The sequence below is a fragment of the Mycolicibacter heraklionensis genome, from assembly GCF_019645815.1.
In the GTDB taxonomy this organism is placed as follows: domain Bacteria; phylum Actinomycetota; class Actinomycetes; order Mycobacteriales; family Mycobacteriaceae; genus Mycobacterium; species Mycobacterium heraklionense.
This window is the reverse complement of the sequence record NZ_CP080997.1, coordinates 114,527-171,371: the sequence shown is the minus strand read 5'-3', so window position 1 is coordinate 171,371 and position 56,845 is coordinate 114,527. Positions and strand designations below refer to the sequence as shown.

General features: G+C 66.9%; 53 protein-coding genes and 4 pseudogenes (2 of these 57 cut by a window edge). 22 read left to right on the top strand and 35 right to left on the bottom strand.

Features of this window, described 5'->3' with window-relative positions; all coding sequences use genetic code 11:
* The 7 genes in view from K3U94_RS00850 to K3U94_RS00820 are tightly spaced (at most 19 nt apart) and all read left to right on the top strand, a layout consistent with a single transcriptional unit that may run on beyond the window.
* Positions 1-713 carry the 3' portion of an MlaD family protein gene (locus K3U94_RS00850; RefSeq protein WP_046283295.1) on the top strand. Its footprint begins 382 nt before the window's first position, so only the last 713 of its 1,095 coding nucleotides appear in the window; its start codon lies off the left edge, out of view; its stop codon occupies positions 711-713.
* Positions 706-1,749, top strand: a complete 1,044-nt coding sequence (locus K3U94_RS00845) for an MCE family protein (protein ID WP_047320374.1) — start codon at positions 706-708, stop codon at positions 1,747-1,749. Before K3U94_RS00850 ends, K3U94_RS00845 begins: the two co-directional genes overlap by 8 nt.
* On the top strand, positions 1,746-2,879 hold the full coding sequence (locus K3U94_RS00840) for an MCE family protein (protein ID WP_082108104.1): 1,134 nt from the start codon (positions 1,746-1,748) through the stop codon (positions 2,877-2,879). The genes K3U94_RS00845 and K3U94_RS00840 overlap by 4 nt, the downstream gene beginning before the upstream one ends.
* Before the next feature lie 3 nt (positions 2,880-2,882).
* Complete coding sequence (locus K3U94_RS00835; protein WP_047320373.1) at positions 2,883-4,121, top strand: MCE family protein; 1,239 nt, start codon at positions 2,883-2,885, stop codon at positions 4,119-4,121.
* Positions 4,118-5,368: an MlaD family protein gene (locus K3U94_RS00830; protein ID WP_047320372.1), complete on the top strand. Its 1,251-nt coding sequence runs from the start codon at positions 4,118-4,120 to the stop codon at positions 5,366-5,368. Before K3U94_RS00835 ends, K3U94_RS00830 begins: the two co-directional genes overlap by 4 nt.
* Positions 5,369-5,387: 19 nt before the next feature.
* Positions 5,388-5,942 (top strand): Rv1363c family protein, encoded by a 555-nt coding sequence (locus K3U94_RS00825; RefSeq protein WP_047320371.1) that lies wholly within the window; start codon positions 5,388-5,390, stop codon positions 5,940-5,942.
* Between the two features lie 10 nt (positions 5,943-5,952).
* Positions 5,953-6,747 (top strand): mannan-binding family protein, encoded by a 795-nt coding sequence (locus tag K3U94_RS00820; protein ID WP_047320370.1) that lies wholly within the window; start codon positions 5,953-5,955, stop codon positions 6,745-6,747.
* A 15-nt stretch (positions 6,748-6,762) separates the two neighbouring features.
* On the opposite strand, the gene K3U94_RS00815 is transcribed toward K3U94_RS00820, so the two are convergent.
* The 16 genes from K3U94_RS00815 to K3U94_RS00740 form a co-directional block, all read right to left on the bottom strand.
* Entirely contained in the window at positions 6,763-7,431 is a 669-nt protein-coding gene (locus tag K3U94_RS00815) for a YoaK family protein (RefSeq protein ID WP_047320369.1), read from the bottom strand.
* A 33-nt stretch (positions 7,432-7,464) separates the two neighbouring features.
* A complete protein-coding gene (locus K3U94_RS00810) occupies positions 7,465-8,175 on the bottom strand; it encodes a hypothetical protein (RefSeq protein WP_052956956.1) in 711 nt (236 codons plus the stop codon).
* Positions 8,109-8,657 (bottom strand): Rv1363c family protein, encoded by a 549-nt coding sequence (locus tag K3U94_RS00805; RefSeq protein WP_047320409.1) that lies wholly within the window; start codon positions 8,655-8,657, stop codon positions 8,109-8,111. The genes K3U94_RS00810 and K3U94_RS00805 overlap by 67 nt, the downstream gene beginning before the upstream one ends.
* Entirely contained in the window at positions 8,654-9,607 is a 954-nt protein-coding gene (locus tag K3U94_RS00800; RefSeq protein ID WP_220695285.1) for an RDD family protein, read from the bottom strand. Before K3U94_RS00800 ends, K3U94_RS00805 begins: the two co-directional genes overlap by 4 nt.
* A complete protein-coding gene (locus K3U94_RS00795) occupies positions 9,604-10,257 on the bottom strand; it encodes an Rv1363c family protein (protein ID WP_047320366.1) in 654 nt (217 codons plus the stop codon). Before K3U94_RS00795 ends, K3U94_RS00800 begins: the two co-directional genes overlap by 4 nt.
* Entirely contained in the window at positions 10,227-11,819 is a 1,593-nt protein-coding gene (locus K3U94_RS00790; RefSeq protein ID WP_047320365.1) for an MCE family protein, read from the bottom strand. The genes K3U94_RS00795 and K3U94_RS00790 overlap by 31 nt, the downstream gene beginning before the upstream one ends.
* Complete coding sequence (locus tag K3U94_RS00785) at positions 11,813-12,982, bottom strand: MCE family protein (RefSeq protein ID WP_230987332.1); 1,170 nt, start codon at positions 12,980-12,982, stop codon at positions 11,813-11,815. The genes K3U94_RS00790 and K3U94_RS00785 overlap by 7 nt, the downstream gene beginning before the upstream one ends.
* Positions 12,982-14,547: an MCE family protein gene (locus tag K3U94_RS00780; RefSeq protein WP_047320363.1), complete on the bottom strand. Its 1,566-nt coding sequence runs from the start codon at positions 14,545-14,547 to the stop codon at positions 12,982-12,984. Before K3U94_RS00780 ends, K3U94_RS00785 begins: the two co-directional genes overlap by 1 nt.
* Positions 14,544-16,148, bottom strand: a complete 1,605-nt coding sequence (locus tag K3U94_RS00775) for an MCE family protein (RefSeq protein WP_047320362.1) — start codon at positions 16,146-16,148, stop codon at positions 14,544-14,546. Before K3U94_RS00775 ends, K3U94_RS00780 begins: the two co-directional genes overlap by 4 nt.
* The gene (locus K3U94_RS00770) at positions 16,145-17,173 is read right to left on the bottom strand and encodes an MCE family protein (RefSeq protein WP_047320361.1); all 1,029 of its coding nucleotides are present in this window, start codon (positions 17,171-17,173) and stop codon (positions 16,145-16,147) included. Before K3U94_RS00770 ends, K3U94_RS00775 begins: the two co-directional genes overlap by 4 nt.
* Positions 17,170-18,381: an MCE family protein gene (locus tag K3U94_RS00765; RefSeq protein WP_047320360.1), complete on the bottom strand. Its 1,212-nt coding sequence runs from the start codon at positions 18,379-18,381 to the stop codon at positions 17,170-17,172. Before K3U94_RS00765 ends, K3U94_RS00770 begins: the two co-directional genes overlap by 4 nt.
* 5 nt (positions 18,382-18,386) lie before the next feature.
* Positions 18,387-19,256: an ABC transporter permease gene (locus tag K3U94_RS00760; protein ID WP_047320359.1), complete on the bottom strand. Its 870-nt coding sequence runs from the start codon at positions 19,254-19,256 to the stop codon at positions 18,387-18,389.
* Between the two features lies 1 nt (position 19,257).
* The gene (locus K3U94_RS00755) at positions 19,258-19,995 is read right to left on the bottom strand and encodes an MlaE family ABC transporter permease (RefSeq protein WP_109519646.1); all 738 of its coding nucleotides are present in this window, start codon (positions 19,993-19,995) and stop codon (positions 19,258-19,260) included.
* Between the two features lie 281 nt (positions 19,996-20,276).
* A complete protein-coding gene (gene fadD5 / locus K3U94_RS00750; RefSeq protein WP_047320357.1) occupies positions 20,277-21,965 on the bottom strand; it encodes a fatty-acid--CoA ligase FadD5 in 1,689 nt (562 codons plus the stop codon).
* A gap of 20 nt (positions 21,966-21,985) precedes the next feature.
* Positions 21,986-22,426, bottom strand: coding sequence for an SRPBCC family protein (locus K3U94_RS00745; protein ID WP_047320356.1), 441 nt, complete (start codon positions 22,424-22,426; stop codon positions 21,986-21,988).
* Positions 22,427-22,462: 36 nt separating this feature from the next.
* Positions 22,463-22,918, bottom strand: a complete 456-nt coding sequence (locus K3U94_RS00740) for an acyl-CoA thioesterase (protein WP_047320355.1) — start codon at positions 22,916-22,918, stop codon at positions 22,463-22,465.
* Positions 22,919-22,932: 14 nt separating this feature from the next.
* Between K3U94_RS00740 and K3U94_RS00735 the strand changes: the two genes are divergently transcribed.
* Positions 22,933-24,048 (top strand): alcohol dehydrogenase catalytic domain-containing protein, encoded by a 1,116-nt coding sequence (locus K3U94_RS00735; RefSeq protein ID WP_047320408.1) that lies wholly within the window; start codon positions 22,933-22,935, stop codon positions 24,046-24,048.
* Here K3U94_RS00735 and K3U94_RS00730 read toward each other — a convergent pair.
* The 7 genes from K3U94_RS00730 to K3U94_RS00700 are packed head-to-tail and all read right to left on the bottom strand — an operon-like array spanning position 24,029 to position 30,437.
* A complete protein-coding gene (locus K3U94_RS00730) occupies positions 24,029-25,495 on the bottom strand; it encodes a flavin-containing monooxygenase (RefSeq protein ID WP_047320354.1) in 1,467 nt (488 codons plus the stop codon). The genes K3U94_RS00735 and K3U94_RS00730 overlap by 20 nt on opposite strands.
* Entirely contained in the window at positions 25,492-26,223 is a 732-nt protein-coding gene (locus K3U94_RS00725; protein WP_220695284.1) for an SDR family NAD(P)-dependent oxidoreductase, read from the bottom strand. Before K3U94_RS00725 ends, K3U94_RS00730 begins: the two co-directional genes overlap by 4 nt.
* Complete coding sequence (locus K3U94_RS00720) at positions 26,220-26,969, bottom strand: HpcH/HpaI aldolase family protein (protein ID WP_220695283.1); 750 nt, start codon at positions 26,967-26,969, stop codon at positions 26,220-26,222. The genes K3U94_RS00725 and K3U94_RS00720 overlap by 4 nt, the downstream gene beginning before the upstream one ends.
* Positions 26,966-27,934, bottom strand: coding sequence for a zinc-binding dehydrogenase (locus K3U94_RS00715; protein WP_220695282.1), 969 nt, complete (start codon positions 27,932-27,934; stop codon positions 26,966-26,968). Before K3U94_RS00715 ends, K3U94_RS00720 begins: the two co-directional genes overlap by 4 nt.
* A 3-nt stretch (positions 27,935-27,937) precedes the next feature.
* Positions 27,938-29,113 carry a cytochrome P450 gene (locus tag K3U94_RS00710; protein ID WP_220696612.1) on the bottom strand — a complete coding sequence of 392 codons (1,176 nt, stop codon included), beginning with the start codon at positions 29,111-29,113 and terminating at the stop codon, positions 27,938-27,940.
* Positions 29,114-29,163: 50 nt separating this feature from the next.
* A complete protein-coding gene (locus K3U94_RS00705; RefSeq protein ID WP_047320350.1) occupies positions 29,164-29,880 on the bottom strand; it encodes a hypothetical protein in 717 nt (238 codons plus the stop codon).
* Positions 29,880-30,437, bottom strand: coding sequence for a hypothetical protein (locus tag K3U94_RS00700; protein ID WP_052956955.1), 558 nt, complete (start codon positions 30,435-30,437; stop codon positions 29,880-29,882). The genes K3U94_RS00705 and K3U94_RS00700 overlap by 1 nt, the downstream gene beginning before the upstream one ends.
* Positions 30,438-30,596: 159 nt before the next feature.
* Between K3U94_RS00700 and K3U94_RS00695 the strand changes: the two genes are divergently transcribed.
* Positions 30,597-31,283 carry a DUF427 domain-containing protein gene (locus K3U94_RS00695; protein ID WP_220695281.1) on the top strand — a complete coding sequence of 229 codons (687 nt, stop codon included), beginning with the start codon at positions 30,597-30,599 and terminating at the stop codon, positions 31,281-31,283.
* On the opposite strand, the gene K3U94_RS00690 is transcribed toward K3U94_RS00695, so the two are convergent.
* Positions 31,278-32,168 (bottom strand): acyl-CoA thioesterase, encoded by an 891-nt coding sequence (locus K3U94_RS00690; RefSeq protein ID WP_220695280.1) that lies wholly within the window; start codon positions 32,166-32,168, stop codon positions 31,278-31,280. The genes K3U94_RS00695 and K3U94_RS00690 overlap by 6 nt on opposite strands.
* An 81-nt stretch (positions 32,169-32,249) precedes the next feature.
* On the opposite strand from K3U94_RS00690, the gene K3U94_RS00685 reads away from it, so the two are divergent.
* Together K3U94_RS00685 and K3U94_RS00680 are read left to right on the top strand one after the other, a co-directional pair.
* Positions 32,250-33,095, top strand: coding sequence for an SMP-30/gluconolactonase/LRE family protein (locus K3U94_RS00685; protein ID WP_434084892.1), 846 nt, complete (start codon positions 32,250-32,252; stop codon positions 33,093-33,095).
* Positions 33,096-33,105: 10 nt separating this feature from the next.
* A complete protein-coding gene (locus tag K3U94_RS00680) occupies positions 33,106-33,912 on the top strand; it encodes a thioesterase family protein (protein WP_220695279.1) in 807 nt (268 codons plus the stop codon).
* On the opposite strand, the gene K3U94_RS00675 is transcribed toward K3U94_RS00680, so the two are convergent.
* Positions 33,909-34,505 (bottom strand): SDR family NAD(P)-dependent oxidoreductase, encoded by a 597-nt coding sequence (locus K3U94_RS00675; RefSeq protein WP_220695278.1) that lies wholly within the window; start codon positions 34,503-34,505, stop codon positions 33,909-33,911. The genes K3U94_RS00680 and K3U94_RS00675 overlap by 4 nt on opposite strands.
* A gap of 162 nt (positions 34,506-34,667) precedes the next feature.
* Between K3U94_RS00675 and K3U94_RS00670 the strand changes: the two genes are divergently transcribed.
* On the top strand, positions 34,668-35,204 hold the full coding sequence (locus K3U94_RS00670; RefSeq protein WP_220695277.1) for a TetR/AcrR family transcriptional regulator: 537 nt from the start codon (positions 34,668-34,670) through the stop codon (positions 35,202-35,204).
* On the opposite strand, the gene K3U94_RS00665 is transcribed toward K3U94_RS00670, so the two are convergent.
* Positions 35,201-36,538, bottom strand: coding sequence for an FAD-binding oxidoreductase (locus K3U94_RS00665; protein ID WP_434084891.1), 1,338 nt, complete (start codon positions 36,536-36,538; stop codon positions 35,201-35,203). The genes K3U94_RS00670 and K3U94_RS00665 overlap by 4 nt on opposite strands.
* Before the next feature lie 75 nt (positions 36,539-36,613).
* On the opposite strand from K3U94_RS00665, the gene K3U94_RS00660 reads away from it, so the two are divergent.
* Positions 36,614-37,513: an alpha/beta hydrolase gene (locus tag K3U94_RS00660; RefSeq protein ID WP_047320344.1), complete on the top strand. Its 900-nt coding sequence runs from the start codon at positions 36,614-36,616 to the stop codon at positions 37,511-37,513.
* A gap of 245 nt (positions 37,514-37,758) precedes the next feature.
* Positions 37,759-39,197, top strand: a pseudogene (locus K3U94_RS00655) (recombinase family protein).
* A gap of 220 nt (positions 39,198-39,417) precedes the next feature.
* Here K3U94_RS00655 and K3U94_RS00650 read toward each other — a convergent pair.
* The 4 genes and pseudogenes from K3U94_RS00650 to K3U94_RS00635 form a co-directional block, all read right to left on the bottom strand.
* Positions 39,418-39,591 carry a hypothetical protein gene (locus K3U94_RS00650; protein WP_165576417.1) on the bottom strand — a complete coding sequence of 58 codons (174 nt, stop codon included), beginning with the start codon at positions 39,589-39,591 and terminating at the stop codon, positions 39,418-39,420.
* Positions 39,591-41,141: a replication initiator gene (locus K3U94_RS00645; RefSeq protein ID WP_230987673.1), complete on the bottom strand. Its 1,551-nt coding sequence runs from the start codon at positions 41,139-41,141 to the stop codon at positions 39,591-39,593. The genes K3U94_RS00650 and K3U94_RS00645 overlap by 1 nt, the downstream gene beginning before the upstream one ends.
* An 80-nt stretch (positions 41,142-41,221) precedes the next feature.
* Positions 41,222-42,624, bottom strand: a pseudogene (locus K3U94_RS00640) (FtsK/SpoIIIE domain-containing protein).
* Between the two features lie 101 nt (positions 42,625-42,725).
* The gene (locus tag K3U94_RS00635) at positions 42,726-43,061 is read right to left on the bottom strand and encodes an SCO3933 family regulatory protein (protein WP_024637274.1); all 336 of its coding nucleotides are present in this window, start codon (positions 43,059-43,061) and stop codon (positions 42,726-42,728) included.
* Between the two features lie 164 nt (positions 43,062-43,225).
* On the opposite strand from K3U94_RS00635, the gene K3U94_RS00630 reads away from it, so the two are divergent.
* The 5 genes from K3U94_RS00630 to K3U94_RS00610 all read left to right on the top strand — a co-directional run bounded on the left by K3U94_RS00630 (position 43,226) and on the right by K3U94_RS00610 (position 47,701).
* Complete coding sequence (locus tag K3U94_RS00630) at positions 43,226-44,428, top strand: hypothetical protein (protein ID WP_220695275.1); 1,203 nt, start codon at positions 43,226-43,228, stop codon at positions 44,426-44,428.
* Positions 44,425-45,144 (top strand): creatininase family protein, encoded by a 720-nt coding sequence (locus K3U94_RS00625; RefSeq protein WP_220694753.1) that lies wholly within the window; start codon positions 44,425-44,427, stop codon positions 45,142-45,144. The genes K3U94_RS00630 and K3U94_RS00625 overlap by 4 nt, the downstream gene beginning before the upstream one ends.
* A gap of 263 nt (positions 45,145-45,407) precedes the next feature.
* On the top strand, positions 45,408-45,632 hold the full coding sequence (locus tag K3U94_RS00620) for a hypothetical protein (RefSeq protein WP_220695274.1): 225 nt from the start codon (positions 45,408-45,410) through the stop codon (positions 45,630-45,632).
* On the top strand, positions 45,625-46,212 hold the full coding sequence (locus K3U94_RS00615; RefSeq protein WP_220695273.1) for a transposase: 588 nt from the start codon (positions 45,625-45,627) through the stop codon (positions 46,210-46,212). Before K3U94_RS00620 ends, K3U94_RS00615 begins: the two co-directional genes overlap by 8 nt.
* A gap of 565 nt (positions 46,213-46,777) precedes the next feature.
* The gene (locus tag K3U94_RS00610) at positions 46,778-47,701 is read left to right on the top strand and encodes a universal stress protein (RefSeq protein ID WP_220695272.1); all 924 of its coding nucleotides are present in this window, start codon (positions 46,778-46,780) and stop codon (positions 47,699-47,701) included.
* A gap of 362 nt (positions 47,702-48,063) precedes the next feature.
* On the opposite strand, the gene K3U94_RS00605 is transcribed toward K3U94_RS00610, so the two are convergent.
* Positions 48,064-49,560 carry a YeeE/YedE thiosulfate transporter family protein gene (locus K3U94_RS00605; protein WP_220695271.1) on the bottom strand — a complete coding sequence of 499 codons (1,497 nt, stop codon included), beginning with the start codon at positions 49,558-49,560 and terminating at the stop codon, positions 48,064-48,066.
* Between the two features lie 99 nt (positions 49,561-49,659).
* On the opposite strand from K3U94_RS00605, the gene K3U94_RS00600 reads away from it, so the two are divergent.
* The 3 genes from K3U94_RS00600 to K3U94_RS00590 are packed head-to-tail and all read left to right on the top strand — an operon-like array spanning position 49,660 to position 52,215.
* Positions 49,660-49,944 carry a YgaP family membrane protein gene (locus tag K3U94_RS00600; RefSeq protein WP_230987330.1) on the top strand — a complete coding sequence of 95 codons (285 nt, stop codon included), beginning with the start codon at positions 49,660-49,662 and terminating at the stop codon, positions 49,942-49,944.
* A 12-nt stretch (positions 49,945-49,956) separates the two neighbouring features.
* Complete coding sequence (locus K3U94_RS00595) at positions 49,957-50,796, top strand: sulfite exporter TauE/SafE family protein (protein ID WP_230987329.1); 840 nt, start codon at positions 49,957-49,959, stop codon at positions 50,794-50,796.
* Positions 50,797-50,835: 39 nt separating this feature from the next.
* The gene (locus K3U94_RS00590; RefSeq protein WP_220695270.1) at positions 50,836-52,215 is read left to right on the top strand and encodes a dihydrolipoyl dehydrogenase; all 1,380 of its coding nucleotides are present in this window, start codon (positions 50,836-50,838) and stop codon (positions 52,213-52,215) included.
* Positions 52,216-52,403: 188 nt separating this feature from the next.
* Here the strand turns inward: K3U94_RS00590 and K3U94_RS00585 are convergent.
* From K3U94_RS00585 to K3U94_RS00570, 4 genes and pseudogenes are all read right to left on the bottom strand, one after another.
* Positions 52,404-53,445, bottom strand: a pseudogene (locus K3U94_RS00585) (IS1634 family transposase); the annotation flags it as partial.
* Between the two features lie 116 nt (positions 53,446-53,561).
* Entirely contained in the window at positions 53,562-55,022 is a 1,461-nt protein-coding gene (gene ltrA, locus K3U94_RS00580; RefSeq protein ID WP_220695269.1) for a group II intron reverse transcriptase/maturase, read from the bottom strand.
* A gap of 599 nt (positions 55,023-55,621) precedes the next feature.
* A pseudogene (locus K3U94_RS00575) lies at positions 55,622-56,227 on the bottom strand (IS1634 family transposase); the annotation flags it as partial.
* A gap of 333 nt (positions 56,228-56,560) precedes the next feature.
* Positions 56,561-56,845, bottom strand: the 3' portion of a protein-coding gene (locus K3U94_RS00570) for a ferritin-like domain-containing protein (protein ID WP_220695267.1). 246 nt of this gene lie beyond the right edge of the window; only the last 285 of its 531 coding nucleotides appear in the window; the start codon falls outside the window, past its right edge — the gene reads right to left on this strand; its stop codon occupies positions 56,561-56,563.

Below are 56,845 nucleotides of genomic sequence, written 5' to 3'. Positions count from 1 at the left end.
GCGTGATCGGGGTGGACCACACCGAACCGTCCTTCGACGTCGGCGCGCTGCTCAACGGCTTCAAACCGTTGATGTCGCTGCTGGATCCCAAGCAGGCCGACGATCTGACCCGGGGTGTGCTGGAGTCGCTGCAAGGCGACCAGGCGTCTATCACCGCACTGGTGGATCAGTCGTCGACGCTCACCGCGACGCTGGCCGGGCGCGACGAGGTGCTCGGCGACCTCATCACCAGCCTGAACCGGCTTACCGGCACCATCGCCGGGCAGAACGATCAGTTGGACCACGCGCTGACGCAGGCCCGGCGAGCGGTCGCCGACCTAGACTCGCGTCGCCCGGCATTGCAGTCCTCGGTCGGCTCCCTGGCCCAGGTGACCCGGCAGCTGTCGACGATCGCCGACGAGGTCTTCCCCTCCCTGGATGAGATGATCAACCGGGAACCCGGGTTCTCCAAGCACATGGCCGGAATCGAGCCGCAGCTGGCTTTCACCGGCGACAACCTGCCACTGCTGCTCAAAGGCCTGGGTCGGGTACTCGGGGACGGCGCCTACGGCTCCACGTATGTCTGCGACCTGAACATCACCGGGTTCTTTCCCGGCCTCAACGACATCACCACGATCATCGTCAACGCCGCCACGCCCGGCAACGCCACGCCCATCACCATGAAGAACCTGGCCTGGCACACCCCGAGATGCAGGAACACCGTCAATGGATAATCAGTCGCTCCGCAGGTGGCGCTCCCGGACACTGGAGTCCTACAACACCACCTGGCTGGGGTTCGCGGCATTGGCGGTTGTCGCGGTCGTCGTCGCCGCGGCGCTGCTGGTCAAGCTGGCCGGCTTCGGCTACACCCGCTACACCGCGGAGTTCGCCCAGGCCGCGGCGCTGGCGCCGGGCAATCCCATCGTGATCGCGGGCATCGAGGTGGGCCGGGTAACGAGCATGCGGCTCGCCGGCGATCACGTCGAGGCCGGTTTTACCGTGCGCAACAACATTCCGCTGGGCAAAGACACCGGGGCCAAAATCCAGGTGATGACGATCCTCGGGTCGCGCTACCTGCGACTGGAACCCGACGGCCCGGGTTCGCTGCCCGACAAACGGATCCCGCTCGCCCACACCGAGGTGCCCTATTCGCTGGAGTCGCTGCTAGAGGACGCCACCACCACATTCGACCAGGTCGACTCCGACCAGTTCGGCCAGTCCCTGGCCGTGCTCGGCCAACAGCTGAGCGGGCTGCCCCCGGTGGTTCCACAGGCGATGGCCAATCTGCACACGCTGTCGAAGATCACCGCCGACCGGCGTGATCAGCTCGGCACCCTGCTCGCCAGCACCCAGCGGGTGGCCAACACCTTGCACAACCAGCAGACGAACCTGGGCAACCTGGTCGATCAGGGCCAGGATTTCCTCGGGGAACTGGTAGCGCGACAGCACACCTTCCACGCCATGCTGGCTGCGCTGACCAGTCTGGTGGGTCAACTGAACAACATCGTGGTCAGCGACCGGACGATGCTCGACGACATGCTGGCCAACCTGCGTGCGCTATCCGACATGCTCGGCCAGCATGACGACCTGCTGCGCAGCCTGCTGCAGGCCGCACCGCCGCCATTGCGGGGTCTGACCAATGCCACCGGCTACGGACCGGCTTTCGAAACCTACCTAGTTAACGGGATGGCGATCGACTCGTGGATGTGCGCGATCAGTGGCCGCGCCAAGCAGTTCGGCATGATCGAGTACTTCAAGGACTGCAAATGAGCGCCCCGCCGACCGCCACCCGCAGCCGCCGCCGTGTCGCCGCGCTGGTGAGTGCGCTGACCGCAGGAGTACTGCTCGTCACTGCCGTGGCCGCCTACTACCTCAACCCGTTCGGCGGACACATCACCGTCACCGCCCAATTCGGCAGCGCCGCAGGCCTCTACGAGGACAATGTGGTTGCGGTGCTCGGAATGCCGGTGGGCAAGGTCACCAAGATCACCCCGAAGGGCGGGTACGTCGAGGCCGAGTTCACCGTCGACCGCAACGTAAAGATCCCAGCCAACGTGCACGCGGTGACCATCAACACCTCGATCCTCACCGCTCGGCAAGTCGAACTGACGCCAGCCTATACCGGCGGTCCGGTGTTGGCCGACCACACCACTATCGGGCTGAACCGCACCCGGACACCAGTGGCATTCGATCGTGTGCTTGACATGCTCGACAGGGTTTCGAAGTCGCTCAGCGGCGACGGCAACGGCAACGGGCCGGTAGCCGACGTGATCAACGCCGCCGCCGACATCGCCGGCGGCAACGGCGCGAAGATCAAGTCGGCCCTGAGCGAATTGTCTCGGGCGTTGCGACTGAGCTCCGACCGCGGCGAGGCGACCGGTGATCAGTTGACCTCGATCATCGTCAATCTTAGCTCGCTGATGGACGCGGCGGCCCGCAATGACGCGAGGCTGCGTCAATTCGGTTCCACCACCCGCCAATTGAGTCAGATGCTCGCCGACGAGGACTTCGGGGCGGGACGCACTGGGCGTAAGTTCAACGAGATCATCACGCAGGCGACCGCCCTGCTGCAAGCCAACCGTGACAACCTCAAGCAGAGCATCCTCAACGGCGACACTGCCGTAACCACCCTCGTGGATAAGCAGCGCGACCTGGCGGAGCTAATAGACCTGCTACCGCTGGCGCTGGACAACATCTACAACGCCGTCGACACCAACAACGGGGCGATCCGGGCTCACACCCTGGTCGACAAGAGCCTGGTCGACAGTCAAAGCACCAAGGAGCTGTGCAACATGATGCATTTGCGGCAATTAGGCTGCGGCACCGGAACCTTGGCGGATTACGGCCCGGACTTCGGGCTGACGTACGTCCTCGACGGACTCTCGATGATGGGGCAGTAGGCGATGGCATTGCGACGGAAACGAACGCCCAGGGCGACGCTGGCGCTGCTGTGCAACGCGGTCATCACTGCTGGCTGCACCACCAGTGGGCTGGACAGTCTGCCGTTGCCAGCTCCCGGCATCGGCAGCGGCGGCTATCTCATCACCGCGGTGTTCGCCAACGCGCTGAATCTGCCCGGGCACGCCAAGGTGAAGCTCTCCGGCGCCGATGTCGGCCAGCTGGAGTCGATAGTCGCCCGTAACTACACTGCAGTCACCACGCTGCGCATCATGGACGGTGTCCGGATTCCGTTGGGCAGCACGGCTGAATTGCGGTCGGCGACCCCGCTCGGTGACGTCTTCGTGGCGGTCAAACCGCCGACTCAGGTCGACCCGTCGACGCCGCTGCTCAAGGGTGGCGACATCATCGGGCTGGAGTTCACCGCGTCGGCTGCTACGGTAGAATCGGTGCTGAGTTCGGCGGCGCTTCTGGTCAACGGTGGGGCTGTGCAGAACTTCACCAATATCGTCAACGGCGCCGGCAAGGCGACCGGCGATCAGGGCCAGGCGTTCGGCAGGCTGATCAACCAGTCCAATGAGCTGCTGACAAAACTCAACGCCCGCTCCGGTGAGATCGAGACCGCGCTGCGTGAGACCAGCCGGCTTGCCGACCGGCTTGATGCCCGCAGCGCGGCGCTCACCGATGTGCTCGACGCGGCGGGTCCGGCCACCGACACGCTGGTGGACAACACCGGTCGGCTGGCCGATCTCGTCGAGCAACTCGGCGCGACCAGCCAGCAGCTGGCCCGGTTCCCGTCGATTGCCGGGACCGACGCTTCCGGGCACAGCTTCATCAAGGACGCCAACGTGCTCGCTGGCGCATGGAACGACGTGGCTATCGACCCCGACACCAGTCTGGCCGCGCTGAACCGGTTGCAGGCGCCGATCATCAAGATGACAGCTGGGTCGGCGGTTTCGTTACGGGCAGGTTTTGACAGGCTGGTGTGGGGGTCGATGCCTGACGCCGGCTTCAAAGGAGACCCAGCATTTCACGGCCCGAAGCGCTACGACTGGGCGAAGCTGGCCGGCTCCATCAAGTACGCGCTGTGGCGACTACAGGAGCGCGTGGTGGGGCGCGGCCCGGACTCCGATATGGGGCTGGCGCCGTGGACCGCGGTCGGCCCGCCGATACCTCCCACCCCGGCGGAGGGCGATGTAGCAGCAGCGGAGCTCGGCCCGCCGGGACCAGGGCCGACACCATGATCGAGGCACTCAGCCGGCGCATCGTCGGCTTGGTCCGCGCCGGCGACCGGCGAAAGAACCTGCTGTCAGGGCTCGCGTTGGCGATGACCCTGGTGGTCGCGACCGGCTACCTGCTGGTGGGGGCGCTGCGGGTGAACCCGGCCCGCTCGACCTACCAGATCACGATCGCGCTGCCGGATTCCGGTGGGCTGCTGGCCAACCAGGACGTGTCGGTTCGCGGCGTTCCGGTGGGCCGGATCGAGTCGCTGCGGGTCAGCGGTACCGGTGTCGATGCGGTCGCCAACATCTCCTCGACGGTGAAGATTCCGGCGGCCAGCACGGTGCGCGTGTCGGGCCTGTCAGCCGCCGGTGAGCAGTACATCGACTTCGAGCCCCCGTCGGAGACCGGACCGTTCCTGTCCGCCGGCAGCGTCGTCTCGCGGGACCGCGCCACAACCCCGATCCCGATGTCGCAGTTGCTCGCCGACGCCAACGGCATGCTGGCGCAAACCGATCCGCGCAAGCTCGACCTGATCAAAAAGGAGCTCAGCCTGTCCGACGAGGGTCCGCAGAAGCTGACCGACATCGTCAACGGCGGCACCTTTTTGCTGTCCACCCTGGATTCGGTGCTGCCGGAGACGGTGAGCCTGCTGAAGTCGAGCCGGGTGGCGCTCACCATGCTCAGCGATGTCAACAACGGGGTGGCCGTGACGACCGAGAACCTCGACAAGGTGCTCACGGGCATCAACCGGATGATCGGCGGCTACCATCGATTGGTCGACCAGGCGCCCGGGATGCTGTCGGCGGTCGACGGACTCTTCGATGACAATTCCGACACCATGGTCGGGTTGCTGGGCAACCTGACCACCGCGGCTCAGCTGCTCTATGTCCGGACTCCGGCGCTCAATGCGTTGTTCCCCGCCTACCGCGGTTCGACGCTGGAGGCGCTCGGTACGGCCTTCCACGACAACGGGTTGTGGTTCACCGCCGACCTCTATCCTCGCTACACCTGCGATTACGGGACCCCGCGGCGGCCCCCTTCTGCGGCGGACTACCCGGAGCCGTTCCTGTACGGCTACTGCCGTGACACCGACCAGTCCGTGCTGGTGCGCGGCGCCCACAATGCGCCACGCCCACCCGGCGATGACACCGCGGGACCGCCGCCCGGTGCAGACCTGGCGGCGACCACCGACCCGACACCCAAGGGCCGCTATACGATTCCCACCCCCTACGGCGGTCCGCCCCTGCTGATCGAGCCGCCTCGTTGATGCTCAAGGAGATGCCGCGGTGAGCACCGCCGACGAACCGACCGCCGAGACCGCCCCCGAGGACGTGGAAGAGACAGCCGCGCCGCCGGTGCGCAGGCGTCGGGTCCCGTGGCGGATGGCGCTCGTCGCGGCCGCCTATCTGGCAGTGTTCGGGTTGGTCATCGGGCTCGGCTGGCAGTTGTGGCAACAGCATCGGGTCTCGAGCGCGGAAGCCGCCGGACGACAGGCAGCGGTGGACTACGCCCAGGTGTTGACCAGCATCGACTCTGACAAGGTCGACGACGACTTCGACGCGGTCCTCAACGGTGCAACCGGGGAGTTCAAAGACACCTACACCAAAGCCAGCGTCAACCTGCGGCAGCTGCTGATCGACAACAAGGCCAGGGCACAGGGCACGGTGGTCGAGTCGGCCGTGCAGTCAGGTTCCAAGGACACCGTTGTGGTGCTGGTGATGGTCAACCAGACCATCACCAACACCATGCGGCCCGACCCGCGAGTGGACCGCGCCCGGATGAAGATGACGATGCAGAAGGTCGACGGCCGGTGGCTGGCGAGCAAAGTCGAATTGCCTTAGGAGGCATGCTATGTGGGCGACCCGGCTAGTGACGGGCATGCTCGCCGCGACACTTGCGGTGGCCACGGTGTCCGGGGCACCGGTCGCCGGCGCTTCGGCGCCGTCGTTCTGCAGCGGGCTGGGCGGCAACTGGGACGGGCAGTACTGCACTACCGATGTGCACTCGGAGCGGCTGGCCACCCGCTATATCCGGATGGCGGTGCCCGGGGACCTGGTCGACCACCCGATCGCCGGACCCCCGATCCGCGACTACCTGTCGAAGTTGTTCACCAACTGGCGCACCAAAGGCGCCTCCATGGTGGCCGACAGCTGGGGAAACGAGAACTACGAGATCTTCCAGCACGGCAATGCATTGACCGCGGTCTTCCACGAGGACTACCACTCCGACGGTCCCTACATCAACAACGCCTACCGGACTTTCACGTTCGACATGGGGGCCGGTGGCCGGCAACTGCAATTGGCTGACATCACCAAACCCGGGATCGACCCGTTGGCGACGATCCCGCAACTGGGCGAGCCCTACATCACCGAGGCGCTGGACCGGGCATTCTGGGAACACCGCCCGGGAGACTATCCCTTTGTCCCGGAGCGCTTTACACCCGACAAGGTCTTCTCCGGCGGCTACCGGTCTTGGGCTCTCACCCCCGACGAGCTGATTCTGTACATGCCCGACTACCCGGTCAGCCACGACAGCCCGATTCAGTACAACCAGATGCAGTGGTACATGGACGGTGGCAACGTGCAGGCGCACATCCCGCTGTCGGCGCTCAGCTCGATCCTGCGCCCGGAGTACGGCGGGTCCTGAGCGCGCTCGGGCCTATCAGCCGTAGCGGAACAACGCCAAGCTCGCCGCGACCACGACCCCGGCCATGGCGATGACCGGCGCCACCACAACGTGGGTCAACGTTGCGCCGACAATGGCGCCGAGGATCATCACGAAAACGACGCCGTAGCGCAGCTTTCCGCGGTCGCCGGTCCCACCGGCCAGCCGGCTGTCCACCCCGATACCGACGATCGTCGAGGTCAGCACCGTGGTGTAGAGCTCCTGGATACCGAACTGACGGGCAGTCGAATTCTGCACACCGAACGCGACCGCGAGGCCGGCGATCAAGAGCAGCTTGCTGTTGCTGTAGTAGCCCAACACACCCATTCCAGCCAGCGCCGCCAGCGCCAGCAGCAACACCGCCTCCAAACCGAGCGCAACCGTCAGCCAGCGCCGGCGGCTGTGTTCACCGAAGATCCGGAACAGCCGTCCCCCGATGACCGCGCCCATCAGGAATCCGCCGACCGCCACGATCGCGGCGGTCAGATCGAAGCCGGTGCCGGGGACGAACAGGAACCCCAGGAAGATCGCATTGCCGGTCATGTTCGCGACGAACACCCGCCCCAGCACCAGCACGCTGATCGCGTCCACGAGGCCGGTGGCGAACGTCAACAACAGCAAGGCCACCACCGTGCGCCGTCGTGACAACGGCGACGCGATCGGCATGCTCCCCCCCGTTACCCTCGACCCGGCCCGCGCTCAGCCCTGCAGACGCGGGGTGAGGTCCAGCGAGGTGATGGTCGGCATCCTGGTGACCACCCAGCGGTTCTGGTCACGCTTCATGAAGAGCCGGTAGGTCAGGTACTTGATCTGCGGGATCGATTTGCTCAGTTCACTGGTCGCCGTGGTGTTGGTGTAGACGATCACCGTGGCCTCGGGCCCGTCCAGAGTCTCGACGGCCGCACCGACGATCTCGGTGGTGTCGGTGACCCTCGCCTGCTTGTTGCTGTCTGCGATGGCGTCGATGAATTTCCGATACTGGGCTTCCAGGTCGCCGCTGAGATACACCGAGGCGCGGTCCGGAAGGGAATCCATGTTGTCCGGCGTGTAGTTCCACAGCGTGTGGATCGCCCTGGCCGCGGTCCGGGCGATGTCGAGCTTGGTGGCTACCTCGGCCCGGTCGATGAGATACGGCTGTGCTGCCGCGCCCGCGAATGCGGCGGCGCCGACGAAGGCCGCGGCTGAGACCGCAACCGCAAGCCGCACACCGAATTTGCGCCGGACCGGGCGCTTGTCCGCCGCCGTCTCGGCCTCGACCGCCTCGGCCTCGGCCGTCTCCTCGACCGTCTCCTGGGCCTCCGCTTCGGCTTCCAGATCTACGTCGGCGGCGTCGGGCTCTTCGGTCACAGCACCTGGTTCAGATTGCTGATCTTCCACTGGTCCCCTTCCTTCTGCGCTGTCGCCAACCATCGGGTTGCCACCTTGACATCGTGTTTGCCGTCGGACGACTTGCCGCTGTTCTCAACAGCCACCAGCATGCTGACGCTGCCTTCGTCGTTCCACCGTTCGACACCGGCCGCGGTCACCGTTCCCGTGGTCGGCTCACTGCGCGCCACCGCGATCAGGATCTGATTGGCCTTCTCCTGATACTGCTGGGCGAAATCCCCGGTGGCATGGTCCATGACATTGGCCAGATAGTCGTTGGCATGGAACGGATCCGGCGAGGTGAACATCGTCATGAACGATTCCACCGCGGCCAGCGCCTCGACGTCCCGCAAGGCTGCTCGCCGGTGTTGCTCGTGGGTCACCAGCGTCACCGCGCTGACCGCGACGGCAGCGGCGGCCACCACCAGCGAACTCGCGATCACCATCGGCAGCCGCCGGCGCCGGGGCACCGCCCGGTCGACGAAGAGCGGCTGATCGTCGGTGTCGACGCGGCGGCGCGGACTCATCGCTCCCCCTCGGCCGGCAGCGGCTTACTGACGACGGCGAGATCATCGACGCGCCAGGTTCCCGCGGCCTCGGCGAACGCCACCCGGACGGTGGCGCTGATCAGACGTTCCTTGCCTGTTCCACGCTGGCCCTGCAGGAACAGCAGCATCGTGGCACGGTGCGGGGCGGCGTCGAGTACCGCCGCATCGGTGACCCGATAGAAGTTCGGAACCGGCTTGGCATTGCGGATCGCGTCCTGCTGCGGAACCAGCTGCTCGCGATACTTGTCGGTGGCCAGCGACTGCGCGCGGTCGAAGTCGCCCTGCAAGGTCTCGGGATCGTAGGACAGCATGTCCGCGACGATCTTCGGGCCCTGCCGGGCGATCTGGGCTCGGGCCAGATCCGACTTGTGGTCACGCTGGTAGACCACCGCGTAGGCCGTGGCGGCACCGACGAGGCTCAGGGCGGCCGCGGCCACGAACACCGCCATGGTCACGACCCGGATGTTCGCCGGGGGCTGTCGTGGGTCGGCCGGGCGGACCTCGGTCCGGGCCACGAGGTCGGCAAAAGTACGCCCGCGGCGGTCCCGCAAAGGCCAGATCCAGCCGAGCAGAGCCGGCACGGTGTCGAGCAGGTGCGCCGCCTCGCGCAGCAACAACCGGGCCGCACCGACGGCCGGAGCCGACCCTTCGCCGCCCCGCACCACTTCGATTCCGGTGAACGCGCGGCCCAGGCTCCAGCCCTTGATCGCCGGCAACAGGATCCGGTTGACCTCGGTGGCCAAGAACGCCAAGGCGCCGGTGATGGTCGCGAGCCACCACCAGGGTCCCCCGAACGGGAAGCACAGGGCGGCCATGCCCATCGTCACCATCACTGCCGAACCCGGCAGCAGGTCGATCGCCAGCGCCGTCGCGCGGGCGCGCCACCGGGCCGGTTCGATGCGCGGCGCGTCGGCCAGCGGGTCGGTCACCTGGCCACCTGGTCGAGCTTCGCGATTCGGTACTGCCCGTCCTCCCGGACCATCCGGGCCCGCAGCCGGTAACCGACCTCTTTGCCCTGAGTCTCGATGTTGTCGATCTTGACCCGGAAAGCCACCAGGGCGTCGACCGAACCGTCGGGGTTGTTCCGCTCCACCGCGGCGCCCATCTCGGTGAGTTCGGCGTGGACCTTCGCCGCCTGGTAGGCGTGCACGAACATCTCCGCGTACAGGGCGACCTGGGTGCGGAACTCGCCGGTCGTGCAGTTCAGGATCTTCTGCTGCGCCAGGGCGATGTCCCGCCCATCTGGCGCCTGAGTGGCCACCACGCACTCCTTGGCCGCGGCGATCGCTTCGGCATTGTCGCGGGCCAGCGCCTGGCTCGCCACGTGGTCGCGCAGGCCGACAAAGCCGGCTGCCACCAACCCGGCGGCCAACAGCAGCAACAGCACACAGATCCCCACCTGCTGGCGACGGCCAAGACGCGACGGCGCCGATTCGGCGTCTACTGCCACCGAGTCGGCCGACTCCTGCGAGTCCACCGGCACCGCGTCCTCAGTGCCCTCAGTGCCCAAGGCCGAGGTATCTGCGGTCTGCTGGTCCTCGTCCGTGCTCACCGGAACGGTGCCAGCATCCCCTTCCATCCGTCGTCTCCTATGTTCATCGAGTTCTCGACGGAGTATTCGACGCCGTCTGGCCCCACCGCTTGGCCGCTCTGCGGATTGTAGATCGCGGCTGGTCCCCCACCGGGGGTGTAGATGCAGGGGTTCGGTTGTTGCCCGTTGCACTGCACGCTACCGGTCCCCGGCCGTGACAGCGGGTCGTTCACCGGCGGCGGCGACGGCGGCACCATGTCCGCCGGCAGGGGGTTGAGGCCGGTGTTCACCGACGGCGCCGGAATCACGTGGCCGGGCTCGACCGGCTGGTCACAGCGCGCGCCCAACGCCGGGCAGTTCCGGATCTGGTTCGGATCGCCGTACCAGGGGTTGGTGCCCAGCGGGACGTACGGTTTGTCGCTGCGGCACTCCTTGGGTGTCGCTGCGCGTTTGCCCGGTACGTCCACACACGGGATGTTGCGGACCCCGCGAACGCTGTTGGCCGGCGTGTCCTGCGGAATCCGGCAGGAGACGTCCGGTAGTTCGGCGGGGCTGGTGTCGGCGAACGCCCGCCATTGGGATGCCGGGACGAAGCCGGTCAGACACGGCGGCGGCGTGTTGAGGCTCAGGCCCGGAACCGGCACCGGAAAGATGGGGCCGGGGACGGCACCGAGGGCAACGCCCATCGAGCCCCGGCCCGGGTTGGTGGCAGTCACGGTCTGGATGATGGAGCCGGCCTGCGGCAGGAAGACCAGTACCTGCTCGGTGTTCCGGTTGTAGCGCTTGGCCATCTCGGTCAGGATCGACGCGTTCGCCATCAGCTGGGGCAGCGTGTCCTTGGTGTCGTTGAACACCGTGTGCACCTGGTCGATCAGCGGCGGTAGATCCGACACGATGTGCTTGACCGTGTCTTCTCGGCTGGCCGCCTGGCCGGCGAGAACGTTCAGGTTGCGCGCCCATTGGTGGATGGCGTCGCCGGAGTCGACCTGGCTCTCGATGATCGGTGCCGACTTCTCCACGATGTCGTCGACATCGGCGAGGTTCGTCTTGAAGTCACCGACGATGGCCTGGGTGGCGTCCACGAGCCGCTGCAGCGACGGTCCCAGGCCCCCGACGGCGGTGGCCGTCTCGTCGAGCAGGGCCGCGATCTTGCCGGCCGGCAGCGCGGCGAGTCCGCGGTTGGCGGTGTCCAGCGCCGGCCCGATCGCCGACGGGACCGTGCTCTTGGTGATGGTCTGGCCCGGCTTGAGGTACTGGCCCGGATTACCGGTCGACACCAGATCCAGGTACTGCTCACCGATCGCCGACACCGAATGCACGTTGGCACCGGCGTCGACGGGGATCTTGTATTTGCTGGCGATCTGGAAGGTGGCCTGCGCCCCGGTCTCGGTCGGTTCCACACTGGTGACCCGGCCGATGATGGTGCCGCGGTAGGTGACGTTCGCGGTCTTGTACAGGCCGCCCGCCTCGGGCAGGTCCGCCTTCAGCGAGTACTGGCCCAGGCCCGCCAAGGTCGGCAACCGCAGGTAGTAAACGCCCAACACCAGCAGCGCCACCGCGGTCAGGACGCTGAAGATCGCCAGTTGACGCTTGATCTGAGGTTTCAGCAATTCCGGTCAGCCCTTTCCACATACGGACCGCCGGGTGCGGTTGCCGGGTTCGGCGTGTACCGAACATCCGGGACCATCTTCTCCGGGTCGTGGCCAAAGGACTGCTCCAGTGCCCGCAGCATTCCGGAGAACCCGGTACCGGTCAGGATCGCGTTGTCGATGGACGCGTAGGTGAGGTCCACCATCAGCGAGGTGTTGATGAAGTCACCGCGGACCGCCTTAAAGGCACCGTCGACGTGGTAAGGCGCGGTGATCATCACCTGCAGCAGGTCGGGCAGATACGGCGACGCCTTACGGAGTTCCCGCGCCGGGCACTGGAACGAGGTGAGCACCTTGTGCAGGTCGGACCGCGCGGGCGCGATCTGGGTGTTGACCTGGGTGCCCATCGCGCCCAGTGCCTCGACGGCGTTGATGAAGATCCCCTGCTGCGCGTTGAAGTACTTGAACAGCGGCGGGAAGTCGGTCAAGGCCTTCTCGAGGGTGTCGTTGTGGGCACCGAAGTAGCTCAGCAACCGATTGCTGGAGTCGATCGCCCGGGTGATGTCCTCACGCTGGTCGTTGAGGTTGCCGATGAAGGTGTCCAGCTTGGTCAGGAAGGCGTGGATCTGGTCGGCGCGCCCGTTGGACAGCGCGGCGAACTCGGTGGTGATGGTGTCCAGGTCCGACAACCCGCCGCGCTGCAGCAGCAGGGCAATACCGGCCAGCGTCCGTTCGATCGTCGGGTACGACGTCGAATTGCTCAGTCCGATGGTGTCACCGTTTCTGAGTTCGCCCTCCGGGTTGTCCGGGGACTTCAGTTCGATATGCTGCGAACCCAACAGGCTGGTCTGACCGATCTTCGCCGTGGCGTTGCGTGGCAGGTGAACATCCTTGTTCAGCTTTAGCTTCAGCGTGGCGACCCAGTTCTTCAGCTCGATCCGCTCGACCGCGCCCACGAACACATCGGCGACCAGGACCCGGCTGTTGCCGTTGAGCGCCAAGGTGTCGGGCACCTGGACGTAGACCGTGTAGGCACCGGCGCCACTGCCCGGACCGCCCGGCAACGACACGTTGGCGATACCGCGCCAGCTGCTGCACGACGTCAACGTCAGCGCGGCCATCAGCAGCACGAGCGCCTGCCAGCCGCGCCGGCCGACCGTGTTCATCGCTGTCCTCCGTCTCATCAGCCGTCACCTCGCGGCGCCATCGGTGCCACCGGCCCCGGAATCACGTTCGGGCCCGGCGGAGGCGGCGCGATCGGACCCACCCCGGGAGGCTGGCCGATGAACGGCAGCGGGCCGGGCGATTCGTCATAGGAGTTGGGCGGGCCGGGCGGGGTCTGGAACTGCGACTCCACCGGTGCCGGGTCGGGGCCACCCATCAACTGCGCCAGCGACTCCGGGGTGAGCAGCCGCTCGGTGTCGTGGCCGGGCTGCACGCCCTGCATCCCAGGTGCGGTGATCCAGCCCGGCTGGGTGTTGCGGTGCGAGAACGGGGTGTCGGGCACCCAGATCCCCGGGACAGTGGTGTCCTTGTATCCGGGCGGCGGCTGCAGCCGGGGCTCGGAGTAGGCGATCTCCTTCGGTGTGGTGAACGCGCTGTTCCAGATGTTGATACCGAACGGCAGATAGTTGAACTTGATCGCGTCGGCGATCGGCGCCAGGTATTCCGCGCACAGCTCCGCGGAGTCCTGGTAACCCAGCCGGCTGCCGGCCTGAATCGCGCTACACAGGAACTGCATCGGGTTCGCGAAGTTTGCGATAACCGGGTAGCTGAGCACCATGCCCTGCGCCGGGTGGTAGATCTCGTCCACGCCAGCCAGCACGTTCGGCAGGATGTGCAGCGCGGTCTCGAAACCATCCAGCGCTTCCGGTTGCGTGATGGCGGTGGTCACCTGTTCCACGTTGTTGATGCTGTGCACCAATGGCTTTGCGTTCTGGTTGAGGAACGCCTTGACGATCGTCATCGTCGCGTAGAACTGGTCGGTGGCGGTCGCCAGTGCCTGGTCGGTGCTGTTCAGGTTGCTGGCGAACTTGGCCAGATCATGGTTCAGCGCGACGAACTGCTGGTCGTTGTGGTCCAGCGCCTTGACGAACAGCGACAGGCTGCGTACCACCGCGAAGAAATCACCCCGGCCCTTGTTCAGGGCGGTCAGCGCGTCCGACAGGCTGTTGAAAGCGGTGTTGAGCTGCGTGCCCTTGCCGGCCAGCCCGTCGGCGAAGGATTCGATGGCGTCACCGATCGGGCCCTTGGGCTGCTCCGCCGTCGGCCCCAGCTTGTCGATGATGTTGGTGACATCGTTGCGCAGCGTGTCCCATTCCACCGGGACCTCGGTACGCTCCTCCGGGATCACGGCCTTGTCGGCCAGCACCGGCCCGCCCCGGTACGGCGGCTCCAGCTGAATGGTCCGCGACGCGACCAGAGTCGGGTTCAAGATGATCGCCTTGGCGTCGGCGGGCACCTTGTACTTGTTGTTGTAGTGCAGGGTGACTTTCATCTTGTCGCCGGCCGGCTCGATCTTGTCGATCGCTCCCACCCGGACACCCATGATCTGCACCGCGTCACCGGGGTACAGCGCGTCGGTCTGTGGGAAGTAGGCGACGAGGCTGGTGCTGTTCAGCTTGCGAAAGAGCTGCACTCCTCCGAAGCCGGCAACGAGGGCCAGCGCCAACAGCAGCGACCCGACGATCACCGTCGTCCGCGATCGCTCCGGCAGTCGCAGGTTGCGAACATCAAAGACGGTACTCACGGACGCTCACTCCCTCTTGCGCCACCGCCGCCACCGGGCTGGCTGTTGCCGCCTTCACCAGGCGTGATGAACGGTGCCGGTAGCTGGTTGCCGGGTCCAGGCGGAACAGGCGGACCGGGTGCCCGCGGTGCCGGTGGGGGTGCCGCGCCCGGGTTGGCGGGAGCCGGACCGGCGACCGGGCCCATCGGCTCCGAACGCCCGCCCGGGTTGGCGTCGGGCATCGGAACCGGCGTGCCCGGCACCACCGGCGGCGTCTCGCCCGGACGACCCGCGATCGAGATGCCCGGCGACGACGGGATGCCGTCCGGGTTGGGCGGCGAGACCAACACATCGGTCGGCCCCGGGTACGGTCCGCTCCGTCCGAACGGGCCGTCGTTCGGGTCCAAGTTGGCGCATGGCAGCGGGTTGCCCGGAGTCGGGAACATGCCCGCGGCAGGTGCGTACGAGCACGGCGAACCGGGCGCGACGGCCGGCCCGGGGTGCTCGGGGGTGCCCTCAAGCACCTGCGGAGCGGGCGGCGGTGCACCATTGGCGAACCGATTTCCGTTCGGGTCGGGGTAACGGAACTCCGGCAGGCCGGCGTTGCGCCAGAATTCCTCGGGCGAGATGCCACGCTTCTTGAACGCCGCGTCCACCCAGGGCTGCAGGATCCAGTACGGGATCAGGTTCAGCGTCGAGACCTTGAAGTAGGGGCCCGATGCCATCGCCTCGTTCACGATCGTCAGGTACCTGCCCAGGATGGTGAACATCTCCCGCAGGTCATCCTGGCGCCGCACCAGCATGTCGGTGATGGTGGAGGCCTCTTCGAAGACGTGGTTCAGATCCAGACCCGGATTGTCGCGGACCAGGCCCTGAACCTGTTCGCCGAAATAGGCGATGTTGCCTAGCAACGCCGAGATCGCCTGGCTGCGCTGGTTCACTGCTGCCGAGAGGGTCTGAGTATTGCGCAGCAGCGCGTCGATCTGGTTGCTGCGGTCACCGATAACGCTCGCGACCTGGTTGGTCTGTGCCAGCAGGTGAGTGATCTCGTCGTCACGTTTGCCGATGGTGTCGGAGAACCTCGCGACGCCGTCGAGCGCGTCGCTCAGGTCCGGGTAGGTCTGATCGACCGTCTCCGACAGCACCTTCAACGACTTCTTGACCGTGTCGATGTCCCAGCCGGAGGCGGCCTTGGTGGCGTCGAAGACCGCATCGTAGAGCTGGTAGGGGGTGGTGCTCTGGCCCAACGGCAGCACACCCTGCGGCGCTATGCGGCGCTCACCCTTGGGCTCGATCGACAGCACCTTGCGGCCCAAGATGGTGTCGGTCTTGACCCCGATCCGGCTGTCGCTGCCGATCGGGTTGGCACCGACCGAGAACTTCACCAGCACGTGGTCGCCCTCGATCGACAGATCTTGTACCTTGCCGACGTCCACGCCGGAGATGCGCACCTTGTCGCCGGCGTTCAGGCCGCCGCTATCGGAGAGCTGTCCGAAGTAACTCGGTTCGGCGAAGAGCATCGGCACCGTGGTGAAGGTCTGCCCCACCAGGGTTACCAACGCCACTGTGGCGACACCGATGATGCCGATCCGTGCCCGGTTGGGCGGTTCCAGAGTCCTCACTGAGGCGTGCACCTCCCCGTCGGTTGCTGCCACAACCGAGCGTTTCGCACCGGCCCGCCCGGCTGCAATCCAGGAAGCTTGATAGTCACGTCGCAGAGGTAGAAGTTGAAGAAGTCACCGTAGACCCCGGTGCGCCCGATCAACTTCAACGCCCTCGGAATCTTCTGCAGCAGCTCGTCGACATCGGCGAGCCGGTCCGGCGGCTCCGGACCGGCGACCGGGAACAGGCTGTGCAACTGGGTGCGGTTGTCGGCCAGCAGATCCGCCAGATTGCCGGCGGCGTTACCGAACTCCGCGGTGCCGTTCGCCAGCGGGTCGGCGTGGCTGTTCAGACCCTTGACCAGTTTGTCGAAGTTGTCGACCGTTTCATCGAAGGTCTGGCGATGGCGAACCGCGGTGTCCAGGACGACGTTGAGGTTCTTGACGACTTCGCCGATCGCCGCATCCCGGTCGGCGATGTGAGCTGTCAGCTGAGCGGTCTGCTGAAGAATGTCGTTGATGGTGCCGCCCTGGCCCTGGAAGACCGTGACGATGGTGGACGCGATGGTGTTGATCTTCTCCGGGTCCAGCGCCCGGAACACCGGCTTGAAACCGCCGATCAATGCGTCCAGGTCCAGCGCCGGCTCGGTACGGGAAGCAGGAATGAATCCGCCGATGGGCAACCGCTGGTCGGCGCCCTCACCCTCGCCCCGTTTGAGCTCCAGGTAGCGGTTGCCGATGAGGTCGTCGTAGCGGATCTGCGCGGTGGTCGACTGGAACAGCGGCAGTGACTGGTCGACGTCGAAGTCCACCACCGCCCGACGGCCGCCGTCGACCAGTCGGACCCTCTTGACCTTGCCGATCTCCACCCCGGAGGCACGCACGAACTGCCCCTGACGCAGGCCGCTGGCATTGCTGAATTCCGCGGAGTAGCGGGCCGTCCGGTCGAACCGGATCTGCCCGAAGACCACGACGAGGCCGACCGTGAAGAGCAGCAGCACCGAGCCGACGGCGCCGAGTTTGAGGGCGGTTCTGGTGATGTTCATGGGTTGATCGTGTAATCCCCGACTTGGCGACCCCAGACGTAATCAATGGCCAGGGGCGATCCGGTATCAAAGTGGTTGTAGGGCGCTTGGCTGACTCCCGTGTCGGCCACCAGGTAAGGCGCCGGCCAGAAGTCGTGGGTGATCTCCTGCCAGCAGCCCGGCGCACCGCCGGGCCCACCCCGGGCGTTGTAACGCGGCAGGTTCTCGGGGTAGATGTAGGGGTTGGCCGGACCGACCAGCTCACTGTTGGTGGCGAGCGAGTAGCCGTCGCCGCCCAGGAAGTCGTAGACCTTGGGTCCTCCATTGGCCAGGTTGCGGATGGCGCAGAACAGTTCCGGGCTGTACTCGTCCAACAGCGCCGACACCGAGACCAGGTCGGAGAACTGCGCACGGAAGTACGGCCCGAACCGCTGGGTGACATCCGCCCCGAGGTTGCCCACCCCGGCGGCGCCCAGCAACGCGGCGTCCAGTTCCTTCTGCTGGTTGGTGATGGTCTTGACGGTCACCACCGAGGAGTCCAGGAAGCCGACCAGATCCGGTGCGCCGTCGGCGTAGACCTCGCCCAGGGTTGCGAAACCCTTCAGGTCGCGGCGGAAGGACGGCATCCGCGCGTTGACGTCGTCGAGAATCGCGTTGCCGTTGACCAGCGATTCGCCGAGCTTGTCGCCCAACCCGGTCAGCGCCTCGGCTGCGGCGTGCAGCGTCAGGTTCAGCTTGATCGGGTCCACGTGCTCGGACAGGTTGTTGATGGTCTCAAACAGCGTGTTGAGCTCCGTCGTCACCGACGTCGCGATGATGTTCTTGCTGGTGATGCGTTCCCGCGCCGGGTGTTCCGGGGCGGTCAGCGACACGTACTTGTTGCCGAACAGCGTGGTAGCCAAAATGTCGGCTTTGACGTTGGACGGAATCAGCTTGAGGTACTTGGGGTTCACGTCGAGGGTGAACTTGGCGGCCGGCTTGTTCTCGTACTCGGTCGGCGCAATGTCGGCCACGCGCCCGATCTGGACGCCGTTGTAGGTCACCGGTCCGCCCGGGTCCATCACCAGACCGGCGCGCGGGGCGACCATGGTCAGCGACGTCGTCTTCGTGAAGGCCCCACGGAACTGGCCGTAGACCAGGCCGCCGATCAGCGCCAGGACGGCGAAGGTCACCACGCCCGCGAGCCGGAACGGCGGGTTGTGCACTTTGTTCTGCTTCCCGGTTGCCATACGCGTCACATCGTTAGGTTGAAGTTGGGGTCGACGCCGTAGAGCGCCAACGCTGCGAGCAGCACGACTGTGGGCACCGTGATCAGGGACAGGCGCATCGACTGGCCCACCGCGGCACCGACGCCGACCGGACCACCACTGGCGTTGAAGCCGTAATAGCAGTGGGTGACCATGACCACCACCGCGATCAAGATCGTTTCAATGAACGACCAGAACACATCGTCGGGCCGCAAGAACGTTCGGAAGTAGTGGTCGTAGGTACCCGACGACTGTCCGAAGAACAGTGTGGTGACGATCTGCGGTGCGGCGAACGCCATGATCAGCGCGAGTGCGTACAGCGGGATGATCACGGTGAAGCCGGCCACCACGCGGGTGGACACCAGGTAGGCGATCGAGTTGATCCCCATCACTTCGAGGGCGTCGATCTCCTCGCTGATGCGCATCGCGCCGAGTTCGGCAGTGGCTCCCGCCCCGACCGTCGCAGCCAGGGCGATACCGGCGTTGACCGGGCCGACCACACGGACGTTGACCAAGGCCGCGGCGAAACCGGTGTAGGTCTCCACACCGATGTTGCCCAGCGAGGTGAAGCCCTGGATCGCGATCAGCGAGCCGCCGGCCAGCATCACGAAGCCCATGATGGCGACGGTGCCGCCGATCACGGCCATGGCGCCGGTGCCCATGCCCAGTTCAGCGACCAGACGCAGCGTCTCGGTGCGGTACCGGCGCAGCGCCCACGGGATCTGCCGGAGGGCGGTTACCGAGAACCAGCCGAGCCGGCCGCTTCTTTCGAGTCCGCGGCCGGCCATCCCGACGTAGCGCTGGTAGTTCGCAACCAGCCCGGGAAAGCGTCCCCGAACTACTGTCGATGTCGACATGTCAGGTCCCCGTTCCGAACTTCACGCCGATGGTGGTCAGCACCACGTTCACGGCGAACAACGCAAGCACGCACAGCACGACTGTTTCGTTGACGGCGGTGCCCAGACCCTTGGAGCCGCCGCGGACGGTAAGTCCGCGATAGCAGCCGACTAAGCCCGCGATAAGTCCGAACACGCTGGCTTTCACCGTCGAGATGACCACCTCGGGCAGCCCGGTGAGCAGAGTCAGCGTGGACAGATAGGCGCCGCCGGACACGTTCTGCAGGTAGACACCGAAGAGGAAGCCGCCGGTCAAGCCGATCACAATCACCAAGGCGTTGAGGAGCAAGGCCACCACGGTCGCGGCGATCACCCGGGGGACCACCAGTCGATGGATCGGATCGATGCCGAGTACCTCCATCGCGTCGATCTCCTCGCGGATGGTGCGCGCACCCAGGTCGGCACAGATCGCGGTGGAGCCGGCGCCCGCGACCACCAGCACGGTGACCAGCGGCCCCAACTGGGTGACGGCGGCGATACCGGCGCCGGCGCCGGAAACGTCGGCAGCACCGAACTGCGCCAACAGGATATTCAGTGTGAAGACCAGCAGCACGGTCAGCGGAATGGCGACCGCGATGGTCGGAATGATGGCGACACTGGTGATGAACCAGCCCTGCTGCAGGGTCTCGCGCCATTGGAACGGGCGTACGAAAAGCGCGCGGGCGGTCAGGGCACACATTCTGAAGAATCCGCCGACCATGATCAGCGGCGGCAGCACCCGATCCCGGAGGAAGTCGGCGACACGAGGACGCGCTGGAGCCGTCACACCACCCCCCTCACCAGAGATCCCGCCGCACGACTCAGCAAGGAACCGCGTCGCACAGTGTCTTCTCCCGTCCGTCGTTCAGCGAGACCCGCGTCACCTTATCGGCCCGAAGTGCCCTTGGCGACCATCGGACCATACCTGATGTCTCCGTGAGAAGGACATCGAACGGGCGGAACCTACGCGGGCTTCCTACCGGAGAGTAACGTGCCGCCACCTCACTCATCGGTGTTTCGCGCGGCATCGCTTGGGGTGCTGCCCCGCTCGGATCCCTGAGCCGTCCCGTAGTTAATGCGCAGTTCCGTTTTGAGCACTTTCCCGGCCGGGTTTCGGGGCAGGGCGTCGACGATCTCGAGCGCCTTGGGGTGCTTGTAGCGCGCCAGCCGCTTGGTCAAGAAATCGTCGAGGTCGGCCAGGGTGAGGCCGGCCCGGGACAGCGCGGCGACCGCTATCGGTACCTCGCCCCATCGCTCGTCCGGGCGGCCGATGACGGCGACCTCGGCGATATCGGGGTGATCGGCCAGCACGTTCTCCACTTCGGCGCAGTACACGTTCTCGCCACCGGAGATGATCATGTCCTTCTTGCGGTCGACCACCCAGACGTAGCCCTCTTCATCCATCCGGACCAGGTCGCCGGAGTGGAACCAGCCGCCGGCAAAGGCCTCGGCGGTGGCCTCCGGATTGTTCCAATAGCCGCTCATCAGGGTGGGCGCCCGGTAGACGATCTCGCCCACCTCGCCGACCGCGACGTCGTTCATCTGCTCGTCGACCACCCGGGCCGAGACGGTCGGGATGACCGTGCCGACCGAACCGAGCTTTCTGGTGGCGTCCTCGCCGAGCAGGATGCAGGTCACCGGCGACATCTCCGTCTGCCCGAAGGCCGCCAGGATCTTGGTGCCGGGGAAGGTCTCGGCCATCTGTCGCAGCAAGGCGTCGGAGGCCGGCGCCGCACCCCACGACATGGTCCGCAACCGGATGTCGCGCGGGTTGGCCTGCTGCTGGGCGCAGACCGCCTGCCATTGAGCCGGCACCAGGAAGATGCCGGTGACCTTCTCGGCGGCCAGCACGTCGAGCAGTTGGCCGGCGTCGAAAGCGCCGAGGGGGTTGATGACGGTCGGGATGCCCAGCCACATGCCGGGCAACAGGTTGCCCACACCGGCGATGTGGAAGAACGGCACACCGATGAAGGCCACGTCGGAGGTGCCGGTTCCGGCGGTGTGCAGCGCGGTCATCGTCTGACCGACCAGGTTGGTGTGGGTGAGCACCGCTCCCTTGGGCAGGCCGGTGGTCCCCGAGGTGTACATGATCAGGGCCGGTGAGTCGTTGGGGATGTCCACCGGGGCGTGCGGCTCGCCTGTCTCGCTGATCAGGTCTTCGTAGGCGAGCAGGCCCGCCGCCTCATCGGCCGGCGCTCCGGGCTCATGCGGCGGTCCCAGCTTCGCCTCTCCTCCGTCGAGCCTCGCTGAACCGCCGGCCACCACCACGTGGTCCAGCAGTCCGGTCAGCTCTCGCACACCGGCGGCGACCGGCACCAGTGCCGGTTCGGTGATCAGCACCCTGGCCTCGCAGTCGGTGACCAGGTAGGCGATCTCCGGCGGGGTGAGCCGGAAATTGACCGGCACCGCGATCCCGCCCAGCATGTTGGCGGCCAGCACCGACTCGACGAACTCGGTGCGGTTGAGCATCAGGATCATCACCCGGTCACCGGCGCGAACCCCGCGGCGGCTCAGGGCGTCGGCCAGCGCGCCAACCCGATCACGCAGCTGCGACCAGGTGGTGGTCTGGCCCAGGAACCGCAGTGCCGGGGCGTCCGGTGTCATCAGCGCGTGCCGGTCCAGCTGGTTGACCCAGTTCTGTCGACGAGCGCGGTAGGGCTGCTCGGCGGGGTCGACGGTTGGGTGGCTCAATTCGGGTCTCCCGCTTCGTGCTAGCCCGAAGCCAGTTCTTCGGCGCGCCGTTTGAGATTGTCAGCCAGGTAGTCCAATGCGTTGCTGAAGGCCTTCTTGAGCATCGGCTTGGGCACCGACATCTCGGTCTCGACGTTCATGTCGACGGTGAGCAACGTGGTGGGGCCGATCTCGACCACCGAGAACAGCTGCTCCTGCGTGCTGAACAGATCGCCCTGCTGGAGCACGGTCTGGATCTGGGTCGCGCTGGGGTAGTACACCGCCTGGATGAAGGTGCCGTCGAAGCCGGAGTAGGACGCATCCAGCCGCAGCTGGCTGGGCCGGCCGTCGTCGTAGCGCGCCAGCACCCAAATCCCTTTGACCTCTTCGTTCCACTGCGGGTACGCCTCGAAATCGGCCACGATCCCCATGATCGTGGCGGCGTCGGCGGCGACTTCGACGGTCTTACTCACGAGCGGCACCCGCCGAGCATAGCCACCGACGAAACTGCCGCCGAGCTAAACCTGGGCGGTGGCCAGCAACGCGCGAATACCGTCGGGGATCGGCACCGGCCGCCGGGTGGTGCGGTCGACATAGACGTGCACCCAGTGCCCGAGCGCGGCCAGCGGGACGGCGCCGGCGTCATCCGGTGTGCGGAACACCGCGAGCCGGTAGGTGACACTGCTGCGCCCCAGCCGGGTCACCGCCAGCCCCACCGCCAGCCGGTCCGGGAAGGCGAGTTCGCCCAGGAATCGGCAGCCCGATTCGGCGACCACCCCCAGCTCGGGCATCGCGACCGGGTCTATATCGACATGGGCGGCGATCCAGCCGTTGATCGCGGTGTCGAACAGCTGGTAGTACACCGCGTTGTTGAGGTGGCCGAACATGTCGTTGTCGGCCCAGCGGGTCAGCACCGGCCAGTGCACCGGAAAGTCCTGGCTGGTCAACCCTTCCGGCGCGGGCGGGACACTCATGGTTGTATTCCAGCATGATCGCGATCCGCGGGGCCGTACTGGAGCGGATCGGTGCGCCTCGCCCCTACGCCGCCTCGCGCCCGCTGACGGTGACGGAGGTGGAGCTGGCCCCGCCCGGCGAGGGCGAGCTGCTGGTGCGCGTCGAGGCCGCCGGGGTCTGTCACTCCGATCTGTCGGTGGTCGACGGCAACCGGGTGCGACCGGTGCCGATGCTGCTCGGCCACGAGGCCGCCGGCATCGTGGAGGCGGTCGGCGCCGGGGTCACCGGGGTGCGCCCCGGCCAGCGGGTGGTGCTGACCTTCCTGCCGCGCTGCGGGTACTGCGCGGCGTGCGCCACCGACGGCATGGCGCCGTGCGAGCCCGGCAGCGCCGCCAACGGCGCGGGCACTCTGCTCGGCGGCGGGCTGCGGCTGCACCGCGCCGACCAGACCGTCTACCACCACCTGGGTGTCTCCGGGTTCGCCACGCATGCGGTGGTGAGTGCGGCCAGCGCGGTGCCGGTTCCCGACGACGTGCCGCCGACAGTGGCCGCCCTGCTGGGCTGCGCGGTACTGACCGGCGGCGGCGCCGTACTCAACGTCGGCCGTCCGGCGCCCGGTGGCACCGTCGCGGTGGTCGGGCTCGGCGGGGTCGGGATGGCCGCGGTGCTGACCGCGCTGGCCCACGATGGCGTGCAGGTGATCGCGATCGACCGGCTGCCGGACAAGATGGCCGCCGCAACCGCGTTGGGCGCGCACCGCACCTACACGCCGCAGCAGGCACTCGACGCCGGCGTGCGCGCCCCGGTGGTGATCGAGGCGGCGGGCCACCCCGCCGCGCTGGAGACCGCGATCGGCCTGACCGCGCCGGGCGGGCGCACCATCACCGTCGGCCTGCCGCCGCCGGACGCCCGGATCAGTGTGTCCCCGCTGAGTCTGGTCGCCGAAGGACGCTCACTGATCGGCAGCTATCTGGGTTCGGCGGTCCCCGCGCGTGACATCCCTCGCTTCGTGGAGTTGTGGCGAGCGGGCCGGCTCCCCGTCGAGCGGCTGGTGTCGGCGACAGTGCCGCTGGAGCAGATCAATGAGGCCATGGACTCACTCGCCGACGGCACCGCGGTACGTCAGATCATCACCTTCGATCCGCACTGACTGGTGGTTCGAAGGTGAAGTCGGCGGCCCGGAATCGGCGGGTCATCGCCCAGAAGGCGCCGGCACTGCGCGGCCACTGGGTGACCACCCGGCCGTTGGCGGCACGAAAGTAGTTGCTGCAGCGGGTGGTCCACACGGTGCCGTGCATCCACCGGTCGATCTTGGTGATGAAGTCGGCCAGCGCGGCCGGCCGCACGGCGACGTAGGACTTGCCGGTGCGCCGAAGGTGTTTGAGCACCCGCACGATGTAGCGCGCTTGGGCTTCCAGCACGAAGATGACGCTGTTGGAGCCGACGTTGGTGTTGGGCCCGTAGAGCATGAAGAAGTTGGGGAACCCGGGCATCGCCATACCGAGGTAAGCACGCGGCCCGTCCCGCCAGGCCTGCTTGAGCGTGGTGGCGTCCTCCCCGGTCACCTCGATCTGACCGAGGTAGTCCGCAGCGGCATATCCGGTGGCGCAGACCACCACGTCGACCTCGCACTCGGTGCCGTCCTCGGTGACCACCGATCGGGAGCGCAGGGCCCGGGCCGGGCTGGTCACCACTTCGACGTTGGGTCGGGCCAGCGCGGGCAGGTAGTCCGAGGAGAACACCAGACGTTTGCAGCCCAGCGGGTGATCCGGGGTGAGCGCTTGGCGTAGTTGCTCGTCGGCGATGGTGCTGTCCAAGAGTTTTCGCGCGATATCGGTGAACTCCCGGGTCTTGTCGCTGCCGTTCTCGATCACCGAGATGTTCGACTCGCTGCGCAGCCACAGTCGCATCCGGTACAGCCGTTTGGCCAATGGGATGCGGGCGAAGGCCCATCGCTCCCGCGGGGTGTAGCGCCGGTCCGGCTTGGGCAGGATCCAGGTCGGTGACCGCTGCAGCGAGTACACCTTCTCGGCGACCTCGGCCAGCTCCGGCAGCAGTTGCGCCGCGGTCGAACCCGTCCCGAGCACGGCGACCTTCGCCCCGGCGATCGGCACCGAATGGTCCCACCGCGCCGAATGCATCACGGTGCCGGCGAAGGGCTGTTCTTCGATCAGATCGGGCAGCACCGGCTGGGTGAACAGCCCGACGGCCGAGACCACCACGTCGAACCGATGCTGCGCGCCGGTGTCGGTGGTCAGACACCACTGGCGGCGGTCTTCTTCCCAACGGGCCGAGCGAATCTCGGTGCGCAGCCGCAGGTGCGCGGCCAGGCCGTGGTCGGCGGCGCACCGCTCGAAATAGGCCAGGATCTCGGGTTGCTGCGACCACTGCCGCGACCAGTGCGGATTCAGGTCGAAGGAATAGGAGTACAGGTGTGACTTGACGTCACAGGCCAGCCCCGGATACGTGTTGATCCGCCAGGTGCCGCCGACACCGTCCTCCCGGTCGAAGATGGTGAAGTCGGAGAATCCCGCACGCTGCAACAGGATTCCCAGCGCCAGCCCGCCCGGCCCGGCGCCGATGATGCCGATGTTCATCGGATCTGCAGGCACTGGCCGCCGTCCACGACGAGCTCGGCGCCGGTGATGAACGACGCGGCTTGCGAAACCAGGAACGCCACCGCGTCAGCCACCTCGACCGGCCGGCCGAGCCGGCCGCCCGCCGACACCGCGGCCAGGCGCTGCTGGGTGACTTCGTCGAGCATCGGGGTGGCGATCGGCCCGGGGAACACCGCATTGACCCGGATGCCCGCCGTGACGAGCTCCGCGGCGACGGTCTGGGTCAGGCCGCGCAGCGCCCACTTCGACGACCCGTAGGCGCTGTGCTGCGGAAAGGGACGGATCGCCCCGGTGCTGCAGGTGTTGACAATGGCGGCGCCCTCGGCCGTCCGCAGCTGGTCCAGCGCCGCCTGGATTCCCAGGAATGCGCCCAGACAGTTGACCCGCCAGGCCTTTTCGAAGTCTTCGGGTGTCTCATCGGCGATCGCCGCACGGTGCAGGGTGCCGGCGTTGTTGATCAGCGCGGTCAGCGCCCCGAACCGTTGGACGGTCGCCGCCACCGCGGCGTCCCACTGTTCGGGGCGGGTGACGTCGAGCACAAGACCGATCAACCCCTCATCACCCCGCGCGGCAACGGCCGCATGCAATTCGTCGGCGTTGATGTCGCAGGCGACCACGGCGAAGCCGTCCACGCGCAACCGTTCGGCGATCGCCCAGCCCTGGCCGCGGGCGGCGCCGGTGACCAGCGCTACGCGTGCTGGGCTCATCGGCCCCGCGCTTCCTCGAGGTGCTCGAGGGCTCCGCGGCGTAGCGCCGCGGACTCGGCGGCCAGCGTGATCATCTGGTAGCCCAGCCCGGCCAGGGCCGCGCCCGCCGCGCCCGATCCGCCGTGGATCGCGGCGATCACGCCCGCTGCCGCTGCCGCCTGCCGGATTCGTGTCATGGCCGCGACCAGGTCGGGGTGCGTGGTGGACTGCGCGACATCGACGCCCAGCGAGATCGCCAGGTCGGCGGGTCCGACGTAGATGCCGGCCAGGCCGGGAACCGCGCAGATCCGTTCCACGTCGGCCAAGGCCGCGGCCGTCTCGATCATCGCGAAGACGTCTACCCGCTCCTGGAGGCCGGCCAGATCGCGGCCCAGGCCGGGCCGCAACGGCCCGAAGCTGCGGATGCCCGCCGGAGGGTAGCGGGTGGCGGCTACCGCGGCGGCCGCCTGCTCGGCGGTCTCGATCAGCGCGATGATGACCGCGTCGGCGCCGGCATCGAGCACCCGACCGATGGGGGCCGGATCCGCGTTGGGCAACCGGACCGCGGTGGCGATCGGCAGGTGCTCGGTGTGCCGGAGCATGGCGGCGATCTCGGCATCGTCGAGGTAGCTGTGCTGGGCGTCGAAACCCACGTAGTCATAGCCGGCGCGGGCGAATTCCTCCGGGCCCAGCACCGTGGGCCCGGTGACCCAGCCGCCCCAGAGCGGTGCCCGGTCCGCCAGGGCGGCACGCAGCGCCGACGTCATGCGACCATCGCGATCTTGACGCGGCCCGGCACCGGCCGGGTCGCCAACTCGAAGGCGGCCTGGGCTTCGTGGCAACCGAACACATGAGTGACATAGTCACCCAACAGTTCTGGATGCCCGGCGGCGAATCTGCCTGCGGCCGCCAGCATCCGGGGCCGCTCCTGGGTGACTCCGGAGATCAACGTGAGGTTGTTGCGCAGCATGGTGCGCATACTGATCGGATAACTGTCGTCGTCGGGGACACCGAAGTAGAACACCGTGCCACCGGGTGCGACGGCCTCGATGGCGTGACCCAGGGTGGCGACCTGGTGTCCGACGGCCTCGATCACGATCTCCGGGCGGTCGCCGGCGTCCAGGTGGCGCACCCACCGGTCGCTGGTCGCCTGCACGACGGTGTCAACACCGAAGGCGGCAGCCATATCTCGACGATCGACCGGGTCCACGCCGGTGACGCGGCGCGCACCCGCGGCTTTGGCGACGGCGCTGAACAGCAGGCCGATCGAACCCTGCCCGATCACCGCCACGTGGCGGCCGGCCAGGTCTGGCAACTGTTCGACGGCGTAGAGCACACAGGCCAGGGGTTGCAGGCCCACGGCTTGGGCGGGCACCAGCGCCGGGTCGTAGGTCATCAGGCCCTCGCCGTCGCTGATCACCTGCTCCATCAGTCCGTCGAAGCCCGATGCCCAGCCGACGACCCGGTCGCCGGGTTGGTGCTGCGGGTGCCGGCTGGTGACGACGTCGCCGACGATCTCGTGGATCGGGAAGCCGAGCTTCTCCGCAGCACCGGCACCGTCGTCACCGGGCAACCTGCCCTGCGCGCCGCGAAAGGCCGGCAGGTCACTGCCGCACACCCCGGCGGCGACGAACTGCAGCAGCACCTGCCCCGCGCCGACCTGCTGCTCGGTGGGGTCGGGGGCCTCGATCTTCTCGAACTGATACGGCGCGATCAACCGGTATGCCCACATGCCTCAGACCTCCACCGGGATGGTGTTCCAGCCCCATTGAAAACTGGACGGCAGCCTGGTCGCGCCGTCGTCGACGATCCGATAGTCCGGGACTCGGCGCAACCATTCCTGCACCAGGACAGTCACTTCCAGTCGGGCCAGGTGGTAGCCGATGCAGAAGTGCTGACCGCGGCCGAACGCCAGGGAGCGTTTGATCGGCCGGTCCCACTGGAATTCGTCGGGGTCGGGGTACTGACGCTCGTCGCGGTTGGCCGACGCGAGCAGGGTGATGATGCGTTGGCCCGGCTCGACAGTCGTGCCGTGCAGCGTGAACGGTTTGCGGGCGGTGCGCGCGAACCATTGCGCCGGTGCGCAATACCGGATCATCTCCTCGCGCGCCAGCTGCACCGTGTCGTGCGGATTCGCCCGCACCGCGGCCAGTTGGTCCGGGCGTCGAGCCAGCTCCCACAATCCGTGCGCGACGATCTTGGGCACGGTCTCGGTGCCGCCGATGAAGATGCACAGCAATTGCGTCGCGGCTTCGACGTCATCCAGGTCGCTGCCGTCCGGTAGCCGGTAGGCCAGCATCCCGTCGACGATCGGCAGGTCGCCGGAGCCCCGCTCGGCGCGCCGGCGTTGCACGGCCGGGATGAGGTACTGCAGGTAATTGGGCCGCGCCGCGGCGGTGTCCACGCCGCTGCCGGCCTGCGCCAGGCTGCCGGCGTTCACCGCCGCCAATACCTCCGCGGCGCAATCGGTCGGAATGCCCAGCAGTTCGCAGACCACCTGGGCCACTACGACTCCGCCGTAATCACAGGTCAAGTCGAACCGGCCCAGCGGAAGCAGCTCATCCAGCCGCTGGTTGGCCAAGGTGCGGACCCGGTCTTCCCAGTCAGCCACCGATCGGGGCCGAAACGCCGGGGACTGCAACCGGCGGATGTCGTCGTAGATCGGCTTGTCGAAGACGGCGTGGAAGGGCAGCGGGTGCAGCGGCGGGTCCGGGACCGGACCGCCGTTGTGGTGCGCCAGCACGTTGGCCGCGGGCAGCGTGCCCTCCGAAGCCACGAAGGTTCCATCACTGACGGCCAGCACATCCCAGATGTCGTCGAAGCGGGACAGGGCGTAGAGGTCCCACTGCGGTACGTAGTACATCGGGTGCTGGTCGCGCAGCACGCGGTAGTACGGCAGCGGGTCGGCCATCACCGCCGGGTCGAACGGATCGTAGGAGAACTCCGGTGCGGCAACGCTTGTCACGTGGCGTCTCGCTGCAGCGGGGAGGGTGGCAGGGCCTGCAGGATCGAGTCCTCCCAGCCGTCGCGTAACGCGGGCGCCACACTCATCCACGTCACGATCTCGGCCGGCGGGTGGTCCTTCCACGACGGGTAATGCTCGGCGAAGCACTCCCAGCCGCCGTCCAGCGCCCAGTAGTGGATGACCTCGTTGTAGCGGAACGTGGTGGTGAACGAACCGAGCCAGCGCTTGCCGGTGCGCTCCGACCACGGCACGTAAAGCCGCTCCAGCTCCCGGATGTAGTCGTCCTGGCGGCCGGGCTTGGTCTGCATGATTTCCTGTATCACCACGGTCGCGTCGAAGTCGGCCGCGCAGAGCTGGGACAGGGTCTTGTTGTGCGGGCCGGGGTACATGATCCGGCCCTCCCCCGATGCTCCGATACCGGCGAGGTAGGCCGACCACTCGGCCGCGCGCTGGGCGTGGCTGCCGCCGCGGTTCTGCGCCCGCCCGATTCGGGCGTAGTCGGCGAACGCGTCGATCTCCCAGATGATCGTGACCTGCGGCCAGTGCCCGTTGTAGGCGGTGGACTCCCACAACGCGAAGAGGCGAGCGCCCAGCTCGCTCATCATCGGCTGGTAGGTCTCGGTGAAGTTGCGGGTGAAGTCGTCGCGCAGGCCGCGGCCCAGATTGATCGTCTCGTGCAGGTACAGCAGGGTGTGGTCGTAGTGTTTGCGCATCAGCCGAGCGGGACCAGGTCGGAATTGACCGGCAGGCAACGCTTCTGGTCGCTACGGAATATCTCCGGACCGTCGAACGGCGCCGTTTCCCTGACATCGGCGGCGGCCAGCGCCTGCCGCTTGAACGCCCGGCCCGCCACGGTGGGCAGGTGCTGCACGGTACTGAGCCGATGGCTGACCTCCAGCGGCCAGCGCTCACCCCACAACACGACCTCGGTCAGGCTGCTCCGCAGCGCGTGGCGCACCCGCCGGCTGATCCGGGGATCGGCGGTGAGCGCGTCGGCGACCACCGCCAGGCTGTGCGCGGGCGCATCGCCTTCGGGGGCGGCCAGCTCGGCCTCGAGGTCTGCCGTATTCAGTCCGAGGATGTGCAAGGGCCGGAGATCCTGGCGCGATGGCACCAGCACCCGCACGTCCCAGCCGATCGCCGCACGGTGATACAGCCATCCGCCGGCCGCCTGCACCAGGCCGGCAACATCGAGGGCGATGACATCGAGGCGGTAGCGCAGGTACTGGTCCTGCGCCAGGGAATCCAGGGCCGCAGCGGTACTCGTCATCGCATCATCCCAGCTCGTCGTGAGAATCTCAGACGGTGCCGCCGGTCGGACGAGCCGTCCGTACCGCGCAGCACAACTTCTCCGAGATATTACAGTTGGCGTGGAATTTGTAAAGGCGAATTCGGCCGAACACGACCGAGGACGAGGGGTGGGGTTCCCATGAGTCTGGTTGCCGGGCACGGCCCGCTCAGCACCGAGCGCGCCGGCTGGTTCTCTCCGCAGATCACCGGCGCTCTGGTGTACGTCGAACCGCATCCCCGGCGGGTGTGGGCGATCCGCCGTGAACGCACCGTGATCGACACCGAACAGGCGCTGCTGGTGCATCGGCAGGGCGAGCCGCTGAGCTACGCCTTCCCCGCGGATGCCGTCGGCGACCTTCCGCATCGGGCGCTGCCGGAGGCAGCCGGCTTCGTGCAGGTGCCGTGGGACGCCGTGGACGCCTGGTTCGAAGAGGGCCGCCGGCTGGTGCACTACCCGCCGAACCCCTATCACCGGGTCGACTGCCGGCCCACCCGGCGCACATTGCGGGTCGAGGTCGCCGGAGTGGCCCTGGTGGACACCGACGACACGGTGATCCTGTTCGAGACAGCCCTCGCGCCGCGGCTGTACGTCGCCCCGGGCCACGTTCGCACCGATCTGCTGCAGGCGTCGGGGACGTCGACCTACTGCAACTACAAGGGGTACGCCCGGTATTGGTCCGCGATCGTCGGAGACACCGTCGTCGAGGACGTGGCCTGGAGCTACCCCGATCCGCTCCCCGAGAGTGCGCCCATCGCAGGGTTTTTCAGCTTCGACATGACCCGCGCCGAAGGCCTCGCCGAGCTGCCGGTACCGGCCCGGCTATAGCCGCGAGTGCTCGGCGATCTTGTTGTCGCTGGTGCGCAGCGGCCGGATCAGACCGTCCTGGGCGAACGAGGCGAGAAGTTCACCGTCCTCGGTGTGCACGGTGCCGCGAACGTAAGACATGCCCGCACCCACCTGGGTGCTTTCATGGCCATAAAGGATCCAGCCGTCCCAGCGCACCGGTTCGTGGAAACTCACCGTGACCGTCATGGGAGCGGTGGACACCGTCAGATGCGACTGACTGGTGCCGATTCCGGCGTGCGCGCGCATCGTCGTCGAGATGCCCAAATGTCCGGTGAAGTAAGCGATCAGCGCCTTGGCGAGGTCGTCGCGGGTGGGAATGGGGTCATAGTGCAGCCAGGCATAGAGCTCCGGCGGGCCCACCTCGTCGGGGCTGTTGACGTCGACGACGTCGACGAGGCGCACCTCGCGTCCGGTCATCGGCATGACGCAGGGGTTGGCCTGGGCGGGGGCTGCCACTTCGGGCCGCGGCAGGTGGTGGGTGATCACGTCGGCCGACGGGACGTCGGCGAGCACCGTGATGGTGGCGCAGCGCTTGCCGTTCTGCAGCACCGAGATCACCGCGGCAGCCGTTGAGCGCCCCTCGCTGACGACGTCGATCAGGTATTCCGCCGGCGGCCCCACCAGCACAGCCCGGGCGAACACCGCGTGCACCGATCGGATGGACTTGTCCGAGAAGCGTTTTGCCGCTGCCACGATGGCCTGCGCCAGTAGCTGCGTGCCCTCGACGACTTGACGCTCGTCGTCGCCGGCAAGCCCGGTCGCCCCGGTATACCGGTCCGGACCGTCGGCCGTCACCTCGAAAAGGTCCAGCAGGCCGCTCACCGACCATTGCGGCGCGGGCGGAGTCTCGGTGGGTTGAGCCATTCCGCGAGCGTGACATTTCAGCCAGATTTTGTAAAGTATGCCTGATCGCGCCCGCGACCGCAGGACAGGAGGGCGACAGTGTTGAGCATCGCCGAAGCAAGCTCGCAGCCGACACCGACACCGCTGGCCGGCGGCTTCTGTTTCGGGGAGGGACCGCGCTGGTTCGAGGGTCTGCTGTGGTTCTCGGACATGCTCGGCGAGGCGATCCACACCGTGAACCTGCGCGGCTCCATGACCACGGTGCCGCTGCCCGGGCATACCCCCAGCGGGCTCGGTTTCCGGCCGGACGGATCGCTGCTGATCGCCTCGGCCTCCGACCGCCAGGTGCTCTGCTACGACGGAGACTCGGTGACGACGCTGGTGGACCTGAGCCAGCAGGTGCCGGCCGATCTCGGGGACATGGTGGTGGACGCGGCCGGCCGCAGCTATATCGGCTCGCAGGCCTACTCCGGCGGTGTGCTGGTGCGGGTCGATCCGGACTCCAGCGCGCACATCGTCGCCGAGGATCTCGACTTCCCCAACGGGATGGTGATCACCCCGGACGGGGGCACGCTGATCGTCGCCGAGTCGATGGGCCGCCGACTCACCCGGTTCACCATCGGCGCCGACGGCGGGCTGCGTGACCGCCAGGTGTTCGCCGACGGGCTGGACGGACCACCGGACGGCATCGCGCTGGACGCCGCCGGCGGGATCTGGACGGCGATGACACTGGCCAATCAGTTCGAGCGCATCACCGAGGGCGGCGCCGTCACCGACCGCATCGCAACCGGCGAGCGAGCCGCGATCGCATGCGCGCTGGGCGGGCCGAAGCGTCGCACGCTGTTCCTGCTGACCAGCCCCGGCGCCTACCCCAAACGGCTGGTCGGGACCCACGACTCGCGTTTGGACACGGTCACCGTGGAGATACCCGGCGCCGGACTGCCTTGAAAGGGATTCGATGACCGACTCCTACTACGAACTGCTGGACGCGTTCGATCCTCGGGGAGAGAAGTTCGCCGCCACCGATCTGGTGCGCGGCACCTGGTCGGCTCAGATTCAGCACGCCGCACCGGTTTCGGCGCTGCTGGTGCGGGCACTGGAGCGGCTCGAGCCCCGCGACGACACCCGGCTCAGCCGGGTCAGCATCGACCTGTTGGGGCCCGTGCCGGCCGAAGGCGCGCTGTGGGTGCGCGGACAGGTCGACCGGGCCGGCAAGCAGATCGAACTGGTCAGCGCTGAGATGCTGGCACCCGGTCCCGACCAGCTGCCGCGACCGGTCGCCCGCGCGACCGGTTGGCGGCTGCAGACGTTGGACACCGGCGACGTGCAGCACGCCTCGGCTCCCCCGCTGCGGCCGGTCAGCGAGGCCCGCAGCAACAACATGCAGCAGAACTGGGACCGCAACTATGTGCACAGCCTGGACTGGCGGTGGCTGACCACGCCGCTGGCCCCCGGTGCCGGCGAGTCCTGGATCTCGCCGATCGTGGACCTGGTCAAGGGCGAAGGGATGACTCCGCTGCAGCGGCTGTTCGCGGTGGCCGACGACGCCAACGGGGTCGGCACCAAGCTCGACATCAGAAAGTGGACGTTCCTCAACACCGACCTGGTGGTGCACGTGCACCGGATTCCCGACGGCGAGTGGATCGGGATCCGCGCCGAGACCAACTACGGCCCCGACGGCATCGGGACGACCATCGGCACCCTGTTCGACCAGCAGGGCGCGGTGGCGGGCATCCAGCAGTCCGTCCTGCTGCGTCGTCGCTAGCGGGCCGCTCCCACAGCCGGGAGTATTTCGACAAGACGCAGCCGCGACTCGGTGGCCATCCCGGCGAGCAGGCGCCCGGCCTCAGCGGTGAACGCGACCGCGCCCGGCTGGGCCGACCGCACGGCCGAGGCCCGCACCCCGGTGCCGACGAATTCCGCGTCCAAGGCCGCGAGCCAGGCGTCGACCTTGCGCTGGACGGCGGCGCAGCGCACCCCGGCGAACTCCGGGCCGACCAACACCACGTCACCGCTGCCCCGGGCGATCATGGCCGGAATCAGTTGGGTGGCAAGGGTTTGCGCTCCGATGCACGCGCCCTCCACGCACGTGCCCGGCACCCCGACGAGCCCGGCGTCGGTGATGAGCACGTCCGGGGTGCCGATGAGGTAGTGCGCGGCGGCGAGAAACTGGCTGATCGACCGCGGGTCGGCGAGGTCGAGGTGGACGGCGAAGGCGCTGCCGCCGCGGTCTCGAAGCTGCGCGGCGAACCGCTCGGACTCCTCGAAGTGTCGACCGCCGAGCAAAACCAGGTGTCCTTGCGCGGCCAACTGGGCCGCGGCCACCTGGCCGATCCCGGCCGCTTCGATGACGATCATCACGGCTCGCGGCGGATGCGTGCGTTCCTCGCACGTGACTTGCGGCGCTTCGATCACAATAATTGCCCTACGGCCCGATCCCAGGGGCCCGTGACGGTGAGGAACGATGTCCAGGCACCGAACCAGCGTGACACTCTCGCTATTTTTTGTAAAGTCTCCGCTATGACCCGCAGCACGGCGGACGGCCCCGACAGCTCGACCCGGCAGCGGATCCTCGCGGCCACCGCCGAGGTGCTCGGGCGCAATGGCATGACCAAGCTCAGCTTGTCCGAGGTGGCCTCCCAGGCTGGGGTCTCCCGCCCCACCCTGTATCGGTGGTTCCCGTCGAAGGAAGATTTGGTCTCGGCGTTCTCCCGCTACGAGCGGCACATCTTCGACAGCGGGATCGCCCGTGCCACCGACGGACTGAAGGGCACCGAAAGGCTCGACGCCGCACTGCGTTTCATCGTCGACTATCAGCACTCGTACACGGGCGTGCGGATGATCGACATCGAGCCCAAGCATGTGCTCGCCGACTTCTCCCGCATCATCGTGCCGATGCGCGAGGGTCTGCAGCGGATGCTGACCGGACCGGACGCCGCGGTGAAGGCGGCGGCCGCGATCCGGATAGCCATCTCGCACTACATCATTCGCAGCGACGACTCCGAGCAGTTCCTCGCCCAGCTGCGTCAGGCGGTCGGCATCAAGCACCGCGACTAGTCGAAGAGCACCGCGGCATTGAGGTAGCCGGTCGGATCGAACGCTGCCTTGATCGTCCGCATCGCGGCGATATCGTCCGGCCCGCGCGACATCGTCAGGTAGGCCCGCTTGCGGCTGCCTACCCCGTGTTCGGAACTGACGTTGCCGCCGCAGTCGGCGATCAACGCCATCATCGCCGCGTACAACTCGGGTTCGGCCGCCGCCGAGCACCGCAGCACGTTGAAGTGCAGGTTGCCCTCACCGATATGGCCGAACAGCACCGGAAGAGCCTCCGGTGCATGCTGGCGCACCACCGCGCTCGCCGCCTTGGCGAATCCGGCGACGGCCGCCAGGGGCAGGGACACGTCGAACTTCAGCGGCGGCCCGAATGCACCCAACACGTCGGCGACCGCCTCACGCACCCGCCACAGCCGCTGTTGGGTCGCAAGGTCCACGCCCACCGCCGGCTCGTCGCAGCACCGCACCTGCGCCAGCAGGTCGGCGAGGCGATCGGCCTGGTCGGTGTCGCCGGTCAGTTCCACCAGCAATAACCAGTCACCGCGCACCGGGGTGGCGATCCCGAGCCGCTCCCCGGTCAGCGCCGCGACGCGGGCGTCGATCAATTCCAGCGTCGCGATGCCGTCGAGGTCGCGAAAGATTCGGGCCGCGTCGACCAGGGCCTTCAGCTCCGCGAAGCCGCAGACTGCCGTGACCCGGTGCAATGGGCGGGGATGCAGCCGCAGATCCAGTTCGGTGATCACGCCCAGGGTTCCTTCGGCCCCGACGAACAGTGCCGGCAGGTTGTAGCCGGTGTTGTCGGAGCGCACGGCGCTGTGTCGGTGCAGCAGGTTGCCGTCCGGCAGGGCCACCCGCAGGCCGATGACCTGCTCGCCCATGTTGCCGTAGTGCACGGTGTACAGCCCGCCGGCGTTGGTCGAGGCCATTCCGCCGACGGTGGCGGTGTCCCGGGAGGTCAGATCGACACCGAAGATCAGCCCGGCATCGGCGGCCGCCCGCTGCACCGCCGCCAGCGTGGCACCCGCCCCCACCGTCACCCGGCGCTCGACGACGTCGACCGCGCCGACGGTGTTCAGCCGCTCGGTGGACAGCAGTACGTCGTCGTGTTCGGGGACGGTGCCGGCCACCAGCGAGGTGCGCCCGCCCTGGACGGTGACGTGCGCGCCGCCGTCGCGGCAGAGCCGCAGCACCGCGGCGACTTCCTCGGGCGACCCGGGCCGCACCAGCGCACCGGCGCGGCCCCGGTAACGGCCGGTGTAGTCGACGCTGCGGCCGGCCAGCACGTCGGGATCGTCGGTGACATAGGCGGGGCCCACCACCTCCGCCAGATTCTGCATCAGGCTCCGAAACTGGCTTTGAGTCACCGCCCCGGTCACGAAGCCGGTTTACCACACACCGGGCTACCTTTAGGCATGGCTACCCGCGAAGACGTCTCGTTTCGATCCGGCGCCGACCGCATCAGCGCCTGGCTGTACCGCCCCGACAGCGCCGGCCCAAAGGGCGCCCCGCTTCTGGTCATGGCGCATGGCCTGGGCGCGGTGCGGACCATGCGCCTGGATGCTTACGCCGAGCGGTTCGCCGCGGCCGGTTACGCCTGCCTGGTGTTCGACTACCGCAACTTCGGCGACAGCGACGGCGCTCCCCGCCAGCTGCTCGATGTGGGTATGCAGCTGGCGGACTGGTCTGCCGCCGTCGACTTCGCGCACACCCTGGCCGGCGTTGACCGCAACCGGATCGGCATATGGGGTACGTCGTTCGGCGGCGGCCACGTGATCGCCACCGCGGCGCGACTGCCGGTGGCGGCGGCGGTGGCGCAATGCCCGTTCACCGACGGGATCGCCTCGGCGCGCACCATTCCGCCGTTGACCACGGCGCGGATCAGCGTGCTGGCGTTGCGGGATCTGGCCGCCGCACGGCTCGGTAATCCCCCGGTGATGGTGGCCACCGCCGGCCGCCCCGGCGACGTCGCCCTGATGAGCACGCCCGACTCCTACCCGGGCTACCTGAAGCTGGTCCCGGAGGGGCAGACCATCCGCAACGAGGTCGCGGCGCGGATCGGGATGAAGATCCTCACCTACCGTCCGGGCCGGCTGGCGGCCAAGGTGTCCTGCCCGATTCTGTTCTGCGTCTGCGATACCGACTCGGTCGCCCCGCCCGGACCGACGCTGCGCTACGCCGCGAAGGCGCCCCGCGGCACGGTCAAGAGATACCCCGAGGGCCACTTCGACATCTACGTCGGCGACGCCTTCGAGCGGGTGGTCGCGGATCAGCTCGAATTCCTGGATCGCAACCTCAAGACCGCGGGGGTCTGAGCCGAAGTCTTCCGACCGAACTCATCGCCGGCGGTGCCGCCAGCAAGCCCCTGTCGCCGCCGACTTGGCGTCTGAACCGGGCTATCGGCCGTCGGCGGCGCTGGCGGCCTTCGTCCGCGCCCGCGACATGAGTTGCCGATTCCCCGGCTGCGCCCGGCCGGCACCGTCTGCGACATCGACCACGCCGTCCCTTCCCCTGGGGACCGACTCACCCCTGCAAGGTCAGATGTTGGTAATATACCCCCATGGCGAAGATGAAATCCGCTGGTCAGCGGGCTGGGGTGCGGTCGGCGGCGATTTACGCGCGTATCTCGGCTGATGTGGAGGGCACCGGGTTGGGGGTGGCGCGGCAGTTGGAGGATTGCCGCAAGCTGTCTGCTGACCGCGGTTGGCCGGTTGGCGATGAGTATGTCGATAACGATGTGTCGGCGTTCTCGGGCAAGCCGCGTCGGCAGTATGCGCGGATGCTGGCCGATCTGGCATCAGGGGCGCGGGATGCGGTGATCGTCTACAACTTGGACCGGTTGCATCGCCGACCGGTGGAGTTGGAAGAGTTTGTCGCTTTGTGTGAGTCGGTGGGTGTGCGAGACGTGGCTACCGTGACCGCCGATATTGACCTGGGTAACGATGACGGGTTGTTCATGGCCCGGATTTTCGCCGCGTTCGCCGCCAAGGAGTCCGGGCGCAAGTCCGCACGTATTCGCCGCAAGATGTTGCAGAACGCCGAACAGGGACTACCGCACGGCTCGGTGCGCCCGTTCGGCTACGAGGACGACAAGATCACGCTGCGGACGTCGGAGGCGGCGGTGGTGCGTGAGATGGTGGACCGCTACTTGGCGGGCCAGTCGTTGTTGTCGTTGACGGTGTGGCTCAACGACTCCGGCGTTTCCCCGGCGGTGGCCAAGTCGTGGCAGACCTCGGCGGTGCGCCAGATCCTGTGCTCGGGCCGTATCGCCGGGCTGCGGGAGCATCGTGGTGAGGTGATCGGGCCTGCGAAATGGCCGGCGATCATTACGCCGGCGGAGCGGGACCGGATCTTGGCGCGTATCGCGGCGCGGTCGGTGACCAAGACGCGGGCGGCGCGCACATATGTGTTGTCAGGGATGCTGCGGTGTGGGCGTTGCGGTAATCGGCTGTATTCGCAAGCCCGGCACAGTAATCCCGATCATCGGGTGCGCCGCTATGTTTGTCTGAAAGGACCCGATCATGGCGGCTGTGGTCGGCTGACGGTGGTCGCCGAACCGGTTGAGGCTTTGTTGACTGATGCGGTGTTGACCCGCCTGGATTCTCGGGATCTGGCGAAGGTGTTGGCCGGCAAAGCCAGCCCTAATCATGATGTGGCGGCGTTGGCGGCGGCCGTGGAGGCCGATCAAACGCGCCTCGATGAGCTGGCCGGGTTGTATGCCGACGGCGCGATCAGCGCGCGGGAGTGGATCGCGGCCCGCGACCCGATCACCAGCCGCATCCAGCAGGCCAGGCGTGACATCGCTGAGGCCACCGATACCAGTGAGGTTTATGAGTTGGCGGGCACCGGCGGGGCGTTGCGCGGCCAATGGCCCGACCTCGACGTGGAACGCCAGCGGAGCATCGTCAAATCGATCCTGGATCACGCGGTGATCGCACCGGGCACCCCGGTTCCCGCAGTCTCGACATTAACCGCGTGCAACCCCATTGGCGCATCTAGGTTTTCGGCGTCGTCGCGGATGCTCCCTGGCGAGTGCCGAGTGTGTGTCTGGGCTGGTGGGCCGTCAAGGCCAAAGCCGCACGCGGTCGAAGCCAGCTTCGAGCCTGGACGGCCCACCAGCCCAGACACCAGGAATGCTCTTATCGCCGGGAAGGGTTGTGTTGAAATAACTTTCGTCGTCTATCCGGTTGGCCGGTGACGGTACGGTGCCTTTGCGTGCTCAGCGCAGGAGGGTTGCGATGGCAGCCAGGGTGGTGGGGTCGGTGACGGTGACGGATAGGGCTTGGCGTTCACATGAGGCGGTCAGCCAGGCTATGAACTCCGGGCGCTCGTGCAGCGGGACCGCGCCGGCATCGTGGTTGTTGGCGGCGCCGCCCGCGGGCGTCGTGGCCATCACCCTGCCCCGCGTGGTGGCGGCGAGATGCGGGTGGAGACAGTCCGGGATTCGGTGATACCGGTGATGCGGGCGCTGATGTGGCGCAGGGCTGCGGAGATGACCAGGACGCGGTCACCGGCGCTGGCGTGTCCGGCGCGGTCGAACTCCCACAGCATCTCATCGGTGTCGATCGGTTGCTGCTGCCTGCCTGTGCTCGCCGTCACGTCGTCAGCGAAATGGGCGGATTGCGTATCGTCCTGTCGCCCTGAATGTTTGGCTATCTGGTTACGGGTCCAGGTGGCGCGGGCGGCGCGCAGGGCACCCATGGTGGTCGAATAGCGCCGCGATTTGGTAGTGATGTGGCCGCGGTAGCCCAGGGTGTGCAGCCAGCGCCCAATCCCCGCCAACGACGGACCCGCGGACGCTGGGTGTTCGGCGAGTCCGGCGATGGTGGACAGGATGGCCCGCACATGTTCAGTAACGTCGAGTTCGCCGATCGCTTCTGCGGACAGCCGGCGCGCGGTGATGCCGAAGTCGTGCAGGGATTTGGTGACGTATTTCGCCAGATATGCCGCAACCCTGCGCGGCGACAACCGCGAGGCCGAAGCGACTGCGGTGTCGTCGACTTCGGAATCGCTTGCGGTTATTGGTTCGGGTGTCAATGGTTGGGTATCAATTTGGGTGCCGAACCGCACCGTGCGCACCCCGCCCGGGTTGGGGTAATCGTCGTCGCCGGCGGGCACGTCGATACTGACGCGACTGGCAGCGTGTTGGATCAAGGCGGCCAGCTCGGCGGCGGTGATCGGTGACGACCAGCCGGGATGCTGCTCGGCTACCGGACGAGACACCCCACCACCCCGCGGGGCGGCGGGGCCGTGACGATCGTGGTCACCTGATTTCGTGGTGTCGTTGGTGGCGGGTGGCGGGTCGAGGCGGATCAGGGCATGGATGTGGGGTATGGCGCGGGCTTGCAATTCAACGACTTTGACGAAGCTGACCCGCACCGAGCCGGGCTTGACGCCAACTGTTTTCAGGTGCGTCGCCACGGCGCGCCGTAGTGCGATGGTGAACCGCCGCCACAGCTCGGGCAGATGCCAGGTGAACAAGATATGTCCCAGATAGTCGTAGCAGTCCGCGCACAATGGTTGGCCCACCAGAGGGTCATCGACACTGTGGATTATGGTGCAGCGCAGGCAGTTTTCGTGCCGGCGGCGGCCCGCCGACCTGTTGGGTATGGCGTGACACGGGGTTCCGGTGGCGTTGTGCACGGCCCCGTAGCTGGGGGCGGTCAAGGTGGTGAACACTTGCGGACGGTTGGCGACCTCGACGGGTATGTCGTGGTGGCCGCCGGCGGCTCCGGCGTGCACGAGTTGCCAGGTGTCGCGGGCGTAGAGGTCTGAGCATGACGGGCACACCGCGTGACGGCGGTTGTTGCAGCGCGTCCACACCGTGTGCTGACGCCCGGCGGTGTCGGCACCGAGCAGCTGGATCGGGTGGGCGCAGTAACCGACCGATTCCACTCGCCGCCACCACGACCCGAAACCGGGTGAGGAGGCGCGCCGGCACATCTGGGTGACCACCGCATCGGCATCGATGGTGGCCGGCAGGCCCGGCAGCGCGATCACCGGGCTCTGCGTCGTTACGGTCTTCACCGATTTCCCTGTTCGCCTGAACGCGGTGCCCGAAAGGTGCGGGCCAACAAGGTGATATCGCGATCGGTGACGTGAAAGGCCCGGACCCGTATCGGGTCGGCGGTGCCATCGATCATCACGTACCCGATGCCGGGGGTGGTATCAGCGATCAGGTCGCATTCGGCGCCGGCATCGCGGGCTCCTTGGCCCAAGACCATGGCGGTTTGGGTAGCCTCGGTCATCCGCAGCCCGATCCGCACGGTGAACAACTGCCGTACCGGCAGGGTGTCTTTGGCCGGGTCTTGCACCGCGGCTACCACCGATATCCCGACCGCACGCCCCTGGGACAACAGCAGGCCGAGGAGTTGTTCTGTCTCGGCGCGGAGTTTGCGGTCGGTGACATAGGTGGTCAGCGCGGCGATCTCATCAATGATCAGCACGATCAACGGCTCAGCGAGGGCGGGGGTGTGCAGGCGGGTGTGCCCGCGCAGCCGGGTGGCGCGGGTCTGCATCAGCTTCACCAGCTCGCGCAGCAGTTCCACGGTGGGCTGACCGGTGTGGTAGCAGAACCGGGCGAACAGCGGCGCGCCTAAGCACTGAGTTCCATGCCGCCTTTGGGGTCGATCACCCACAACCGCACCCGCCCCGTTTTAACGTGGGGTGCCAGCCCGGCGATCAGCGACCACAACACCGAGCCTTTGCTTACTCCGGTGGCACCGGCGGCCAGGATGTGCTGGCCCAATACCGGTAGGTGCCACCAGCGCCGTGATTCGGTGACCCCGACCCGCACCGCGCCCAGATCGACCGCCGAACCCGGGGTTGGCATGGGCACCGCGATCGGCTGGCCGAGCACATCCCCGCGGCCGATGATGATCCGCAGCTGGCCCGGCGTGGTGGCGCGGATCGTCAACCGCTCCGCGTCCCAGGTCGCCGCCAGTGCGAGGGCGCGTTTCTGCCAGTCGGCAATCGACTGGCCGGTCACCACCTTGACGATCAGCACGTCGGCGTGATGGCCGATCCGCACCGATTGCAGGGCAGGCACCAACGTGCGTTCACCCAGTTTGGCGGTCAGGCCGTGCAGGGCGCAGACCGATTCCCAGTTGCGGTGATAACGCCACCACGCCCAGAAACGCTGCCGCAGCGGAGCGCTGACCCACCGGGTGAATGAGGCCGGCTGGCACACCCACCAGCCGAGGTATGCCGCGGCCTCCACAACGGCGGTCAAAACGCCGGCTCGGGCGCCGTGACTGAAACCGACCCAGATGGCGACGACGGTGGGAATGCTCAGGGAGGGAAACAGGATTGCCCACCACAGCAGATACCCGGCGGCTTTGAGTAGTCCGACGATCAGCTCGCCGATCCAGTCATCATCGGGTGATGGATTGTTGTTGTGGTTCTTACGGTTTGGACTATTCGACATGACGGTCTGCCTTCACTTACGACGGGGAAACAAGGGGCGGGAGCGTCGGCCCGGCAGCCCATAGGCGCACGCTGTCGCGGGGCTGCCGGGCCGGCCTGCGGTTACCGGGCCTGCTGGCCCGTCTTGACGGTGGCGAGGTCGGTGGCGGTGATGGCTTCGGCGCGGTACGCGATGCCCGAGCGGCCGTCTTGCGACCACGGCAACGCCACCAGACCCGTCACAGACACCGGCTGGCCGACAACGACTTTCGGTTCCCCGACCACGGTGACCGCCAGCACTTCACCGCCGGTGGCGTCCAGGGCGATCAGCTGCACCTGCCACAACGCCTGCCCGGTGGCCTTGTCCACGCGCGGTGCACCGGTGTCGAAATTCGTGCGCTGCTCGGGAATCCGAGTACAGAGGAACGTCACCCCGGTGGTGTCGATACGTAACTTCATGGATTGCTGTCCTTCCTTGCGGTGTTGGCGCGGTCTGTTCGGCCGCGACTCAAGGACAGCGCCATCCCGGATGCGCCCGGAAGTGACAGGCAGTGATACTGGTGATGACCGCACACGCGCACACGTAGCTGACCTGCGCTGATGTATGCGGCATGATCGAAGCCATGGCCGCAGTCGACCCGATCCGGGCACTCAATGCGCAGCGGCTCAGCCAAGCCCGCAAACGCTACGGCTACAGCTTGCGTGAGTTGGCGATCGAGGTCGAAAACGTGCGCAAGCTACGCGGCGATCCCGACCTGCCCGCGCGGGAATCCCTGCGGCAAAAAATCGCCCAGATCGAGCGGACCGGAATGCTCGGCCCGCTGTGGCGTGAAGACCTGGCCGCGGTGTTCGGCGTCGAACCCGACGAAATGTTCAGCGTGCCGATCGCCACCGAGCTGCCGCACCCGCTGCTGATACAACTACCCGTCGACCGTGACGTACTCGCCGTCATCGAGGCCCAGCAACATGCCCACATCCAAGCTGAGCACACCTTCGGCCCCCAACACGCCCGCCCCCTGGTGGAATCCGATCTGGTCACCATCGAATCCCTGATTGCCCACGCACCCTCGCAGGTCAAGGCAGAGATGCGGCGCGCCGCTGGGGCTATCGCCGAAGTTGCCGGGTGGATCGCCCAAGACCTCGGAGATCACGCCGCCGCGGAGAAGCTCACCCACACCGCAGCCCTGCACCTACGTACGGCCGGCCCGGCATTCAACGCCATGATCTTGATGCGCCAATCCAACATTCTCACCCGCACCAACCCCGACCTGGCCACCGCCTTGGCCACCGATGCCGCCGACCTCATCGACGGCCACGACGTGGGTCGCCTGGCCGCCAGCATCGCCCGCCAACAGGCCCTTGCCGAGCTGGCCAATCACAATGAGCGGGGATTTCATCGCCACGCCGCCGCAGCCCTCGAACTCGGTGACCTGCAACCCCACCCGCATGATCATGCGATCTATGCCCACGGCGCCTACGTCGCCAGCGAGATCGCCTCGGGCTACCTGCGCATCGGTGACCCGGATAAAGCCCTAACCCTGCTCGCCGGGCACCATCACGCCTGGACATCACAGCAGCACCGCGATCAGACCGTGGCCGATATGCGACTCCTGCACGCCTACATCGCCACCGGCGAATACCAGCAAGCACTGGCACTGACCGCCACAGCGATCCCGGGCTACCTGGCCGCGCCCTCGCAGCGAGCCAGGATTCATCTGGCCAGGGCAGGCACAATCGTGCGAGACCGTCGACGGCGAAACAAAGACCCGATCCTGCAACAGCTTGCTTACCGCATCAAAAACGCCACCCAAGGAGTCACCCCGTGAGCCGTCGAATCATCCCCGACACCACCACCACCGACCCTGCGGCCACCCACACGGTCGCGGTGCTGCCGGTCGGCTCATTCGAACAACACGGCCCCTACCTTCCGCTGGGCACCGACACCCTCATCGCCACTGCCATCGCATCCGTAATCAGTCAGCACCACAACGTATTTCAGCTACCACCGGTCGCGTTCAGCTGCTCCCACGAACACGCCGCCTACCCCGGCACCATCAGCATCAGCGCCACCACCTTGGCCGCGATCGTCGCTGACATCATCGAATCGCTGGCACGCCAGAACATCGCCGGGCTGATCGTCGTCAACGGCCACGGCGGCAACGCGGTACTCACCAACGTCGTCCAACAAGCCAACCACCCCAAGAACCCCGTCAAGGTTGGGCTCTACCCCAGCCGCGAAGACTGGACCGAAGCCCGCGCCGCCGCAGGAATCCACAGCAGCAACCACGACGACATGCACGCCGGCGAACTGGAAACCTCCATCCTGCTCGCCACCGCACCCGACTACCTGCGCGACGGCTGGCAGACCAGCGACCACACCGCCAACGACCGCCGCTACCTCACCAGCCTCGGCATCCACGCCTACGCACCCACCGGCGTCATCGGCTCACCATCCCAGGCCACCGCCGCCAAGGGCAGCAGTGCCCTCGACCACCTCGGCCGCAACGCCGACACCCTGATCGAACTCCTCACCACACGTTGAGCACAAGCGACAGCTCGGCGGCTACCTTCCGGGCTTCGCTGCGCTCCCTTCGCTTCCGTCCGCTGGCGCTCCCGTCCGCGCCGGTCGCTCCACTGCGCCCTGCGTCCGCCGCCGAGCACCAGACCAGCGCCCACCACTCAGTGAGAACACCGGCCGTGTTCGCGCCTGCCACCGCCAGGCCAACGGCGTTTGCGCCTCTCGCGCGGCGACCAGAGCCTGGCCAGACCGCCGGCCACCGTGGGACACATGCCCTGACCTCGCACGTGAGGACTTTCTTTACTGCTATCAAGACCGACAGCGCCGATGCCGCCGGCGCGGCAGCGATCGTGCTGGCCGGCGAGGACGTCGGCGACCCCAAGACCGCAGACGGACACACTGAGATGTTGCGCGTGCTGCGGGTAGCCCGCATCAGCGCCGTCCGGGCCCGCGCCAAGGCGTTCAACGCCCCTCAAAGACCTCATCGTCACCGCGCCGGCCAACTTGCGTGAACAGCTCGCCGGTTTGCATAAACTCCATCTCATCGCTGCATGTGCCGACCTGGCCACATCCGGAATCGCCCGTACCCCAGCAGAAGCGGTCACCGTCGCGGTGAAATCGCTGGCCCAGCGTTGTCGGCAACTCGACGCCGAGACCAAGGCATTGGACATCCAGATCGAGGCTCTCACCGCCCAGGCGTGCCCACCGTTGCGTCAGGTGTACGGCGTGGGCCCCGACACCGCCGCTACCCTGCTCGTCGCCCTCGGCGACAACCCGGAACGCATCGGTTCCGACGCCGCGTTCGCCAAACTCTGCGGTGTCTCGCCCATCGAAGCATCCAGCGGCAAAACCGTGCGGCACCGACTTAATCGCGGCGGAAACAGAGACGCCAACCGCGCCCTGCACATCATCTGCGTTGTTCGACTCCGCCGCCACCAATCCACCCGCGACTATCTCGCCCGCCGCATCAGCGAAGGCAGGACCAAACCCGAAATCATGTGCTGCATAAAGAGATACATCGCCCGCGAGATCTACCACGCCGTGCTGCCCACCCGCCAAGAAATCCCCACTCAAACCATTGCCACAACGTAGGAGCATTTGCTATCAACCGGACACTTGCACCACGCCACTGGGTTTGGCCCCGCAAATACCCGTCCGCTGGCTATACTGCGAATCGTTCGTATTCACGCGGAAGGGAGTGCGTCGTATGTCCGCATCGAAGGGAGGCGCCGAGGTTTCGCGGGCGCATCTGGCTGAGCATGAGAAAATGGCGCAGGCGCACTTGCGAGAGCATCGGGAGTTGGCGGACGGCCACCTCGCTGACCTTCGAGCCCTCGCGGATCGGCATCTGGCTGAGCATCGCGCATTCTCTGAACGGAGCGACTTATCCAGTAGCGAGTACGAGTCGTTAGCGGCGCGGCACAGGGACGAGCATCGTAAGCTCACCGAGCGACTGCTGCAAGAGCACCACAGTTTGGCTGATCGACACCTGGCCGAACTGGACGCACTTTGGACACGTCACTCGCACGAACATGCAGATTGAACGGCCCGGTCGAGGTAGATCGGATCTCATCGGCTGCCAACGTCAGTGGTACCCGGGTCCGCTCGTCTGTACCTGACGTGCATTGGTGATGCATTTGAGAAGAGAGAAACTTAGATGTCACCCCAGCACACACACCCTGGAATCGTGGTCGGTGTCGATGGTTCAACATCGTCGATGGTGGCGGTTGAATGGGCCGCGCGCGACGCTGAGATGCGCAATGTCACGCTGAAGGTAGTGCACATCGTGGGACCCGTGGTCGTGGCTAGCGATGGGTGGTCAGATATCCCGGCGCCTGGCGACTATGCGCAGTGGCGCGAAGACCAGGCGCGCCAAGTCGTCGAGCAGGCTTACCAGCTCGCTCTCGCGGCTGGTGTGCCCAGCCGCGCACCGCGGGTCACGACCGAGGTGATACTGCAAGCCCCGATCGTCCCCACCATGGTGGAGCTGTCCAAGCAGGCCGAGATGGTGGTGGTGGGGTGCCGTGGCCAGAGCGCGGTAGCTAGCGCCCTGCTGGGATCGGTCAGCTCCGGGGTGGTGCATCGCGCGCATTGCCCGGTCACGGTCGTCCACGATGAGGACCCGCTCATGGCGCGCTCGCCGCAGGCGCCTGTGGTGGTGGGCGTCGACGGCTCGCCGACCTCGCAGTTGGCCACGGAGATCGCCTTCGATGAGGCGGACCGGCGCGGCGTGGGATTGATCGCGCTGCATGCCTGGAGTGATATGGGTCCAGTCGACTTTGCGAGCATGAACTGGGCGCCTATCGAATGGCGAAATATCCAAGATCAGGAGGAAGAAGTCCTCGCCGAGCGGCTGTGCGGATATCAGGACCGGTATCCCGATGTGGCTGTGCACAAGATTGTGGTGAGTGACCGACCAGCCCCGCGACTGCTCGAACAGGCCCAGACAGCCCAATTGGTGGTGGTGGGTAGTCATGGCCGCGGTGGGTTTCCCGGCATGTTGCTGGGCTCGGTCAGCCGGGCAGTGGTGAACTCGGCGCGCATTCCGGTCATCGTCGCCCGCATGCCCCGGCGCGATTGAGGTGATACTGGTATTAGCAGAACATGGAAGTCTCGACCCGATGCTGCGCAAGTAGATTCAAGGAGGTTGTCAGATCGGCATCGCGCACGCCGAGGCGGCAACCTGGCATCTGCACCACATATTGTTCCCACAATTCGTGTCTAGATGTGCGTGCCGGCTTAGCGCTGGACCGTTCAAGTGGAACAAGCGGCTTCGTCCGTAGTTCACGCCGACCTCATCGATTTCGCTAAGGCTAATCAAGTAGCGCGCTGATTTCGTGACCTCACAGATCGACTGCACGCCCACGCGCGAGGCGATCAGCGTCGAAGATCGTTCGGGATACGTTTGGGTTCAACGAGATTCGAGAATCCGGATGTTTGGGGTCAACGTTGTCCCTTATTCGTGTGGTGCCACGCTACGGCTGGGCCGTGGCGGGAGGCGGTGGTTACCGCGATCAGCAGTAGCAGCGGGATCAGCGCGGGTATCAGCACGTCGGTGAGTGTGAGCTGCCCCAGGTTTCGCCCGCCGGTCAGGATCGCACTGATGACGGTCATGGTGGCGAAGCCAGCCAGCGCGACGCCTAGGAGCACTGCCGTGCGCACGGTCGTCGGCTCACTTTGGTGACGGTGTTGGCTGCGCGGCGGTTGGGTGCCCGGGGCGTCGGGGTTCGTCAGCGAACTCACGTCACGGTACATAAACCGGGCCGTCACCAGCATCGCGGCCACCGTCGCGGCGGTGAACAGCCATCCGCTCAACGCCAGTTGGATGCCGCCGCTGAGCATGTGGCCGCTGGTGCACCCGCCGGCCATCCGGGCGCCGAAGAGCACCAGAAAAGACCCGCCGAAGCATCCGATCGCGCGTCTGACCGTGCTGGGGCCGAACCGGTTGCGCCACGTCGGCGGAACGACCGGGTGAAAGGCGGTGAAGCGCCGGCTGATGAACAGCGCGCAGACGAACCCACCGAAAAACACCCCGACGTCGGTGAACGGCTCCCAGCCGATACTCGCGAAAACCTCTGTGCTGTAGGTGAACTGCGGCAACAGCAGGTGCCCGACCAACCAGGAGTACGTGGTGGACTGGCCGAAGATCTGGTGCAGGAAGATCGCCAGGACCGTGACAGTCGCGACGGCCAACCCGACGGCACTGATGGTGCGCGCGTAGAAGTTGGCGGCGGGTACCTCGCGCGAGGTCAGGCGCTGATACCAGGTGGGGGTGCGTGAGCGCGTCGGATCGACGGCCCCTTCGGCGAGGTATGCCGCGGTGTCGCGCATGAGTACCAGGTCGTGTTCGTCGAGGGGACAGCTCGCCAGGTGCCGAAAACAACTGTGTCTGCCGCCCTGATACCGGGGCAGGAAGTACAGCAGGGTCAGGGCCGCCGCCGCATAGCCGACCGCGACGACGAACGTCGCTAGCCGCGGGATGTGGGCGATGTGCCCGGTGACCACCAGATCCCCGAAGTTCGCTGCGCTGACTAGCCAGTGCCCGGTCGGCGTCTCGTAGAGGACCGTCCAGGCCGCCGCCCCCAGCAGACCGCCGGGAATCGCATAGAGGACGTCGCGGCGGCCTTCGCCGAGGGCGATCCATTCGCTGCCGGGGAAGTAGCCGCTGATGGCCACGCCCACACCGAACAACAGTCCCCCCAACGTCACCCCGTAGACATAGAGCGGCTTGGGCGAAAAATGCATCGCGAACCCCAGGGCGTAGAGCCCGTAGAGCATCACCGCGCCGATCGCGGTGACGAACGCAAAGCAGCCGATGAGCAGGCGGTCCACCAGCCTGGCCGTTCGAATGACGGTTTCGGGATTGCCGATTCCCCACAGCGCGGCGGGAACGCCGAACGCGGCGCCGATCAACAACCCCACCCACAGCGGAGCGGTCACTTCCACCATGGTGATCCATTGTGGCCCAGCCGGCGGCGCGCAAACGCCCGGCCCGGCGGCGATGAAAAATGCGGGGCCGGCGCGGGCTAAAATCTTGCGATGACTCAGCACCGAGGTGTCGATCCCGTCGAACAGGGAATGCTCGGGATGCCCAGACCGCAGGGATGGACGATCGAGCGGATCGTGGCGCTCATGGCGGGAAGCCTGATCCTTGTCACCCTGGGTTTGGGGCATACGCGCTCCCCCCGGTGGCGGATCGTGACCGGCCTTGTCGGGATCAGCCTGCTGCTCGACGCGGCCGTGGGGTGGTGCCCGGCGAGTCTGGTGCTGCATCGGCTGGGGGTTCCGACGGCGGGCGAGCGCGCGTCGGGCATCCACGCCTAGAACACGCCGGCGATGATGCTGGGCGCCGCCCGCCTGGCCGCGGCGCTGCCGTTGGGTTTGTTGGTCGGGTTGTCGCTGGGCGCCCTCGGGGGTGGCGGATCGATTCTGGCGGTGCCGGCGCTGGTCTACGGGGCGGGCGAGACGCCGCACACGGCGACGACGACCTCGCTCATCGTGGTCGGGGCATCCGCCCTGGCCGGGATTTTCGGCCACCTGCCGGCGGGGCGGGTGCGTCTCGGGTGGGGCCTGACGTTCGGGCTCGTCGGCATCGGCGGATCGTTTCTGGGCTCGTTGAGCAGTCAAGCGGTACCCGATGATGTGCTGCTGCTGGCCTTCTCCGGCTTGATCCTGGTCGCTGCGTGGCGCATGCATCGCCGCTCCGGTGAGACGCCGTGCCACGCCAAACAACACACGGCCCCGGCGAGCACCCTCGGCCCGGGTCGGGCGCGGCCGTCGCAAACACCCGAGCACACGCGAATCGTCATCCCCACCGCTGTGCGGGTGGTGATCGCCGGAACCGCGGTGGGGTTTCTCACCGGGTTCTTCGGTGTGGGCGGCGGTTTCGTCGTCGTGCCCGCACTGGTGCTCACCCTGGGCTACGAGATGCCGGTCGCCGTCGGCACCTCGCTGCTCGTGATCGCCATGAGCTCGGCCGAAGGGTTGTTCTTTCGCCTGGAGAGCGGCGACGTCGATTGGGCGGTCGCGTTACCTTTCACCGCGGCAGGGATGGTCGGGGTGCTCCTCGGGGACGTGGTCGCCGCCAAGGTGCCGGCTGCACGGCTCACGTTGTGGTTCGTCTGGCTGATGGTGGCGGTCGCTCTCTACACGGCCGGCGAATCGGCGCTGACGTGATGAACGAACGATAACGGATGCTGACGAAGGGAGATTCACATGGATGACATCGAGGTGCTCACAATCGGCGCGGGTGGGGGCGGCTACCCGGCGGCTTTCCGGCTGGCCGCGGCGGGGCGGCGGGTCGTGATGGTCGATCCCAAGGGAGTGATGAGCGGAAATTGCCTGGCCGAGGGCTGCGTGCCGTCCAAAGCCGTGCGCGAAGTCGCCCATCACCTCCTGCAGCACCGGCGCTTTGGGAAAAACGGGTTGCACGGGGAGGTTCTGGTCGACTATGCCGAGGTTGTCGCCCACAAGGACCAGGTGCAAACCCGCCGCTATGCCCAGCACGACGCGGAACTGCGGGCCGCGCCGAATGTCACCCTGGTGACTGGAACCGCGAGCATCGTCGATCCGCACACCGTGGCCGTGGACACCGGCGAGGGTGCGCGCCGGTTCAGTGCACGCAACATCGTCATCGCCAGCGGGTCAGATATTTCCGTTCCGCCCATACCTGGGATCGGGCTCTGCCTCAACAGCCGCGACCTATATGCTCATCACCCGTCCCTTTCGACGCTGCCGGCCTCCATGCTGGTCATCGGCGGCGGTTACGTGGGTTTGGAGACTGCGTCGTTTTTCTCGGCCTTCGGGGTTCAGGTGACCGTGTTCGAACGGGAGGCTCAGCTGTTGCCCGGGATGGATCCCGACATGGTCGGGCTGCTGGCTGGGCTGCTGGACCCGAATATCGACGTCATTCTGCAGGCCGAGGTGCGGCGGGTCGAACGCACACCAGCGGGCGTGCGGGTGGTGTTCTTCGACGGAACCGCTGAGCAGCACAGGACGGCGCAGGTGGCGTTTCAGGCGCTGGGGCGCCACCCGGTGATTCCGGCGGGGTTGCGGGAGATCGGCGTGGCGGTAGGCGCCCATGGCGTGCAGGTCGATCCCACCCTGCAAACCACTCTCCGCCACATCTACGCCTGCGGTGACGTCAACGGGAAAACTCCGCTGTTCCACGCCGCGGTCCGTCAATCCCTGGCCGCCGCGAACAACATCATGGCCGGTGATCACCGTGCCGATGTCGTGGACTTCCTGTCGACTCCTACGACGGTGTTCACCCTTCCGGCCGCCGCCTATGTGGGTCTGACCCGCACATCCGCGGCGGCGCAGGGCGTCTCCATCCAGGAGGGCGCCTATTCGTTCGCCGAGGACAGCCGGGCGCAGATCTTCGGCGAAACCGGCGGCGAGATCCGGCTGTTCTTCCACCCGGATTCGCTGCGACTGCTGGGTGGTTGGGTCGTCGGCATCGATGCGGGCAACCTCATCGGCCAGATCGGGCTCGCTGTGTCTCGTGGCCTGGACGCCGGGGGCCTCGCCGCCTTCGCCGACCAGCACCCGATGAGTGCCGAGGGCATCTCCCGAGCCGCCCGCAGCCTCTTTTAGCTTCAGCGCTTCTCGCGTCGTCCCCGCCCACCATGGCGGCCGTGAGCACCCCCGGGACCGTGGTGCCCACCGCCGCAACCGTCCCCGCAGCCTTCGCCGCCGCGCCGGCGCCACCCTCGGCCGCCGCCCAGCGGCCGACCTGACAACGCGGCTTCGAAGGCCCTCAGGCCTGAGTTAGGACATTTGGCTTAGTACCCCAGATCGGCGATTCCGAGGTCGGCCAGGATTTTTCGTTGTGACGTGGGGATTTCGGGCGGGAAGGTTTGGGCGGCGCCGTTGATGGTGATGGTGGCGCTGCGCAATGGGCGGAGTTGTTTGACGAGGTTGGCGATGGCCAGGCCGGTGCGGGATTGGATGGCGTGGGAGACGGCCAGGGCGGTGAACACCGATGGTCAGGTGTGCTTCGATCGCGTCGCGCAGGCGGTGAAAGATCGGCCGGGCATTCAGGTCGGTCTTGGACATCCGGAACGACTGCTCGACCCGCCACAGGTCGTGGTAGCTGGCGATGACCTCGGTGGCGGGCATGCGCGTGGCGTCGACGTTGGTGACGTAGCCTTTCAGTCCGACCAGACGGCGTGCCCGTTGCAGGGAGGTCTCATCGAGTTCTCGGGCGCCGTTGTGGACTGTGACGAATCGTGGTGTGCGAGCGGCTTTGTCGCCGGCCACAACCGCGCGGGCCTTGGCTTCCTGCAGGTTCAGCGTCTTGGTGTCGCGCACCGCGCGTTTAGTCGAGTAGGCCCACACTGCCCGCCACGACCTTGAGTGTGTCGTCGGGTTCCAGACGGGTTCGGCTTTGATCTTCGGGTCGCTGCTCTTTGCCGCGGCGGTGCGCTGATCGCGCGGAGTGATGGTGTCGATGACTTGGCCGTCGGTGAAAAGATCGCCGTGCCACCGGAAGTGCGACGCTAGATCATTGGGCGCCTTGGTGACCCTCGATCCGACGATGAACCGCAACCCAGCCTCATCGAGATCACGCAGGTTCGAACTCGACAGCATGCCGGCATCGGCGACGACGACCATGTCGGTGATCTCGTGGCGCGCCTGGAACGCCTTCACGATCGGCACGATGGTCAGCGTCTCGGCCTTGTTGCCTTCGAAGCAGCCGATCTTCAGCGGGAATCCGCGCCGGTCGACCAACAGGCCCACCACGATCTGCGGGTCCACTCGGCGCTCCTTGGAATACCCGACCTTACGGAGGTCGTCTTCCTTCTCGGCCTCGAAATACAGGGTGTTGGGTGGGCCCGGGGCGCGGTGGCGGCATTGCTGCTGCTCCGTTTCCCCGGGCCTCCCGCCGAACCCGCCGTGCGCCTTTCAGCGCAACGGGCTCTCCACGACGATGATGCCGGTTAGGCAGCTATGGTCGGGTCGTAGGGACTGGGGATCTTGCTCCCGCGGTACCAATAGCGTTCGATCCGCACTTTCGTGGGGTCGAACAGGACCGCGCTTGGGGTCGTGATGGTTTTCCAACTGCCGTCAGGACGACGCAGCCATCGTTTGACCTTCGACCAGTTCCAGCGATGCTGCTCGCGCTGCCAGGCCACGAACCTTCGCCACGTGAAGTACCGCAGGAAGGAGAACCGCCGCCCAGCCAGCGCGTGGCGGAAGTAATACGTCCAACCGCGCAGTGCCGCGTTGACCTCGGTGATTACTGCCGTGAGAGGCCGAGGAGACCGGCGGGGGATCAACTGACGAAGGGTCTGCTTGATCGACCGGAACGCCTTATCGGCGATAAAGGTCATGCAGTACCACTTGCCGCCACCTCGACGTTGCTTCCACTGGAGATGAAAGCCGAGGAAGTCGATCCCCTGCTCAAGGTGCGTGATACGGGTCTTGGCCTCAGAAAGTTTGAGGCCCAGCCCGCTGAGCACCTCGGTGACTTGCTCTTTCAAGGCGAGTACGTCGTCCCTGCTGCCGTTGGTCATGATGACGAAGTCGTCGGCGTAGCGCACGATCCGCCAGTTGCCCAATCCGTGGCGAACCCGTTGGCGACGAGCCCCTTGCGTGGCCTGGTCACCCCCGGGCTGCCACGGTTCCATGATCGCCTCGTCCAGAGCGGACAATGCGATGTTGGCCAGCAGCGGTGAGATGATCCCACCCTGAGGCGTTCCGGCATCAGTACCGTCTCGGCAGCCGAGCTCATCGAGCACACCGGCCTTGAGAAACGCGCGTACCAGTGCCACGGTCTTCTTGTCCGCGATCCGTGCCCGCACCCGCGCGAGCAGCACCCGGTGGTCGATATGGTCGAAACATCCTTCGATGTCAGCGTCCAACACCCACCGGTACCCGCGCGAAGCGTAGTAATGGATCTCGGCGACCGCGTCATGGGCTCGCCGCTTGGGCCGGAAACCGTAGGAGACCGGCAGAAAGTCGGCCTCGAAGATCGGTTCCAGCACCATCTTCAACGACTGCTGCACCACCCGGTCGGTCACGGTCGGGATACCCAACGGGCGAGACTTTCCACCCGGCTTGGGAATGAACACCCGCCGCACCGGCGCGGGCCGATACGAGCCGTCGTCGATACCCGCAGCGATCCCAGACAGGAACGCCCCGACCTCGCCGCGCTGTTCGATCTGATGCACTGTCACACCATCAATCCCAGCAGTGCGAGCTCCCTTGTTGCGTGCCACCACCGTCCATGCCATCCATAGGTAGTCCGGGTGTGACACCAGGTTGAACAAGTCCCCGAACCGCGTCGTGCGGTCGGTCTTGGCCCACCGGTGATACTTGATCTGCGTCCGCGCTACCCGCTCCGGTGCAGTGTCTGCCCGAGGCCCGGCGCCGGAGTTCACCGACGCATCTTGCGCCATCGCAGTACCTCCTATCCATGTCGCTGCCGCCCTTCCCGATGTGTCCGGCTCTCCCGGACTCGCAGTACTACGGCGGCTCCGCCAGCCCCCGACCTGATCAGTCGACGACGAACCCAGCCCGACATGCCCACGCTGGCTGCGTATTTCATGCAGGCAAGGCCGGAAGCCTTCCCGTGTTCACTTGTGTTCGCTCACCGAAGGAGGCACCCGGCTATCTGCCTGCGGCACCCACCAGCAGCTACTCCGTAGTACTTCGCCGCCGGCCCCGCCCAGGGAAAGTAACTCGTTCCCCGGACGGTCTGGCTGCCCGTCACTCCGACAGCCAGCTGTCCGCGCCCGCCCCATATCCGCAGGGTTGAAGGCGGTTATACGTCAAGACAGGTGATGACACCGGTTCCTCGCGTATACCTCTTCGGCATTGCTCGCCGCACTCACGCCATCCAGCGGTACTGACGCGCCACGGCTTTGTCAGGGCTGCTCCCACCCACCCGGGCGTCTCCCCGGCCAGGCTGCCCCCAGCTACCAAACCCCTGCTACGGCAGGGGCTTTCGATGCAGGTCTCTCACCTCCATTCGAACAACAAGCGCCTCACGGCGCACGGTGACGTCGTAGAGCACCAGGCTCATATCACCTGTGGTGCAGGCTGTTTGGAAGCACGCGGCGGCGATCTGATCACGGTAACTGCCGGCAGAGGCACGGCGCAGGGTCCGTTTGCGCGTCGATAGCGACGCACAGGTGCGACCTAACTCGGCCAGTACCCGATCGACATCGAGCAGGCTGGTTGGCTCTACCACCCGTGCGATCACCAGATCCCGGAACACCTCATCATCGACTGCATCATCGAAACCCAGATCGGCATACACCCCGGTCAGAACCTCATAGAGCAGCCCGCTGCACGACTTCAAGACCTGAGCTCGGGCCACCAGCTGCCGCGGCGCGGGCTCAGCAGCGGCGTCGCCGAACAGCGTCCCGGCAGGCGGGCCCACCATCTCGGCTTTGACGGCCTTGGGGGTGATGCCCAGGTCCAACTCACGCTGGGCATCATCAGCCAACAACCGCCGAGCCTCCTCGATAAGCAGACCCAGCTCGGCGTCATCGCGGGCCGAGCCCACATGCCGGACGATCCGGCGGCGCCCGTCGACCGATTCGGCGATCTGGACCGCAGTGGAGCCCGAGGCCGTGCGCACCCGCCGAATCCACACCACCGAACGAGCCTATCGAGCCGAATTAGTGCCTAGCGGGCGCACTAACCGCAACCATCATCGCAGGTCAACGCATCAGCACCTTGGTCCGAAGCCGAAAGTGACCCAAGTCAGGTCAACGTCGGTACGGGCGGAACCGACATGACTGAGCACCACGACCCGGCCAGCGTCTTTGCGCGCGACCTGCACCGCCACCGCCCCCGACGCGGTGCGCACTTTCCGGACGTACACCACCGCCCGAACCTACCCGTTTAGTACCCCAAACCGCCCAAACCAGCTAACAAAGCCCCAGGTCAACGCCATATACCAAAAGCTACCGGCCGGTAATGTCCTAACTCAGGCGCAGCCTTCGCCGCCGCGCCGGCGCCACCCTCGGCCGCCGCCCAGCGGCCGACCTGACAACGCGGCTTCGAAGGCCCTCAGGTGATTCTCGGAAGCGGCTCGCAGGTTTTCGTACACTCTCAGGATTGCCGGCTGGTCACTGCCGTCCGCGGCCGCCGACAGGTCGGCGATGTCACCGGTTTCGAGTTCGATCCCGACCGCGCATGCTGCTGCCACCGACGTCAGCCCCCGGGCGAGCCACGTGTCGTAGGCGTCCTGCAGTTCGGTCTCGACGTAGAC

Coding starts and splice junctions, on each gene's coding strand:
- K3U94_RS00845 (WP_047320374.1), top strand. CDS start 706: ATGGATAATCAGTCGCTCCGCAGGTGGCGCTCCCGGACACTGGAGTCC.
- K3U94_RS00840 (WP_082108104.1), top strand. CDS start 1,746: ATGAGCGCCCCGCCGACCGCCACCCGCAGCCGCCGCCGTGTCGCCGCG.
- K3U94_RS00835 (WP_047320373.1), top strand. CDS start 2,883: ATGGCATTGCGACGGAAACGAACGCCCAGGGCGACGCTGGCGCTGCTG.
- K3U94_RS00830 (WP_047320372.1), top strand. CDS start 4,118: ATGATCGAGGCACTCAGCCGGCGCATCGTCGGCTTGGTCCGCGCCGGC.
- K3U94_RS00820 (WP_047320370.1), top strand. CDS start 5,953: ATGTGGGCGACCCGGCTAGTGACGGGCATGCTCGCCGCGACACTTGCG.
- K3U94_RS00815 (WP_047320369.1), bottom strand. CDS start 7,431: ATGCCGATCGCGTCGCCGTTGTCACGACGGCGCACGGTGGTGGCCTTG.
- K3U94_RS00810 (WP_052956956.1), bottom strand. CDS start 8,175: ATGGTTGGCGACAGCGCAGAAGGAAGGGGACCAGTGGAAGATCAGCAA.
- K3U94_RS00805 (WP_047320409.1), bottom strand. CDS start 8,657: ATGAGTCCGCGCCGCCGCGTCGACACCGACGATCAGCCGCTCTTCGTC.
- K3U94_RS00795 (WP_047320366.1), bottom strand. CDS start 10,257: ATGGAAGGGGATGCTGGCACCGTTCCGGTGAGCACGGACGAGGACCAG.
- K3U94_RS00785 (WP_230987332.1), bottom strand. CDS start 12,982: ATGAGACGGAGGACAGCGATGAACACGGTCGGCCGGCGCGGCTGGCAG.
- K3U94_RS00770 (WP_047320361.1), bottom strand. CDS start 17,173: ATGAACATCACCAGAACCGCCCTCAAACTCGGCGCCGTCGGCTCGGTG.
- K3U94_RS00765 (WP_047320360.1), bottom strand. CDS start 18,381: ATGGCAACCGGGAAGCAGAACAAAGTGCACAACCCGCCGTTCCGGCTC.
- K3U94_RS00760 (WP_047320359.1), bottom strand. CDS start 19,256: ATGTCGACATCGACAGTAGTTCGGGGACGCTTTCCCGGGCTGGTTGCG.
- K3U94_RS00755 (WP_109519646.1), bottom strand. CDS start 19,995: ATGGTCGGCGGATTCTTCAGAATGTGTGCCCTGACCGCCCGCGCGCTT.
- K3U94_RS00740 (WP_047320355.1), bottom strand. CDS start 22,918: ATGAGTGTCCCGCCCGCGCCGGAAGGGTTGACCAGCCAGGACTTTCCG.
- K3U94_RS00735 (WP_047320408.1), top strand. CDS start 22,933: ATGATCGCGATCCGCGGGGCCGTACTGGAGCGGATCGGTGCGCCTCGC.
- K3U94_RS00730 (WP_047320354.1), bottom strand. CDS start 25,495: ATGAACATCGGCATCATCGGCGCCGGGCCGGGCGGGCTGGCGCTGGGA.
- K3U94_RS00725 (WP_220695284.1), bottom strand. CDS start 26,223: ATGAGCCCAGCACGCGTAGCGCTGGTCACCGGCGCCGCCCGCGGCCAG.
- K3U94_RS00720 (WP_220695283.1), bottom strand. CDS start 26,969: ATGACGTCGGCGCTGCGTGCCGCCCTGGCGGACCGGGCACCGCTCTGG.
- K3U94_RS00715 (WP_220695282.1), bottom strand. CDS start 27,934: ATGTGGGCATACCGGTTGATCGCGCCGTATCAGTTCGAGAAGATCGAG.
- K3U94_RS00710 (WP_220696612.1), bottom strand. CDS start 29,113: ATGGCCGACCCGCTGCCGTACTACCGCGTGCTGCGCGACCAGCACCCG.
- K3U94_RS00705 (WP_047320350.1), bottom strand. CDS start 29,880: ATGCGCAAACACTACGACCACACCCTGCTGTACCTGCACGAGACGATC.
- K3U94_RS00700 (WP_052956955.1), bottom strand. CDS start 30,437: ATGACGAGTACCGCTGCGGCCCTGGATTCCCTGGCGCAGGACCAGTAC.
- K3U94_RS00695 (WP_220695281.1), top strand. CDS start 30,597: ATGAGTCTGGTTGCCGGGCACGGCCCGCTCAGCACCGAGCGCGCCGGC.
- K3U94_RS00690 (WP_220695280.1), bottom strand. CDS start 32,168: ATGGCTCAACCCACCGAGACTCCGCCCGCGCCGCAATGGTCGGTGAGC.
- K3U94_RS00680 (WP_220695279.1), top strand. CDS start 33,106: ATGACCGACTCCTACTACGAACTGCTGGACGCGTTCGATCCTCGGGGA.
- K3U94_RS00675 (WP_220695278.1), bottom strand. CDS start 34,505: ATGATCGTCATCGAAGCGGCCGGGATCGGCCAGGTGGCCGCGGCCCAG.
- K3U94_RS00670 (WP_220695277.1), top strand. CDS start 34,668: ATGACCCGCAGCACGGCGGACGGCCCCGACAGCTCGACCCGGCAGCGG.
- K3U94_RS00665 (WP_434084891.1), bottom strand. CDS start 36,538: ATGCAGAATCTGGCGGAGGTGGTGGGCCCCGCCTATGTCACCGACGAT.
- K3U94_RS00660 (WP_047320344.1), top strand. CDS start 36,614: ATGGCTACCCGCGAAGACGTCTCGTTTCGATCCGGCGCCGACCGCATC.
- K3U94_RS00650 (WP_165576417.1), bottom strand. CDS start 39,591: ATGGCCACGACGCCCGCGGGCGGCGCCGCCAACAACCACGATGCCGGC.
- K3U94_RS00645 (WP_230987673.1), bottom strand. CDS start 41,141: ATGTGCCGGCGCGCCTCCTCACCCGGTTTCGGGTCGTGGTGGCGGCGA.
- K3U94_RS00635 (WP_024637274.1), bottom strand. CDS start 43,061: ATGAAGTTACGTATCGACACCACCGGGGTGACGTTCCTCTGTACTCGG.
- K3U94_RS00630 (WP_220695275.1), top strand. CDS start 43,226: ATGGCCGCAGTCGACCCGATCCGGGCACTCAATGCGCAGCGGCTCAGC.
- K3U94_RS00610 (WP_220695272.1), top strand. CDS start 46,778: ATGTCACCCCAGCACACACACCCTGGAATCGTGGTCGGTGTCGATGGT.
- K3U94_RS00600 (WP_230987330.1), top strand. CDS start 49,660: ATGACTCAGCACCGAGGTGTCGATCCCGTCGAACAGGGAATGCTCGGG.
- K3U94_RS00595 (WP_230987329.1), top strand. CDS start 49,957: ATGATGCTGGGCGCCGCCCGCCTGGCCGCGGCGCTGCCGTTGGGTTTG.
- K3U94_RS00590 (WP_220695270.1), top strand. CDS start 50,836: ATGGATGACATCGAGGTGCTCACAATCGGCGCGGGTGGGGGCGGCTAC.
- ltrA (WP_220695269.1), bottom strand. CDS start 55,022: ATGGCGCAAGATGCGTCGGTGAACTCCGGCGCCGGGCCTCGGGCAGAC.